General features: G+C 43.2%; 42 protein-coding genes. 4 read left to right on the forward strand and 38 right to left on the reverse strand.

Going from position 1 to position 43,726, the window contains the following annotated elements; all coding sequences use genetic code 11:
* Nucleotides 1-56: 56 nt before the first annotated feature.
* Both htpX and HMPREF2832_RS00295 read right to left on the reverse strand, forming a co-directional pair.
* On the reverse strand, nt 57-953 hold the full coding sequence (gene htpX, locus HMPREF2832_RS00290) for a zinc metalloprotease HtpX (RefSeq protein ID WP_003008442.1): 897 nt from the start codon (nt 951-953) through the stop codon (nt 57-59).
* A gap of 1 nt (nt 954) precedes the next feature.
* Nucleotides 955-1,515 carry a LemA family protein gene (locus HMPREF2832_RS00295; RefSeq protein WP_003017390.1) on the reverse strand — a complete coding sequence of 187 codons (561 nt, stop codon included), beginning with the start codon at nt 1,513-1,515 and terminating at the stop codon, nt 955-957.
* A gap of 70 nt (nt 1,516-1,585) precedes the next feature.
* Between HMPREF2832_RS00295 and rsmG the strand changes: the two genes are divergently transcribed.
* Nucleotides 1,586-2,299: a 16S rRNA (guanine(527)-N(7))-methyltransferase RsmG gene (gene rsmG, locus HMPREF2832_RS00300; RefSeq protein WP_070449265.1), complete on the forward strand. Its 714-nt coding sequence runs from the start codon at nt 1,586-1,588 to the stop codon at nt 2,297-2,299.
* A gap of 214 nt (nt 2,300-2,513) precedes the next feature.
* Here rsmG and HMPREF2832_RS00305 read toward each other — a convergent pair whose 3' ends face one another.
* The 25 genes from HMPREF2832_RS00305 to HMPREF2832_RS00425 all read right to left on the reverse strand — a co-directional run bounded on the left by HMPREF2832_RS00305 (nt 2,514) and on the right by HMPREF2832_RS00425 (nt 25,902).
* On the reverse strand, nt 2,514-3,416 hold the full coding sequence (locus HMPREF2832_RS00305; protein ID WP_070505211.1) for a carbohydrate kinase family protein: 903 nt from the start codon (nt 3,414-3,416) through the stop codon (nt 2,514-2,516).
* An 83-nt stretch (nt 3,417-3,499) separates the two neighbouring features.
* Nucleotides 3,500-4,252, reverse strand: a complete 753-nt coding sequence (locus HMPREF2832_RS00310; RefSeq protein ID WP_070505212.1) for an SDR family oxidoreductase — start codon at nt 4,250-4,252, stop codon at nt 3,500-3,502.
* A 155-nt stretch (nt 4,253-4,407) separates the two neighbouring features.
* On the reverse strand, nt 4,408-5,181 hold the full coding sequence (locus HMPREF2832_RS00315; RefSeq protein ID WP_070505213.1) for a nucleoside phosphorylase: 774 nt from the start codon (nt 5,179-5,181) through the stop codon (nt 4,408-4,410).
* A 157-nt stretch (nt 5,182-5,338) separates the two neighbouring features.
* Nucleotides 5,339-6,244, reverse strand: a complete 906-nt coding sequence (locus HMPREF2832_RS00320; protein WP_070505214.1) for a DUF4299 family protein — start codon at nt 6,242-6,244, stop codon at nt 5,339-5,341.
* Between the two features lie 99 nt (nt 6,245-6,343).
* On the reverse strand, nt 6,344-7,327 hold the full coding sequence (locus tag HMPREF2832_RS00325; RefSeq protein WP_070505215.1) for an oxygen-dependent tRNA uridine(34) hydroxylase TrhO: 984 nt from the start codon (nt 7,325-7,327) through the stop codon (nt 6,344-6,346).
* A 150-nt stretch (nt 7,328-7,477) separates the two neighbouring features.
* A complete protein-coding gene (locus HMPREF2832_RS00330) occupies nt 7,478-7,969 on the reverse strand; it encodes a DUF6773 family protein (protein ID WP_049492396.1) in 492 nt (163 codons plus the stop codon).
* A 10-nt stretch (nt 7,970-7,979) separates the two neighbouring features.
* Nucleotides 7,980-8,462 carry a DUF6773 family protein gene (locus HMPREF2832_RS00335; RefSeq protein ID WP_049492393.1) on the reverse strand — a complete coding sequence of 161 codons (483 nt, stop codon included), beginning with the start codon at nt 8,460-8,462 and terminating at the stop codon, nt 7,980-7,982.
* 28 nt (nt 8,463-8,490) lie between these two features.
* Nucleotides 8,491-8,685 carry a helix-turn-helix transcriptional regulator gene (locus HMPREF2832_RS00340; protein ID WP_003005328.1) on the reverse strand — a complete coding sequence of 65 codons (195 nt, stop codon included), beginning with the start codon at nt 8,683-8,685 and terminating at the stop codon, nt 8,491-8,493.
* A 125-nt stretch (nt 8,686-8,810) separates the two neighbouring features.
* Nucleotides 8,811-9,398, reverse strand: coding sequence for an MptD family putative ECF transporter S component (locus tag HMPREF2832_RS00345; RefSeq protein WP_070505216.1), 588 nt, complete (start codon nt 9,396-9,398; stop codon nt 8,811-8,813).
* Between the two features lie 12 nt (nt 9,399-9,410).
* Complete coding sequence (locus tag HMPREF2832_RS00350; RefSeq protein ID WP_003008487.1) at nt 9,411-10,103, reverse strand: methionine ABC transporter permease; 693 nt, start codon at nt 10,101-10,103, stop codon at nt 9,411-9,413.
* On the reverse strand, nt 10,100-11,167 hold the full coding sequence (locus HMPREF2832_RS00355) for a methionine ABC transporter ATP-binding protein (protein WP_070505217.1): 1,068 nt from the start codon (nt 11,165-11,167) through the stop codon (nt 10,100-10,102). Before HMPREF2832_RS00355 ends, HMPREF2832_RS00350 begins: the two co-directional genes overlap by 4 nt.
* On the reverse strand, nt 11,160-12,533 hold the full coding sequence (locus HMPREF2832_RS00360; RefSeq protein WP_070505218.1) for a M20/M25/M40 family metallo-hydrolase: 1,374 nt from the start codon (nt 12,531-12,533) through the stop codon (nt 11,160-11,162). The genes HMPREF2832_RS00355 and HMPREF2832_RS00360 overlap by 8 nt, the downstream gene beginning before the upstream one ends.
* Nucleotides 12,534-12,605: 72 nt before the next feature.
* Entirely contained in the window at nt 12,606-13,469 is an 864-nt protein-coding gene (locus HMPREF2832_RS00365; RefSeq protein ID WP_024056431.1) for a MetQ/NlpA family ABC transporter substrate-binding protein, read from the reverse strand.
* A gap of 24 nt (nt 13,470-13,493) precedes the next feature.
* Nucleotides 13,494-14,321 (reverse strand): amino acid ABC transporter substrate-binding protein, encoded by an 828-nt coding sequence (locus HMPREF2832_RS00370; protein ID WP_021153751.1) that lies wholly within the window; start codon nt 14,319-14,321, stop codon nt 13,494-13,496.
* Between the two features lie 120 nt (nt 14,322-14,441).
* Nucleotides 14,442-15,587, reverse strand: coding sequence for an amidohydrolase (locus HMPREF2832_RS00375; protein WP_070505219.1), 1,146 nt, complete (start codon nt 15,585-15,587; stop codon nt 14,442-14,444).
* Nucleotides 15,588-15,732: 145 nt separating this feature from the next.
* Nucleotides 15,733-16,821 (reverse strand): DUF4352 domain-containing protein, encoded by a 1,089-nt coding sequence (locus HMPREF2832_RS00380; RefSeq protein ID WP_070505220.1) that lies wholly within the window; start codon nt 16,819-16,821, stop codon nt 15,733-15,735.
* A gap of 154 nt (nt 16,822-16,975) precedes the next feature.
* Nucleotides 16,976-17,887 (reverse strand): DMT family transporter, encoded by a 912-nt coding sequence (locus HMPREF2832_RS00385; protein ID WP_070505221.1) that lies wholly within the window; start codon nt 17,885-17,887, stop codon nt 16,976-16,978.
* A gap of 95 nt (nt 17,888-17,982) precedes the next feature.
* Nucleotides 17,983-19,026, reverse strand: a complete 1,044-nt coding sequence (locus HMPREF2832_RS00390) for a 2,3-butanediol dehydrogenase (RefSeq protein ID WP_021153756.1) — start codon at nt 19,024-19,026, stop codon at nt 17,983-17,985.
* Nucleotides 19,027-19,163: 137 nt separating this feature from the next.
* Nucleotides 19,164-19,547 (reverse strand): hypothetical protein, encoded by a 384-nt coding sequence (locus HMPREF2832_RS00395; protein ID WP_070505222.1) that lies wholly within the window; start codon nt 19,545-19,547, stop codon nt 19,164-19,166.
* 99 nt (nt 19,548-19,646) lie between these two features.
* Nucleotides 19,647-21,089 carry an Asp-tRNA(Asn)/Glu-tRNA(Gln) amidotransferase subunit GatB gene (gene gatB / locus HMPREF2832_RS00400; protein ID WP_070505223.1) on the reverse strand — a complete coding sequence of 481 codons (1,443 nt, stop codon included), beginning with the start codon at nt 21,087-21,089 and terminating at the stop codon, nt 19,647-19,649.
* Nucleotides 21,089-22,555, reverse strand: a complete 1,467-nt coding sequence (gene gatA, locus HMPREF2832_RS00405) for an Asp-tRNA(Asn)/Glu-tRNA(Gln) amidotransferase subunit GatA (protein ID WP_070505224.1) — start codon at nt 22,553-22,555, stop codon at nt 21,089-21,091. Before gatA ends, gatB begins: the two co-directional genes overlap by 1 nt.
* Nucleotides 22,555-22,857, reverse strand: coding sequence for an Asp-tRNA(Asn)/Glu-tRNA(Gln) amidotransferase subunit GatC (gene gatC, locus HMPREF2832_RS00410; RefSeq protein ID WP_002884769.1), 303 nt, complete (start codon nt 22,855-22,857; stop codon nt 22,555-22,557). The genes gatA and gatC overlap by 1 nt, the downstream gene beginning before the upstream one ends.
* Nucleotides 22,858-22,989: 132 nt before the next feature.
* On the reverse strand, nt 22,990-23,562 hold the full coding sequence (locus HMPREF2832_RS00415) for a cysteine hydrolase family protein (protein WP_070505225.1): 573 nt from the start codon (nt 23,560-23,562) through the stop codon (nt 22,990-22,992).
* Complete coding sequence (gene codY, locus HMPREF2832_RS00420; RefSeq protein ID WP_024054997.1) at nt 23,562-24,350, reverse strand: GTP-sensing pleiotropic transcriptional regulator CodY; 789 nt, start codon at nt 24,348-24,350, stop codon at nt 23,562-23,564. Before codY ends, HMPREF2832_RS00415 begins: the two co-directional genes overlap by 1 nt.
* Nucleotides 24,351-24,687: 337 nt before the next feature.
* A complete protein-coding gene (locus HMPREF2832_RS00425) occupies nt 24,688-25,902 on the reverse strand; it encodes a pyridoxal phosphate-dependent aminotransferase (RefSeq protein ID WP_021153766.1) in 1,215 nt (404 codons plus the stop codon).
* A gap of 208 nt (nt 25,903-26,110) precedes the next feature.
* On the opposite strand from HMPREF2832_RS00425, the gene HMPREF2832_RS00430 reads away from it, so the two are divergent.
* Nucleotides 26,111-26,563, forward strand: coding sequence for a universal stress protein (locus HMPREF2832_RS00430; RefSeq protein WP_003008541.1), 453 nt, complete (start codon nt 26,111-26,113; stop codon nt 26,561-26,563).
* 36 nt (nt 26,564-26,599) lie between these two features.
* On the opposite strand, the gene HMPREF2832_RS00435 is transcribed toward HMPREF2832_RS00430, so the two are convergent.
* Entirely contained in the window at nt 26,600-28,000 is a 1,401-nt protein-coding gene (locus tag HMPREF2832_RS00435) for a Cof-type HAD-IIB family hydrolase (protein ID WP_045759800.1), read from the reverse strand.
* A gap of 62 nt (nt 28,001-28,062) precedes the next feature.
* Here HMPREF2832_RS00435 and HMPREF2832_RS00440 point away from each other — a divergent pair, with 62 nt between their 5' ends.
* Nucleotides 28,063-29,025, forward strand: a complete 963-nt coding sequence (locus HMPREF2832_RS00440) for an asparaginase (protein ID WP_070505226.1) — start codon at nt 28,063-28,065, stop codon at nt 29,023-29,025.
* A 391-nt stretch (nt 29,026-29,416) separates the two neighbouring features.
* Here HMPREF2832_RS00440 and recG read toward each other — a convergent pair whose 3' ends face one another.
* From recG to manA, 8 genes are all read right to left on the reverse strand, one after another.
* On the reverse strand, nt 29,417-31,432 hold the full coding sequence (recG, locus tag HMPREF2832_RS00445) for an ATP-dependent DNA helicase RecG (RefSeq protein WP_070505227.1): 2,016 nt from the start codon (nt 31,430-31,432) through the stop codon (nt 29,417-29,419).
* A gap of 63 nt (nt 31,433-31,495) precedes the next feature.
* The gene (gene alr, locus HMPREF2832_RS00450) at nt 31,496-32,605 is read right to left on the reverse strand and encodes an alanine racemase (protein WP_070505228.1); all 1,110 of its coding nucleotides are present in this window, start codon (nt 32,603-32,605) and stop codon (nt 31,496-31,498) included.
* Complete coding sequence (gene acpS / locus HMPREF2832_RS00455; protein ID WP_031572889.1) at nt 32,592-32,957, reverse strand: holo-ACP synthase; 366 nt, start codon at nt 32,955-32,957, stop codon at nt 32,592-32,594. Before acpS ends, alr begins: the two co-directional genes overlap by 14 nt.
* 86 nt (nt 32,958-33,043) lie before the next feature.
* On the reverse strand, nt 33,044-34,072 hold the full coding sequence (locus HMPREF2832_RS00460; RefSeq protein WP_070505229.1) for a 3-deoxy-7-phosphoheptulonate synthase: 1,029 nt from the start codon (nt 34,070-34,072) through the stop codon (nt 33,044-33,046).
* Nucleotides 34,073-34,124: 52 nt separating this feature from the next.
* Nucleotides 34,125-36,644, reverse strand: coding sequence for a preprotein translocase subunit SecA (secA, locus tag HMPREF2832_RS00465; RefSeq protein WP_021153773.1), 2,520 nt, complete (start codon nt 36,642-36,644; stop codon nt 34,125-34,127).
* A gap of 174 nt (nt 36,645-36,818) precedes the next feature.
* Nucleotides 36,819-38,663, reverse strand: a complete 1,845-nt coding sequence (locus tag HMPREF2832_RS00470) for an APC family permease (protein ID WP_070505230.1) — start codon at nt 38,661-38,663, stop codon at nt 36,819-36,821.
* A gap of 371 nt (nt 38,664-39,034) precedes the next feature.
* Complete coding sequence (locus HMPREF2832_RS00475) at nt 39,035-39,775, reverse strand: MerR family transcriptional regulator (RefSeq protein ID WP_070505231.1); 741 nt, start codon at nt 39,773-39,775, stop codon at nt 39,035-39,037.
* A 279-nt stretch (nt 39,776-40,054) separates the two neighbouring features.
* Nucleotides 40,055-40,999, reverse strand: coding sequence for a mannose-6-phosphate isomerase, class I (manA, locus tag HMPREF2832_RS00480; protein ID WP_070505232.1), 945 nt, complete (start codon nt 40,997-40,999; stop codon nt 40,055-40,057).
* A gap of 115 nt (nt 41,000-41,114) precedes the next feature.
* Here manA and queG point away from each other — a divergent pair, with 115 nt between their 5' ends.
* Nucleotides 41,115-42,254, forward strand: a complete 1,140-nt coding sequence (gene queG / locus HMPREF2832_RS00485) for a tRNA epoxyqueuosine(34) reductase QueG (protein ID WP_041818358.1) — start codon at nt 41,115-41,117, stop codon at nt 42,252-42,254.
* Nucleotides 42,255-42,275: 21 nt separating this feature from the next.
* Here the strand turns inward: queG and HMPREF2832_RS00490 are convergent, their stop codons facing one another.
* Both HMPREF2832_RS00490 and HMPREF2832_RS00495 read right to left on the reverse strand, forming a co-directional pair.
* Nucleotides 42,276-42,902 carry a GNAT family N-acetyltransferase gene (locus HMPREF2832_RS00490; protein ID WP_070505233.1) on the reverse strand — a complete coding sequence of 209 codons (627 nt, stop codon included), beginning with the start codon at nt 42,900-42,902 and terminating at the stop codon, nt 42,276-42,278.
* Between the two features lie 83 nt (nt 42,903-42,985).
* Nucleotides 42,986-43,501, reverse strand: coding sequence for a phosphatase PAP2 family protein (locus HMPREF2832_RS00495; RefSeq protein WP_070505234.1), 516 nt, complete (start codon nt 43,499-43,501; stop codon nt 42,986-42,988).
* Nucleotides 43,502-43,726 lie beyond the last annotated feature (225 nt).

The following is a 43,726-nucleotide window of genomic DNA, read 5'->3' on the forward strand; positions in this document are numbered from 1 at the left end:
GAGCGAGACGGACTGAAAGTCACATAATAAAAAACCCACCGTTTGGTGGATTTTTTTTACATTTTTCTTAGGCGAGCTACCCGTTCAGCAATGGGTGGGTGGGTATAAAAGAGTTTTTGCAAACCGGTTTCTTTTTTTGGATCGTTGATAAAAAGTGCACTGCTCGCATCATCGACATGTCGTTGCATTGGTTCGCTATTGTCTAGTTTTAACAAAGCATTGATCATTCCTTGAGGATTCCGCGTCAATTCAACACTTGAAGCATCTGCTAGGAACTCCCGTTGACGAGAAATGGCTAACTGGACCAAGGTCGCTGCTAATGGTGCTAAAACGATGGCAAGCAAGGAAAGGATCAACATAACAATCTCCAAACCACCGCTACCTTCTCGATCATCGTCCCGGCTACGGCCACCGCCCCACCACATCATCCGACCACCAATGCTAGAAAGCATGGTGATGGCACTAGCAAGGGCAACTGCAATCGTAGAGATGCGGATATCGTAATTGCGAATATGGCTGACTTCGTGTCCGATGACTCCCTCCAATTCCTCACGGTTCATCACAGCCAGTAGACCTGTTGTCGCTGCAACGGCTGCATTTTGAGGATTAGACCCTGTCGCAAATGCATTCATGGATGGATCATCTACAATATAAACTCGAGGCATAGGGATTTGAGCTACCATGGCCATATCTTGTACAATATGGTAGAGTTGAGGGGCTTGCTCTTCCGTCACTTCACGCGCTCCATTCATCCGCATGACAACTTCAGTTGATTGGAAAATCATGCTAAAGGCATAGATTCCCCCAATAATCAAAGCTAGGATGACGCCACCAAGGGAGGAGCCTAACCAGAGGTAACCAACGGCTGCTCCGATAAGAGCTAAGAGTATGAAAAAAGCAATAAGGAGAATCCAGGTTCTCCTTTTATTGCTTGCAATTTGGTCAAAAAGCATATTAGTCTCCTAATCCGCTAAAGTCCACCTTTGGTACTGCTTTTTCTTCTTCAGGCACTTGAAGGAATTCGGCTTGTTTGAAGCCAAACATTCCAGCAATCACGTTTGTTGGGAAAGTTTCCAACTTGACATTGTAGTTGCTTGTGACACTGTTGTACAATTGACGAGCATAAGAAATTTTGTTTTCTGTATTGGTCAATTCTTCTTGCAACTGCATGAAGTTAGTGTTAGCTTTCAAGTCTGGGTAGTTTTCTGCAACCGCAAAGATGCCTGCTACTTGACGAGAAAGAGCATCGCTGGCCGCCATTGCTTCTGCAGGTGAAGATGCTTGAGCTACTTGTTGGCGAAGTTGAGTGACCTTAGCAAGGGTATCCCCTTCATACTTGGCATAGCCTTTTACTGTTTCGATCAAGTTTGGAATCAAGTCATTCCGACGTTTCAATTGCACATCAATTTGACTCCATGCTTCACGAGTTTGCATCCGGCTTTTCACCAAACCGTTGTAAACTCCTACTACAATCAACACAAGGACCACAATGATCCCAAGAATAATCCAAATCATTTTATTGAATTCCTTTCATTTCTTTCTACCAGTATATCAAATTTCCCTTATTTTGTGGTAAAATAATAGCATGAAACCAGAAGAATTTTATGTCCGTTTAGCCGATCTCGGATTCCCATTAACTGATCGACAAAAAGAGCAATACGAACGCTATTTCGAGCTCCTCGTGGAATGGAATGAGAAGATTAATCTCACTGCCATCACCGAAAAAGACGAAGTCTATCTCAAGCATTTTTATGACTCTATCGCACCCATTTTACAAGGTTTGATCGAAAACCAACCCATCCGTCTCTTGGATATCGGAGCTGGTGCTGGCTTTCCCAGCCTACCAATGAAGATCCTATTCCCTGAGCTAGATGTGACCATTATTGATTCCCTCAATAAGCGAATCAATTTCCTTCACTTGCTAGCTGAAGAGTTGGGCTTGAGCGGAGTACATTTCTACCATGGACGAGCTGAGGACTTTGCACAAGACAAGGCCTTTCGTGCCCAATTTGATATCGTAACTGCCCGCGCGGTTGCCCGCATGCAGGTCCTCTCTGAACTGACCATCCCTTACCTGAAAGTAGGAGGACGGCTCCTCGCTCTAAAGGCCAGCAATGCTCCAGAAGAGCTGGAAGAAGCCAAAAATGCCCTCAATCTGCTCTTTAGCAAGGTTGAAGACAATCTACAATATGAATTGCCAAATGGGGATCCACGCTATATCACTGTAGTCGAAAAGAAAAAAGAAACCCCCAATAAATACCCAAGAAAAGCGGGTATGCCTAATAAAAGGCCATTGTAGTAAGATACAAAGGGCTAAGCGGATAAAGTCAAATAAGAGGCTGGGACAAAAGTCCTAGCCTCTCAATTGTCTTGGATTGTCGAGCAAGACGCAGTGGTTTAGTGGGCTCTACTACGCTGATTTCATCAGCTTTTACAGCCCTACTCAACTGTGCGGAGGCGGGACAAAGAAATCGAATTCTAACGAATTACCGATTTCTGTCCCCCTCTCTTTTTTATTTTTGTTTCAATTCTGTTCGCAGGGCTTCTTGTTGCTCTTTTGTCAGATGAACGCCCTTACTTGCAACAATCTGGCTAGAGACTTTGTTGGCAAATCTTAAGGCTTGCGCGATGTCTAAGCCTTCTAAACGGGCGGATATGAAGGCTCCCACATGGCTATCTCCAGCACCTACTGTGTCGACGACTTCTGTTGGAAAACCGTCTGCCTCATACCAGTTGCCATCATAGGCGACTGCTCCTTTTTCACCCAAGGTGACAATGACCAATTGTCCCGTTCTCTGGTACAAGTGTTCGATGGCTGGTTGGATCTCTCTACACCCTGAAAAAGCCAGTGCTTCAGCCTCATTAACATGGAGAATTGGATGCAGATCATAAATTGCTTCCAGTCGATCCTTTGGAATCAAGAGTCCGCGTGGCCCAGGTGCGAAAATCACCTGGCCTTCTAGTTGCGAAACAGACTGGACCAATGCAAGACCGGTTGGCTCCTCGACTTCAAGGCCACATAAGTAGATGTAATCAAACCGATCTGTCTCAATCTCTTTTAGCCACTCTGCTTGGAAGCTATACTCCACTCCGTGGTCCGATAAGAAGGTCCGCTCACCATCAAACTCTACAAAGCAGTAACAGCAACCATTGGCCCCTTCTAATGAGATGCTAGAGGAAATCCCTAATTGTTTTAGCTCTCTCCGAATAAAATCACCATATATTCCAGAACCGACTGGCGAGACAAACTGGTAGGGTTGCGACAAAAAATGAAGGATATTAACGACATTAAAGGCACAACCTCCCACAGACCATTGCTGGTGATCAATATGGGCATCTCCTTCACGACTTGGCAAACGATCCAAGTAAATCATCACATCACAAACGGTTGAACCAATAATTAACGCAGCTGTCATCTTTTTCTCCTTACTTTGCCTTCTATTATACCAGAGGAAAGATAAAAAACAACCAACCCCTTGTGGAGTGGTTGCTTCTCTTTTTAATCACGATAAACGGGTTGAGGACCAAAGGTTTGGGAAACCGGCATGATTTCAATCCGGTTGACATTGACATGCTTGGGCTGTTGGATCAACCAAGCTACTGTGTTGGCAATGTCTTCCGGCTGAATGGCATGGGCATCTCGATAGAGGGCTTCTACCCGTTTTTCGTCTCCTTTAAAGCGAACAGAAGAGAACTCTGTCCCTTCGCAAAGACCGGGTTCAATATTGCTGACACGAATCTTCTTGCCAGCTAAATCTGCCCGAAGATTGAGGGAGAATTGCTTGACAAAGGCCTTGGATGCCCCGTAAACATTGGCCCCTGGATAAGGTACAGTTCCTGCTGTAGAGCCCAAATTAATAATATAGCCATCATTTCGTTCCACCATCTGGGGCAAGATTTTCCTTGTCAGATAGGTCAGGCCGACAATATTGGTCTGAATCATGGTCAGCCAGTCTGCGACCTCTGCTTCATAAGCTGGGGCGAGGCCTAGAGCCAAGCCAGCATTATTGACCAAAACATCCACTTTCTCCCAATCTTTTGGCAAACTGGCAAGTGCATGATCTACCTGAGAAAGATCCGTCACATCCATTTGCAGGGGATAAAAGGCTTCTCCCAACTCTTCTTGAAGGGCCTGTAATTTATCGATGCGTCTAGCTGATCCGATCACACGGTATCCATCTGCTACTAAACGACGGCAAATCGCTTGACCAAAGCCAGCTGAAGCTCCTGTTACTAAAATCGTTTCTGACATGTCATTACCTCCATGGATTGTAAAAACGTCCCTGATTGAGAAAGATCCATCAGGTTCTGTCTCGACTTAGAATCTAGATGAAACAATCCTATCTTGCAAAATTACTTCTTGTATTGGAAGGAAAAATCCTTCAGTTCAATCATTGCTTCTTTCATTTAGTTTGCCTTTTCCCAAAAGAGCGCAAATTGGATGGCTAACTCCGCGATTCGATCCTTGCTATCTAAATCCTCATGACTAGATAAGGTTCGGATATCCCATTTTTCTTCCGAGAGGTGGTCTGCTGCGTAGAAGAAATGGCAGAGCTCAAAGCCCCTATAAGCTGCTAAGGCTGCCACTGCCGAACATTCCATATCCACACAGATGGCTCCTGCTTCCTTTCGTCGCTTCATCTTGTCGATGGTTTCCCGGTAGGGTGCATCTGTCGTCCACACTTTTCCTGACTGATAAGAAACCTTGTGACTGTCCAGAAAGGCTTGGAAGAGAGGGAGGGTTTTCTTGTTTACTTCCACTTCATCACTAGCCGGAAGATAGTGGTAACTGGTCCCCTCGTCGCGAAGAGCAGCCGTTGGAATGATGATGGAAGTCGCTTCGATATCACGGTCTAAAACCCCACAGGTTCCAAAGAGCACCAGTTTTTCCATCCCAAATTGAATCAGGTCCTCTATAATCCCCACACAGGAAGCAGCCCCAACTGGTGCATTAAAGGCACCAATCTGTTGGTCTCCAATAGTGATCCCATAGACCACGACTTCAAAATTGGCCATGGAGGTTCTTGCAATGACCTCATGTTCATAATTTTCAAGGAGGCGAGCAAAAGTTACTCTTGAAAAGCAAGAGATGACTACTTTGGGAAATCCTTCAATTGGTTGGTGTAAGTCTTGTGGATTGATAATCGCCTGTCGATTGGCATCAAATTCTTCTAACAGCATTTCGTGCACCTCTTTCATTCTACTTCTAGGCCCCTATTATACCACAATTAGCCTAGTCATTGGTTTTTGATCAAAGGAAGGAGCATAAAAAAGAACTGCTTCCAGACGTTAGATTTTTCGGATCAAACGTCGGAAGGACAGTTCACTGCGATATTTTTTACTTGTTTTCCAATTGCGCTAATTCTAGCAACCGTTCTTTGGACAATTTTTTGATTTCAATTTGACTAGCATCTAGCAGCTGGAATTCATCTGGCTCTAGCGCTGCCAATAGATTCTTCAGAGCAAGAGAGCCAATTGGATGGTAATTTTCTGGCTTATCCGGATCTCCATCGATCGCAACCAATAGAACCCGCCAATCAATGATACCCGCTAAGCCCACAATTTCTACATATTCTGCAGGAACATGTGGCACGCTTGGCAAGACCGTATCCGTATCTTCTGTCAAGCTATAGCTAGCTAAAAATGCTCCTGTCTCCTCCTGTTGATAAAAACGGACTTGACTGAAATAAGCTGCACTATATTGAATCTTCTTGATAAAGGCAGAGTAGGCTTCTAGTGGATGGACATGGTTCAAGACTTCCTGCACTGTATTCCGATCCAAATAGACTGGATGAGCGAAGCCTTGTACTTCAAACTCTTTTAGATCTTTTTCTTTCGTCACATTACCCAGCGTTTCTAGGATAACGACTTCATAATCAAAATGGAAAACAGAATCTGGAGTATAGCTTACGCCGTCACTGGCCACAATCTCCGTTCCTAATACTTCTCCTAGGCGACTGATCCATCGAAGGGCCAACTGCCAATCTTCTTCTATCGCAAAAGAGGGCACCTGAATCTGATAAGACTCTTCCTCATCAAAATAGCGTAACTGCAGAGGAAGACCGCTCTTACCAAATACGATACAGTTCAAGCCTTCAAAATCATTTAAGGGACGATGAAGGGTGGCAGGATCATAGTTGTAGGTTGTTAACCCTTCTACTAATTTAAGAACTTCCTGTGCTGCGAGTACTTTCTGATAGCCAAATAAGCTCTTTTTATTTTTGATTGAAAACACGATACTCATTTGTTTTCTCCTTTGTGAAATCGCTTACCTAAAGTATAGCACAATTTTCAATCAATTTCCATATAAAAACAGCCTGAGCTTTCAGACTGTTTGTTTCCATTATGCAGGTGCTCCATCAAGCGTCTCACCGATAAGGGCCAAACGCTCACGAACTTCTGCTTGTGACAAGTTGTGTTCTTCTACATAGCGATTGCGAGGGTGAACTCGGCACTCATGTGAGCAGCCACGGAGGTACTTGTCTTCGTTTTCTTCTGAGGTCAAGATGCGACGGTTACAGAAAGGATTTCCACAGTTGACATAGCGTTCGCATGGTGTTCCATCAAACCAGTCTTTTCCGACAACGCTTGGATCGACATGGTTGACATCGACTGCAATCCGCTCGTCAAAGACGTACATTTTCCCATCCCACAGTTCGCCTTGAACTTCTGGGTCTTTCCCGTAAGTGGCGATTCCGCCATGCAATTGACCGACATCTTTGTAGCCTTCACGCACCATCCAGCCTGAGAATTTCTCACAGCGGACTCCACCAGTACAGTAGACGACAACACGCTTGTCCATGAATTTTTCCTTGTTATCACGAACCCATTGTGGCAATTCACGGAAGTTACGGATGTCAGGACGAATAGCCCCACGGAAGTGACCAAGATCGTACTCGTAGTCATTCCGAGTATCAAGGACAACGGTATCTTCGTCTAGAAGAGCTTCTTTAAACTCTTTTGGTGACAAGTAAGCACCTGTTGTTTCAAGAGGATTGATGTCATTATCGAAATTATCATCCTCTAAACCAAGGTGGACAATCTCTTTCTTATAACGTACAAACATCTTCTTGAAAGCTTGCTCTTCTTCCTCATCAATCTTGAACCAGAGGTCTTCCATCCCTGGAAGGCTGTGAACGTAGTCCATGTATTTTTGTGTTGTTTCGTAGTCACCAGATACGGTTCCGTTAATCCCTTCATCAGCGACTAGGATACGACCTTTAAGGCCGATTGATTTACAGAAAGCCAAGTGATCAGCCACAAATTGTTCTGCGTTTTCGATGGGAACATATTTATAATAAAGTAATACACGAATAGGTTTTGCCATGTCATTCTCTTTTCTAAGATTAAATTATCAGAATTTTTCATTCAACTATACCAGTATACTCTCCCAAGAAAACGAATGCAATTTATTTGACTGAAAAATAAAAGCCTGGTTTCCCAGACTTTTATACGACGAAACCAGGGTTCCAGCTTCCTACTCTTCTTTTTCCAATTGATCCAGATAGGCTTCATAGCGTTTTTTCTCAACTTTTGCAAGAAGCATTACAAGGGTATTGACTCCCCATACAATTGGAAGATTCAGTAAAAAGGTAATAGGAAGTACCAGTAAGAATTTTGAATGGAAGGGATTTGCCTGATAGACAGCTTGGTTTAATTGAAAATTTTGAGCCCAGATGAACAAGGAAAGAATAGAGGTTACTGCTACAATTCCCGTCACATTTAGATAGCTATAACTGATAAATTTCACACCCAATCGTTGACAACGAACAGAGTAATACAATCCTGAGACGATGAGTAAGGCTACCACCATGATTGGACTGAGCCCCACCTTAGATGTAAAAATGGATCCCACACTAAAAACAGTTAAGGCAAGGAAAAGAAAACCAGCCGTCTCAGCACCAGCCTTATTAGCTAAGCCTTCTTCTCGTTCATCTATGATTTGTTTGTTCAGCAATTGTAATCTCATTGCTTTCTCCTTATTCTTCATCCTCTAACTCTGCCTCGATCTTCTCTTGTTTTTTCCGATTGATAAGAGCAAGTGGTTTTTCAAGCAGATCTGTCAGGATGGCAAAAACGATGATTTCTAATAAAATTTTGATCAGATACTTGGGACTCAAGATAAAGCTCGTTGCCTCTCGCTTTCCAATCACATCCATGGCTATCATCAGCACAGCAAAGACTAGACCTGACCCAAGGCGACTCAACCAGCTATCTTTTTCTAACACATCTCGGATATCAATCCCTGAACTGATCCTTCTTAGCAGAGCATAAGCCCCCATGGCAATCAGAAGGAACATCTCAGGGAGATAAGCGACTAGGTCTAAGTCCAGGATACTGGACTTCACAAAGGCAGATAGGGCAATAAAGCAGGTCATGCCAAGGACAAGTTCTCCTGCGATTTTTCCATCAAGTAGCATAGTCCGTTCATCTTTTACAATTGGTTCTTTCTTTTGTTTCATATTCTTCCTCTTTCTATTATTAAAACTGTTACTCCCAGAACAGTTGATCCAGCGTCTTATCCAAGGTCTTACAGATGGCAAGGCAGAGACTGAGGGTTGGGTTATACTTTCCCGCCTCAATCAGACCGATGGTCTGGCGCGTCACTCCAATGGCATCTGCAAGATCCCCCTGGGTCATATCATGCTCGACCCGGGCCATTTTTAATTTGAGATTTTTCGCCACAGGCTTTTCCTTTCTTATTTTTATAGCTCTATTATACACTATATTTTCTATTTTGCAATATATATCTTGCATTTTGTAAAAAATATTTTTGATAAAACTAAGAAAGCCTGGTTTCCCAGGCTTTCTTAGTTTCCTCTTCTTTTTGTTAGAAATGACTGTAGGATATATGATAGTCCCCATCCTAATCCAGCACCCAGTATGACCGTGAGGACAAACCAAGTGATGGTCGCTAGATCTGGTGATACCATCACTCGATTGACATAGTCTATCGATTTACCACGATCCAGTAACGACATGCGGTAACTGGCTGGATAGAACCACATCATAAGAATGGGCCCTGTCGTCGCAAAGGCAAAAATGACAAAAGACAAGACATTTCGTAAATTCGAGCGAAAACGACCACTTGAGGCGACCATTTCCGCAAAACTTCCGGCGATCAAGGCTGGAATAAAGGCCCCTGCACCATGACGCGAAAAGAGGAAGAAGGATCCAATCACGCAGCCAACTATAAAGATAGATCCAACTCCTTTTATTTTTTCTAGATAATAGCGGTAGATCATCCCGCCAAACAAGGCTGAAAAGGCAGGAGCATAAAACATATTTCCTTGATGATCGACCAGATTTCCAACTAAGACCCCCAGTCCAATCGCAAGAAAATAGAGGAAAGTGAAGGCTCCAACTTGTTTTATTTGATTCACATTTATTCTATTCATTGGATACTGATCCTAACGGTGGCTAATTTTCTTCGAAAGGAAGTCCCCGATAAATTGGACCAGAACGATCAGAATCAGGATCAATAAGGTCGCCACAAAGATGACATCATTGTTAAACATGTTTTTCCCGTAGTTGATGGCCAAGGTTCCTAATCCTCCAGCACCAACGGCACCCGCCATGGCGGTTTCTCCAATCAAGGAAATGATGGTCACTGTTGTTACACGGATCAAATCAGGAAGTCCTTCACGCAGGTAGACTCCAACAATATCCCAGAAGGTTGCCCCACTGGCTTGTGCTGCTTCAATCACGCCTCCATCCAATTCTGACAAGACTACTTGGACTTGGCGGGCAAAGAAAGGAAAGACAGCCAAGGATAGCGGAACAAGGGCCGCTGTAGGACCGATGGTATTTTTCAAGAGCAAGTAGGTCAAGGGATTAATAAAGGCCAACAAGATAATGAAAGGAATGGCGCGGAACAAGGAAGTAATTTTATCCAAAATTTGGAAAACGATTCTATTTTCGATGACACCACCTGGACGGGTCAAGACTAACAAAAGTCCTGTCACCAAACCTAAAAATCCACCAATAATGAAGGAAATAACGGTCATGTAAAGAGTCAAGTAAATAGCGGTTCCCCATCCATACTGGCCAGACCACCCTAATTTATAGACATTTGGTAAATATGTTTGAATTAACTGGATCATGCTTTTCTCCCATCTTTCACAATAGTCACGGAAACTCCTGCATTTTCTAACTCAGCTTTGGCCGTCTCCAGATTTTGATTTTCACCTGATAAGATGACCACCAATTCTCCAACAGGCGTGTTATCAAGGATCTCGATGTTCCCAAATAAAATGTTGGCAGATACTTGGTACTGCTTGTAAATATCATTGATGATAGCTGTATCTGTCACAGAACCCGCATACTTGAGATGCGCTAAAATCGAATCATCAGGCAAATTCTTAACAATCGCTTGTTGGTTGATTTTTACCATGGCTTCATCGATTCCTGTTGCAACCGTGATAAAGTCTTGCGTCAAAGCATTTTTCGGATTCGAGAAGATATCTAAAACAGACCCTTCTTCAATCAGTTCGCCATTTTGCATGACAGCTACCCGGTTGGCAATATCTTTTACAATTTGCATCTCATGGGTGATCAAGACAATGGTTAAACCAAGTTTTTTGTTCAATTCTTGCAACAAAGCTAAAATTTGTTTGGTCGTCTTTGGATCCAAGGCTGAAGTTGACTCATCTGAGATCAAAATCTTTGGATCGTTGGCAAGGGCACGCGCAATCGCTACCCGCTGCTTTTGTCCACCAGACAATTGGGCTGGGTAATTTTCTGCACGGTCAGATAGACCAACCAAATCCAACAATTTCGCCACTTTCTCATTCTTTTGTTCTTTGTTCAATTTAGAATGTTTAAGAGCAAATGCTACATTTTCTGCGACAGTCATTTGAGCCATCAAGTTGAAGTGTTGGAAAATCATTCCGATATCCCGACGTTTCTCCCGAAGGGCAGCCGGTTTTAGGGTCACCTGATCTTGATAAATCACATCCCCATCCACAGTGATGGTTCCGGCACTAGGCACTTGCAAGAGATTGATCACCCGAACCAAGGTCGATTTTCCGGCTCCAGAATACCCTACAATCCCATAGATATCGCCTTCATTAATATGAATGGTCACATCTTTGACGGCTTGGATCTGACGTTTCTTTTGCTGGAAGGTCACATCAATGTGGTCCAGCTGAATCATTGCTTTACTCATAACTTGCTATTAACTCCTTTATCAATTCAATATGGGTGTAATAATCGGCGATTTTCACATTTTCGTCGCCCCCATGATCACGGCTATTGGCATTGCCAATTCCAAAGGCTGCCATCGGTACCTGCAAAGCCTCAAATACCGTATGCATGGGTCCTGTCCCCGCTGTTGTTGGAAGAACAGAAACTCCTTCTCTATAGAAGTCTTTGGCCAGCCGAATGACATTTAAAATCGATGGGGCACTCATATCACTTCGGTAACTCATTTCACCAAGAGTATAGACCAATTCGACCTGATCATAGCCATTTTTCTTCAATTGCTGCTTGATCTTTTCTAAGACATCCTTGGGATCCAGTCCAGGAACCAAGCGCACCTCCATCTTGGCACGTGCCTCTGCCGGAAGAATCGTTTTAACACCTTGGCCTTGGTAACCAGAGCCAAAACCTTCAATATTCAGGGCTGGTTCAAAATAGAAACGGCGCAGGAATTCTTTTCGGTCTTCCTTCAAGATTGGAAGGTTTAGACCATAGGTTTCTGCTACATCTTCTGGTCCTTTGTTGGCATATTGCTCGATCAAAGCTAGCTCGCGTTCATTGGGTTCTTGGATCTGATCATAAATCCCATCCACCAAGATTTGGCCTTCTTTGTCACGAAGACTGGCGATAGCATTTAACAAATACCAAGAAGCAGAGTCCACCACGCCGCCATAGCTGGAATGAATATCCACTTCTGCACTCTTCACCACCATATCAAAGGTGACGATCCCTTTGCTACCACCGGAAATTTCCAACTGACCCTGATTATTTCGGGTACCTTGTTCCCAAACTAAGAGGTCCGCCCCACGCAAGTGTTTCTTATGTTTAGCCAAGTATTTATCCAAGTCCGTCGATGCAGACTCCTCTGCCCCTTCGATGATAAAGGTGATATTGACTGGCAAATCACCACTTTCACGAATGTATTTTCGAAGAGCTGTGAGACGAGCTGTGATATGCCCCTTATCATCATCAACCCCTCGACCGTACATGGTTCCATAATGAACCGATAAGGTGAAAGGATCTCCCGTCCAAGGTTGGTCTCCATCAGCTGGTACCGTATCATAGTGGTTATAAAAAATGATAGTTTTGGCTTCAGGATTTGGCGAGAAAAATTTGGCAATCACAAAAGGTGCTGTATAGCTATCATCCACTTCGACTTTGGCTCCTGCAGCTGTAAAAATTTCCCCCAAATAGTTAGCTACTTCCTTGAGACCAACTTGTTGGGCAAAGATGGATTTTTTTGAAATCAAGGTTCGCAACACTTCAAAATAATGTTGTGCGACCTCATCATTTTCAAATTTACGGATTTGTTCCGCTTCTGTTGCAAAAGGCATGCATTCCTCCTAATACACGATAAGAGGTAGAGAATTGCTTCTCCACCTCCTTCATACACTTGAGATCAAATCTTAGAAGACTGGTTGGTCCATTCCTTCTGAAGATTCTTCGATCACTTTCTTCACATTGTCTTTGTGATAGGCTTTGATGATTTCTTTGATTGCTTTTGCTTTATCAGATTTTTCCCAATCTTTCTTAGCAGCGATCACGTTGTACCATTGTTTTGAGTTGTTGTCTTTCTTTTCAACATAGATAGCTTTTTTGAAATCAACGCCTGCTTCACGAACGAAGGTATTATTGATGACTGCAGCATCTACTGATGGAAGAGCAGATGGTGTTTGTGAAGCATCCAATTCAGAAATCTTCAAATCTTTTGAATTTTCTTTGATATTTGACACGTTTGCCAATTGACCATCTTTGGTATCCAATTTAATCAAACCAGCTGATTGCAAGACATACAAGGCACGGCTTTCATTTGTTGGGTCATTTGGTACAGCGATTGTTCCACCTTTAGGAATTTCTTTAATTGAAGTGTATTTGTTTTTACCGTTTTCTGTACCAGAGTAAAGACGGATTGGAGCGATGTACGTATCTGCTACTGCAACAAGGGCCTTGTCGTTTTTAGAGTTCCAGTTATCAAGGAAGTTGTAGTGTTGGAAAGCATTGATATCCACGCTACCATCTTTTACAGCCACGTTTGGTTGTGAGTAGTCTGTAAATTGAGTGAATTCCAATTTGATCCCTGTTTTAGCGTCATCCAAGTTCTTTTGAACTTGATCCCAACGAGCTTTTTCAGTGTCGCTCAAAGTCATAACACCCACTTTTACAGTTGTTTCACCATCTTTACTAGATGATTTTGAAGAACCACATGCTGCAAGAGCAAATGTTGCAATAGCTGCAAGAGCTGTTAAACCAAGAATTTTTTTCAATTTCATTTTGAAGTCTCCTTTAATTATATATTATTCTTTAATATCTTTTGCTTCTGGTAGATAAACTCCACCAAAGTATTTTTTAGACAGTTTTTCAAGGGTTCCATTGTCATAGAGTTCCTTGATACGTTTGTTGACAAATTTTTGAAGGTCTTTATCTTCTTTTGCAATAATTGGATACACATAAGGTTGTTGGTCGCTTGGAAGCTCGATAACCTTCAAGTTGTCATAGCCTTGATCACGAATGATAGTATCTACTGAGATCCGTTCGAAGATCTTGTAATCTGTACGACCATCCGCTAAATTAGCCATGATGGTTTGAATGGTTCCATCTGTGTATTGCAAGTTAGTTGGATTATCTGAATGTTTTTTATTGTAATCTTCTAATTGTTTAGCAGTAGATGTTCCTTGAACAACTTCTGTTTTCTTGCCACCAATGTCATCCAACGATTTAATAGAAGAATCTTTTGGTACGACCAATACTAATGGATTGCGAGCATATGGATTTGGATAGAGGTATTTTTCTTCCCGCTCTTTTGAGTAACTAATGTTGTTGGCACCGATTTGGAAACGGTCACTATCTAAGCCAGCAAAGACTGAAGACCACTCTGTTTTGTTAAAGTTTACTTCATATTTGTCTGAACCTTTGAAGATTTCACGCAAAACTTCGATTTCATAACCGGTTAGCTTGCCGTCTTTTTCTTCGTAAGAGAATGGTTTTGTTGTTCCAACAGTCCCAACTTCAATGGTTTTCTTACCACTGGCTGATTTACCAGATGAACATGCTACTAAAGCACTGGTTGCAAGGACTGCAACTAATCCTAAAGCAGAATACTTAATCACTTTTTTTAGATTCATAGGATCTCCTTATTCGTTTCAGGCACATAAAACGCCATTTTAAAAGTATTTTTTAATTTTATCAAAAAAGCATTTACTTGCCTAATATATATTTTTTATGGAGGTGATAGTTTTTCTTTATCACACTTCTTTGGCCTTAAAATATCGCAATAAAGCTTGCGCATTTTCAACATAATAGGGAACCGATACCTCAAAGGCTGCATCATCGATGGTCATGTGATCATGATGGAGGTCTGGCGCATCCGGCTCTCCATTCGAACCGATAAAGGCAAAGACTCCAGGAATTCGCTCTTGGTAAAAGGCGAAGTCTTCTCCAGCAGTAGAAGGATTTGCTGGAATCACTTCAGCCAAACCTTGTGAAGCTTCCCAAACCACCTGCGTCAATTCCTCATCATTAAAGGTAACGGGCGGGGTCACACCCCACTCAAAAGCCACATCTACTTCCAGACTTTCTGCAATGTGTCGAATGATAGAAATAAAATGTGCCTTCAAGTCTCTTTGCACACTCGGATTAAAGGAACGAATGGTTCCTTCAAAATAGCCTGATTTTGGGAGCACATTCCAGGTTGAGCCCACATCCAGGTGCGTAATGGACAAAACAGCTGTTTCAAAAGGAGAAACGGTCCGTGAAATTAATAATTGTAAGTTCTGAACCATGGTTGTGACAGCCGTTACAGTGTCAACTCCCAAATCCGGTCTCGCAGCATGGCTACTAACCCCTGTCACGGTAACCTTGAATTTCTCAACCCCTGCCATCATAGCTCCAGCATTCAAGGCAAGTTGCCCTGCTTTTAGCTGAGGAATGTTGTGAAAACCAATAATTCCTTGAACATCCTCCAACAGTCCTGTTGCCAAAACATCAGAAGCACCTTCTGAGATTTCTTCTGCTGGTTGAAAGATCAAGCGTACGGTCCCTTCAAGCTGGTCTTCTTTTTCCTTGAGAAGAGCTGCTGCTCCCAGAAGACTGGTTTGATGAAAATCATGGCCACATGCATGCATGATGCCTGGATTCTGACTTTGGTAGGGCAGATTTGTTTGTTCCAAAATTGGAAGGGCATCGATATCTGCTCGAAGTGCCACCACCGGTTGGCCGGACCCAATTTCTGCAATCAGACCCGTTTTTAATCCACTCTCTAAAATACGAATCCCCAACTCTTCTAAACGCTCTTTTAGAAAGGCGGTTGTCTGGTATTCTTGACCAGACAATTCTGGGTGTTGGTGGATATAGTGGCGAATCTCTGCTAACTCTTCATAAGAAAAAGACACAAGCCTTCATCTCCTTTCAAACTTAAAATTATTTTATCACTAATAGGTATTTCCGTCTAATTTCTGTTTCTTGGGTTTTGATATAGTTTAAAACTATAGACAAAAACACTCCTAGATTCATATCCTAGGAGTGCCAACTTCAGCATTAAGAAAGATTTCCCTCGAATTTTTCCATAAAGCTATCACTATTATAGGCTTTTTCTACTTCCCATTTGCCATCTTTCTTAACAAAGGTCAACTGGTAGTCGTACCGATCCGGCGTCGTCAAGGGACGATCTGCAAGAGAAGCCATCATTTCCTCTCTATAGGCTTTGTTTTGAGCCTGGTTTGCTTCGATGATCCCTGGGTAGTCTTTTCGATGTTCCTGATAGAAGGTCTGCATGTGGTTTAAGATCGTCTTTTCCATGCTGACTGTCTCAGGATTTAGACTAATGACTACCTTGTCTGGGAGATATTGTTTAACCTTATAGGTTAATTTTGCGCGCTTAGCATTTTCCTTTTCATAAGCATCGATAAACTGGGTCACTTCTTCTTCAGGGAATTGGTAATCATGTAGTTTGCGAGTGAAGTCAGCTGCAAATTTCGCACGGAAATCACTGGCTTCCTTTTTCAAATCAGTTCCCAAAACAAAAGCATCATCCTTTTTGACCTTTCGTTGGCCACTGAAGTAAACTTGATTGATGTATTCATCTGCTAGAAGAGTGGAAGCTTCCACCTTGTCCTCATACTGAGAAGAATCCACCGCAAATTTTAAAGGCTTGGATTTTTTATCAGAGCTATAGGTTTTTCGTTCATACTGCACTTCATATTTTTTACCTTTTTCGACTGGAAAAACGATATAGCCGGTTAATTTTTTATCCTGGGCCAACTGATCACTCTTGAGCAGTTGGAAGGCTTCACTGTGGTCATAAATTCCTGACTGCAATTTGACCTTGTTATTATCCGCATCGTAAATGGTGATATCTGAATCTGACACGTTGATAAATTCTTTGGCAACATTTTTAAATTCCAATTGAAGGGCTAAATAGCTTCCGTCTTCTGAGTCATTGAGGACAGGTGGTTTGATGTATTGCCCTCCTTTTAAACTCACCTCGACTTGACCGTCAGATGCAGAGCTTTTCGCTGCTTTTTCTGTCTTTGCTTGCTGCGAATTTGTCTTTTGAGCACTGGTTCCACAAGCCGCTAAACTCAAGGTCGCTACAGCAAATAGGGTCCATTTAAAAATCTTTTTCATCCTCATCTCCTTAAAAAAGTTTTGTTCTATTTTAACATCTTTTTCTAGCTATGTATACGCTATATAGTGATAACTCTCCCTCAGAGGGCGAGGATTACAAAAAGGCCAAGACCTTCGTCTCAACCTTTTAACTAAAATATGATTGGTTTTGGTTTTACAAGATTCCTTTTTCTTTTTGAATCATGAGATCCTTGAGGGAAATCAAGAGGACCGCAAAGAGGATCATAGCCATTCCGATAAAATCAATGGCAAAGAAATGTTCATTCATAATGGCAAAGGCAAAAAATACAGCCGAAATAGGCTCAATAGCTGCAAGAAGGCTACCTTTGACCGGTCCAATCAGAGTTGTCCCTTTCAAAAAGACCGTATAGGCAAATATGGTCCCAATCACCACTAAGCCAACTAAGCCCATTAGATTATCCATGCTATATTGGCCATGAAAAAGTCTTCTTCCTGTGAAGGGAATCATCACAAGTCCTGGAATGAGCATACCGATACCAATCACCAACATACTACCCCATTTTTGAATTAACTGAATAGGCAGAATGATGTAGAGGGCATAGGCAAAGGCAGAAACAAGTCCCCAAGCTAGCCCTTTAGGAGTGATTGCCAATTGATTGAGTTGACCATGGGTTGCAATGAGAAAGGTCCCTGCGATGGCTAAGATCATCGAAAAGATTTCAGATACTGTCGGAGCTACTCGGTCCTTAACACAAGAATAGGCCAAAACTCCAATAGGACAGAGATATTGCAAAACAGTTGCAGTACCTGCATTAGTCGCATCAATCGCTTCTAAATAAGTCAATTGGGTCATTAACAAACCCAAAAATGCAAATAAAAGCAAGGGGATGTATGACGAGCGGTCTGTTAGAAAGGCCTTTACTTTTTCCTGGTCCGCTAGATATGCAAGAAGCAGTAGTACAGCTCCTGAAAAAACTAAGCGAATCGTTGTCAAACCAATTGCTGTAAATCCATGAGCCATCAGGTACTGGCCGCAAGCTCCTGATAAGCCCCAAGCAATTCCTGCAATCAAGGTCATGAGCGTTCCTTTCATGGTTTTTGACATAGTCCCCTCCCAAATCTGTTCCTTACTTTTATTGTATCATAAAAGGCCGAAACTACACGTTTCAGCCTTACTTTATTTCATATAAATTTATTAGCTTATTCAGGTTGAACCAAGATCTTGATTTGGGATTTATCTTGTGTTAATTCAACAAATCCTTCTTCAACGATATTTTCCAATTTGATTTTCTTAGTAACCAATTTTTCAGCAGAGAAGTAGCCTTGTTCCATCAATTCCAAGACTTTAGGGAAGATGTGGCGGTAGGCAATAATTCCTTTGAGGGATTTTTCTTGAATAGCGAATTCATTTGGATTGATGCTAGCTTCACGTTCCCAGATAGATACAACCATACATTCCCCAGCTTTATGAACTGCTGCAAGGGCTTGGCCTAAAACAACTGGGACCCCAGTAACTTCATAAGAAACATCTGCTCCCCCACCTGTTAAACGATGGATGGCTTCGACGATCGTTTCTCCTTCTTCTGGGCGCACAACGATTGCTCCCAATTCTTCTGCTTTCGCTTGGCGTTCAGGAGACAATTCAACCGCATAGATTTTTGATGCTCCTGCTGCACGAAGGGCTTCAACAATCAAAAGACCAATTGGGCCCAAACCAAAGATAACAGCTGTATCTCCAGTTTTCAAAGCTGATTGACGAACGGCATACACAGCAACCGCAGCAGGTTCTGTAAGAGCGGCTTGTTCATAGCTCAAGCTATCTGGAATCACATGGACAAGATCACCATCAAGAACACAATATTTCGCAAAACCACCATCTGCAGCGAGTCCGACAAAGTTCAAGTTTGGATCGAGGTTATAATCACCAATTAAGTTGTGCTCTGCAAGAATTGGTTCGATCGTTACACGATCACCAACTTTGACACGAGTCACATCACTTCCGACTTCTACAATTTCACCAGAGAATTCATGTCCCAAAGTAACCGGTGCTTTTTGACCGGAATACACATGTTCTTCAGTTGGGATGAAGATCGGTCCATCCAAATATTCATGCAAGTCCGTCCCACAGATCCCTGTGAACTTAACTGCCACTTTTACTTGATGTGGTTGTACTTCAGGTACTTCCACTTCTTCGATACGAACGTCTTTTGCTGCATGCCAGCGAGCTGCTTTCATAGTAGCCATAGGATAATCTCCTTTATATTTCCATGATTTGCATTTTCCTTTTCAGGAAACTCAACAAATCCATTGTAAGCCTTTTCACAAACTTTGTCAAGAAAAAACTGAAGATGAAAAAAGAGCCGCCCTTTGACTGCTCCTTTTTATTTCTTCTTGATCCGAGAAGATTCCAATCTCCACCCAACAATCCAACCAAGGACTAGGAGATAATTTTCAAGCGCACCAATCCCATTGACCGGCAGATGATAGTGAAAATAACTGAAAAGATGATTGGTCCCAATTCCAAACCCACCGATGATCAAGGCCACTAGTACCGTCCGAAGATAAAACCAATCGTATTTGAGATTGACGGCAATCAAGATCACAAGGACTGCCATATTCCAAATCCCAATCTCCCGTTGCCAACCGACAGAAATACCATATCCCGAATGACTTCCCATATAGGATGGAAAGAATAGTTGGAAGATAATCGCTCCAGACATAGCGATAATGACTAGGATAAATAAAACTCTTAAAAATTTGTTCATGTGACTCCTCCTAATGCTAGTTGATATGTAATGGTCTTTCCTATTCTAACACAATTTTATGGATAGTAAAAACCAACCTCTCGGCTGGTTCTTTTTCTATCAATCTTCTTTCAACTTCGCCAATTCTTGGGCAAGTAACTTGAGGGCTACTTGTGGGTTGGCTTGGCCTTTGGTTGCTTTCATTAGGAAACCTGTGAAGGCCTTGTCCGCATTCCGTTTACCTGACTTGAAGTCGGCTACGGCTGCTTCATTGTCTGCGAAGACTTGGTGGATGATTGGAATCAAGACTTCAGGGTCTGAAATCTGTACCAATCCGGCTTTTTCGACGTATTCACGCGCACCGCCACCGTTTTTTGCCAAGTGAACGAAGACTTTCTTGGCAATCTTAGAAGAAATGGTTCCATCTTCGATAATGGAAATCATTTCGACCAAGTTTTCTGGTGTCAATTGGATTTCTTCCAGTGTTTTGCCTTCTGCATTCATGAATTGCGCCACTTCACCTTGGAGCCAGTTAGACACTTGCTTGGCATCTCCACCAAGGGCTACGGCTGCTTCAAAGAAGTCAGAAGTGACTTTCGTCGCTGTCAATTGGTTGGCATCATAGTCAGACAAGCCAAGCTCTGCCACATAGCGAGCACGGCGGTCTTTTGGAAACTCTGGCAACTCCGTACGCATTTCTTCGATCCACTCATCTGAGATTTCAAACAAGGGAAGGTCTGGTTCTGGGAAGTAACGGTAATCCGCTGCCCCTTCTTTGACACGCATAAGAATCGTGCTCTTGTTGGCCTCATCATAACGGCGTGTTTCTTGACGAATGACCCCACCTGAACGCAAGATTTTCGCTTGACGCTCAACTTCGTATTCAAGACCTTTACGGACGTTTGAGAAAGAGTTCAAGTTCTTCAACTCAGTCTTGGTACCAAATTCCTCTTGACCGTATGGACGAAGGGAAATGTTGGCATCGACCCGCATCGATCCTTCTTCCATCTTGACATCAGAGATACCTGTGTATTGGATGACTTCTTTCAAAGCTGTCAAATAGGCGTAGGCTTCTTCTGGAGAACGCATATCTGCTTCAGATACGATTTCGATCAATGGAACCCCTTGACGGTTAAGGTCTACGTAAGAGAAGCCGTCTGTTCCGTGCGTGTTCTTACCAGCATCTTCTTCCAAGTGGGCCCGTTCAATCCCGATTTTCTTGGTTGAGCCATCTTCCAATTGCACTTCAATCCAACCGTTATATCCGATTGGCTCGTCAAATTGCGAAATTTGGTAAGCCTTTGGATTATCAGGATAGAAATAGTTCTTACGGTCAAAGTGCATGTGCTGATGGATATCCATATTCAGCGCCAAAGCAGCCTTGATACCAGCATCTACAACACCCTTGTTCAAGACAGGAAGCACCCCTGGGAAAGACCAGTCAATCACATTGGTATTGGCATTTTGCTCATTTCCAAAGTGAGCAGAGGTTGGTGAGAAAATTTTTGAGTTTGTATTCAATTCAACGTGGACTTCAAGTCCGATGACTGTTTCAAAGTTCATTAATTGTCACCTCCGAAAATAAGGGGTTGTTGCTTGTGGTAATCCGTCGTTGCTTCAAAGGCAGCTGCAGCTTGGTAGATGGTTTCTTCAGAATACTTAGGACCAATCAACTGCAAACCAACTGGAAGACCTTGCGCAAAACCTGCAGGAATCGAAATCCCTGGAAGACCTGCCAAGTTGACTGGAATGGTCAAGAGGTCAGCCAAGTACATGGCAACCGGATCATGGTTGAGCGAATCCAAATCAAAGGCTACACTTGGAGCTGTTGGACCAAGGATAAGGTCATAATCCGCAAAGACTTTTTCGAAGTCTTGGATAATAAGGGTACGGACTTGACCAGCTTTCTTGTAGTAAGCATCGTAGTAACCAGATGACAAACTAAAGGTACCAAGCATGATACGGCGTTTGACCTCATCGCCAAAGCCTTGACTACGAGTGTTCACGTAGATATCATCCAAGTTTTTAGCATCTTCTGCACGGAAACCATAGCGAATACCGTCGAAACGTTGCAAGTTTGAAGAAGCTTCAGATGAAGCGATGATGTAGTAAACGGCAACCCCGTATTTAGAGTGAGGCAAGCTGACTTCTTCGACAGTTGCTCCCAATTTTTCAAAGTGTTTAGCCGCATTGAGGATGGTTTCTTTGACTTCTGGATCAATCCCTTCACCGAGGTATTCCTTAGGAAGGGCAATCTTCATGCCTTTAATGTCTTGACCAATCTTAGAAGTAAAGTCTGCTACACGAACAGGTGCAGATGTTGAATCCTTGGCATCTTCACTGGCAATGACATTAAGCAATTGGGCATTTTCCTTAACCGTTGGTGAGAAAGTACCAATTTGGTCAAGTGAGCTACCAAAGGCAATGAGACCAAAACGTGAAACTGTTCCATAAGTAGGTTTGAGACCAACAATCCCGTTAAAAGCAGCTGGTTGACGAATAGAACCACCGGTATCTGAACCAAGGGACAAACGGACTTGCCCTGAAGCTACAGAAGCTGCTGAACCACTAGAAGATCCACCAGGCACCTTGCTGTGGTCCCAAGCGTTTTTAGTCGCGCCATAGTAAGATGTTTCACCAGATCCACCCATGGCAAACTCATCCATGTTGGTCTTCCCGATGACAATCATATCTTTGGTTTTGGCATTGGCAACAGCTGTCGCATCAAAGATTGGCTCGTAGTTATAGAGCATTTTTGAAGCCGCAGTGGTCAAGATGCCATCTGTTGAGATATTGTCTTTGACAGCGAGTGGAATCCCTGACAGGAGGTTGTCTGCATCGATTCCTTTTTCATCAATGGCCTTAGCTTGTGCAAGGGCAGCTTCTTCGGCCACCGTTACAAAGGCATTGACTGCTTCTTCACGCGCCTTGATATCATCAAGCGTCGCTTGTGTCAATTCCGTTGCTGAAATTTCCTTAGAGACAAGGAGGTCGTGCAACTCTTCAATGGTTTTATGGTTGAATGACATTAGGCATCTCCTCCATCTTCTAGGATAGCTGGTACCTTGATGTAATAGTTATCTTTTTCAGGTACATTTTTAAACAAGCGGTCACGGTCAGTCCCTTTTTCAGCAACATCCGGACGCAATACGGTCTTGCGGTCAGCCATGGTCGTTGTTGGGGCAACACCTGTTGTGTCCACTTCTTCCAACAATTCCACCATGTCGACAATCTTCGATAAGGTTGTCGCAAACTCAGCTGTCTCTTCTGGAGAGAATTTCAATTTTGAAAGATTGGCAACGTGGGTTACCTCTTCTTGCGTAATTTTCATCTTGCTTCCTTTCGTGAAATGATAATTTCCAATACCTTCTATTGTATCATAATTTTAGCTTTTCATGTTGCATCAAAATAAGAAAAAGAGATGAGACTAATTGAGAACTGCACTCAACTAATTCCATACTCTTTATTTATTTTCACTTAAAGTTTTATCTACCAAGCTTGCCCCTAAGACATGCTTGAAATGGTTCAAGGCAAACTGGTGATTTTCAGGAGTGAGCGACGCCACTGCAGGTTCCACGACTTCGATCTGATAGCCGAGATTGTAGGCATCAACCGCTGTATGAAGGACACAGATATCAGTCAATACCCCAGTCAAAATGACGGTATCTACATGACGTTCCCGCAGGCGGATATCTAGGTCCGTTCCTGAAAAAGCAGAATAATGACGTTTGTCCATCCAAAAGACGCATGGATCCGCTTTGTGCTCCCGATAAAAATCTGCCAAAGGTCCGTACAAATCACGTCCGCTAGTCCCAATGATATTATGAGGTGGGAAGAGCTTGCTTTCAGGATGAAATGGATCCTCTACATCATGCGCATCAATGGCAAAAAAGACATAGGCTCCTTGGTCAAAGGCCAATTGGGTCACCTGAGCAATGGTCTCAGAAATGGCTTGTGCAGGAGCACCTGCCGTAAGTTTACCATCATCTGCTACGAAATCGACAGTGTAGTCAATTGAAATCAAGGCTTTAGTCATTAGTAATCTCTTTTCTTAATTTCCTCAAAGATATCTGGAATCAACACTTTGAGATAGGTTCCCTTCATTCCAAGAGAACGGCTTTCAATAATACCAGCTGACTCCAATTTCCGGAGTGCATTGACAATCACAGAGCGGGTAATGCCAATCCGATCCGCGATGATAGAAGCAGTCAACTGTCCCTCATTTCCTTTCAATTCACTAAGGATGGCAGAAACAGCCCGCAATTCAGAGTAAGACAAGGTATTGACAGCCATATTCACCGCTGTCCGACGACGAATATTCTTCTCGTCTTCCTCGCGTTGGTAGTTCAACATTTGAATCCCTACCACGGTACTCGCAATCTCAACCAAGATCAAATCATCATCCGCAAACTGTTTATCATTGCGCCAAATGATCAAGGAACCCAACCGAATCCCAGAAACATGGATAGGCGCAATGGTGGTCAAGCCATCAGGAAATTCAGACTTGGTTTCGACCGGAAAGATACTCAAATCATGGTCCACATCTAAATTAGCTTCCGTATCATAAACTAAGCTTGCCGCCTTGGCATAATCTTCTGGTAATTTTTTATTTTGAAAGAAAGCTTCTACCCGGTCATTGTTGGTCTTGTAACGCATGAAATAACCAAGAAGGGTTCCCTTGCTATTAATGATACAGGCATTACAGTGGATAATATCCGCTAATTGCTGGGCAATATCATTATAAGGCATCTCGAACTGCAACTGTTCATCAGTCCGTTTCAAGATGGATGTAATTTTACGTGTCTTTTCTAATAAGTTTGCCATAATAAACCTCGCATATAGTCAGCTCAAGTATATCATATAAGTGTGGGAATTTCAATCAAATTATCTGAAAATTATTTATTTTTTCTACAATTATGCGCAATTCAGAAAAATGGCGATGAGATAACATGGATTTTATAGAATGAAACAAAAAAAGAGAGTGGGACAGAAATCAGTAATTCGTTAGAATTCGATTTCGTCGTCCCACCTCCGCACAGTTGAGTAAGGCTGTAAAAGCTGATGAAATCAGCGTAGTATATCCCACTCAACCACTGCGTCTTGCTCGACAATCCAAAAACAATTGAGAGGCCAGGACTTTTGTCCAGCCTCTTTTAACTAATTAACGTTTGTATTGCTTCAAGAAACGAGTCATTTTTTCTTGAATTTGAGCTAACTCATCGACACGTGGAAGGTAAACGATCCGGAAGTGATCTGGATCTTTCCAGTTAAAGCCGCGGCCATGAACCAAGAGAATTTTTTCTTGCTTCAAGAACTCTAAAACAAATTGCTCGTCATCATCCACGCGGTACATGTCCCGATCAATCTTAGGGAAGATATAGAGACCAGCTTTTGGCTTAACAGCTGAGAGGCCTGGAATATCATTGATGGCTTTGTAGATAAAGTTGCGTTGTTCATAAATTCGACCACCTGGAAGTAAAAGTTCATCCACGGATTGGTAGCCTCCAAGAGAGGTTTGCACAACATGTTGAGACAAGACATTTGAACAAAGACGCATATTGGACAACATGTTCAAGCCTTCGATATAGCCCTTCACGTGATGCTTTGGTCCGGACAGAACCATCCAACCAACACGGAAACCGGCAATCCGGTGAGATTTTGACAAGCCATTCATACTCACACAGAAGAGATCCGGCGCTAAACTTGCGATAGCTGTGTGTTTTTCACCATCCATGACCAAGCGATCATAGATCTCGTCCGCAAAGATGATCAAGTTATTTTGACGAGCGATCTCTACAATCTCAAGCAGGATCTCATCTGGATAGAGGGCACCTGTTGGATTATTCGGGTTGATGACAACGATAGCCTTGGTGTTTGAGGTGATTTTCGACTTGATATCCTCAATATCTGGATACCAGTTTGCTTCTTCATCACAAAGATAGTGAACCGCATTCCCACCAGCTAGGCTGACGGCTGCTGTCCAAAGAGGATAGTCCGGCATGGGAACCAAGACCTCATCCCCATTGTCGAGCAGTCCTTGCATGGACATGACGATCAGCTCACTCACTCCATTCCCAAGGTAAATATCATCAATATCCACATTTGGAATTTTTTTCAACTGGCAGTACTGCATGATGGCTTTGCGGGCTGAAAAAATCCCTTTTGAATCTGAATAGCCTTCACTATCACGCGCATTCATGATCAAATCATGGATGACTTCATCTGGAGCTGTAAAGCCAAATTCAGCAGGATTCCCTGTATTCAAACGTAGAATTTTTTCTCCATTTGCTCGCATGCGCATGGCTTCTTCCAAGACTGGACCACGAATATCGTATGCGACATGTTCGAGTTTGCTTGATTTATTATATTCCTTCATATTCTGCCTCGATTCACGAAATTATCTCTATTATACCACTAGTTGAAATAGAGTACAAACCGAGGACTTTAAAAATTCTGCAAAAATATAGTAGAAAAGCGAGACTTTACCTTTACATTCTAACTCAAAAGAGATAAAATATAAGTGTATAAAGAATAGGATTCCCTTCTATTCTATCCATGTTTTCAAGCTATAAGGAGGTAGGATTATGTCTCAAAAATACGAAAACATTATGGTCGCTGTCGACGGTTCCCATGAAGCAGAATTAGCCTTTGAAAAAGGGGTTAATGTTTCTCTTCGCAACGGCTCTAAATTGACTATTGCCCACGTCATCGATACCCGTGCCCTTCAAAGCGTCTCAACTTTTGATGCTGAGGTCTACGAAGAATTGCAAGAAGAAGCAAATGAATTGCTCAAAGGCTACAAGGAACGTGCTGAAAAAGTCGGCGTTCAAAATGTTGTGACTGTTGTAGAAATGGGAAATCCAAAAGTCCTCTTGGCAAATGATATCCCAAGTAAAGAAGGGGTTGACCTTATTATGGTCGGGGCTACCGGACTCAATGCCTTCGAACGGTTAATGGTCGGATCCTCCTCAGAATATATCCTTCGCCACGCCAAAGTAGACTTACTAGTGGTACGTGATAAGGATAAAACCATGTAAGAAACAAAAAGTTTGGAACAAAGGTTCCAAACTTTTTTAGTTGTCTTTCTTTGCTTCTTTTTGTTTTGCATGTTTTTCATAGGCCTTGAGCTGGCGATCGAGTTCTTTTTTGATAGCTGGTTCCGGGGCGTATTTTTCTTCCCAATCATCTGGCTTCAGAATTTTGTGGGTTACTGGATCAAAGTGCGCCTTTCCATCTGGGAAAATCTTGCCCATATTGGCCCGGTGAACAATCTCAAAGACCTCTTCAGGATCGACTCCCATTAGTACAAAGCTACCATAAGTCAGATAGAGGGTATCAATCAAGGCATCAACCTGCCCCACCATGGAGATCTCAGCTGGATGCTTGCCACGAACCTTATCTGCAGCCTTATCCAAGGCTTCGTGAAGAGCTGCTACCGAGCGGTCAAATTCTTCCTCACTTGTGCTAGCTGCTCGGACAAATTCTACCAACTCCTCTTGCTTGAACATGGTTCGATAAAGGGCGTCTTGAGGCTGCCAAACAACTGGTTTCTCCTGGGTTTCTCCATCCATCACACCATGGAAGGTTTTGACCTTATTGAAGTGATCATCCTTAGAAAGAAAGAGTTCTTTCTCTGAGAGAATACCAAAGTGTTGCAGGGCCTTTTGGATGCCATCCTTGCCATTACTAGTCGTGGTATGCTTGGCAATTGCCTTGACACTGGTCGTCCCATTTCCCATCGCAATAGACAAGCCAACACCTGACAGCATCTCTAAGTCATTATCAGAATCTCCAAAAGCCATCACTTCATCGATGTCAAAGCCAAATTCCTGACCAACGATGCGGATCCCTTCTAGCTTGGAAATCCCTGGGTTGAGGACATCTGCTGCAAAAGGACTAGACCGTGTGAATTTCAGATCTGGAAACTCTTTTTCAATTTTTGCAGTCTCTTCTGGACTCGATAAGATCAACACTTGGTAGATCGGTTCTTGCGCTAGTGCATAGAGGGTGTCCTGATCTTGTGGGACGACCTTGCTGACCACTTTGTTAAATCCTCGACTGACTGTACGGGCCATTTTGCGGGGCACAAAGCGACTAGACCAGGTTGAAATAGGACTCATCCCAAAACTCATGATCCGAGAACCAAATACCCCATCCTTGGTACCGAGAGCAATTTCCTTGCGGTGTTCTCGAGCATAGTCAATTAGTTGGTGCAGACTCTTTTTATCGATTGGGCTGGTAAACAGTACGCGGTCCTTGGTCAAAATATACTGACCATTATAGGTCACGGCAAAATCAAAACCATAGCGTTCCATAAACGGTTTGACAAAGGCCGGTCCCCGCCCTGTCGCAAGGCCTACATAGATCCCTTCTTCCTTTAAAGACTGAATAGCTTTTTCTGTTGATTTTAAAACTGCTCGACTGTCATTGACCAAGGTTCCATCGATATCAAAAAAGACTGCTTTTATTTCCATGTCTACTGTTTCTTTCTTTTTATGATAAAATAAATTATATCACATATTCCAAGGAGCTTCACATGTTTAAGAAAATTTTAGCACTACATACCGGAGGGACCATCTCGATGGCTGCAGATGACTCTGGAGCAGTGATTACCAATGAAGTCAATCCCATGACCCAAGTTACTTCACCAATTGAAGGGATTGCAGTCACCTCAGAGGACTTCTTCAACCTTCCCAGCCCTCAAATGACCCCTCGTCACATGTTAGCCCTGTATCAAAAAATCAAAGAAGAAGCTCACAACTATGATGGCATCGTTATTACCCACGGGACAGATACGCTGGAAGAAACGGCTTATTTCTTGGATACCATGGAGTTACCAGAGATCGCTGTGGTCATTACAGGAGCTATGCGAAGCTCCAACGAGCTCGGAAGCGATGGCGTCTATAATTTTCTGATAGCCCTTCGAGTGGCTGCCGATCCAAAAGCACGTGATAAAGGGGTCTTAGTCGTCATGAACGATGAAATTCATGCGGCTAAGTACGTCACCAAAACCCATACCACCAATGTCAGCACCTTTCAGACACCAACCCACGGCCCACTAGGTTTGGTCATGAAAAAGGAAATCCTCTTCTTTAAAACAGCCGAGCCAAGGGTGCGCTTTGATCTCGATACCATCGATGGGTTCGTTCCGATTATTGCTACCTATGCAGGGATGAAAACTGATCTGCTGGACATGCTGGATCTTTCAAAGCTCGATGGCCTCATTATCGAAGCCTTTGGAGCAGGAAACATCCCTAAAGAAACGGCACATAAACTCCAAGAATTCATGGATGCAGGCCTTCCAATCGCTTTAGTATCCCGTTGCTTCAACGGGATCGCTGAACCCGTCTACGCATATGAAGGAGGAGGCGTCCAACTCCATCAAGCAGGTGTCTTTTTCATCAAAGAATTAAATGCCCCCAAAGCGCGCATCAAACTCCTCATCGCCCTCAATGCAGGCCTAAAAGGACAAGAACTCAAAGAATATATCGAAGGGTAGTATAAGATACAAAGCCCGTAAAATGCCAAGTGAAAATAGGGAGTAGGACAGAAGCGATACTTTGGCAGACGCTTCGTCGTCCTACCCCCACAAGGCTGATTAGGATTCTTCCGAGCTCATAAAGCGAGAGAAGAGTCCAATCAGCTACTGTGTCTTGAAGTTAGTACTCGTATAGTTGGCATTTTTTCACACAGCATTTAGGGCGTGTTCAATTCGTGTAACGACAAGCACTATGGTGCCTTGCCGACACGACTCACTAACTCCTCAGGTGGATGGTATCGATCCACCTTCGTCCTGTCGCATTTCATCAAGATACAAAGGGCGTAAAATGCCATCTTAAAGGGAGTAGAGTGGAATCCAAAGAATTTCCACTCTACTCCCTTTTTATACTCTAGTCTAAATGTTCTTTCTTTTCTAAGTAAAGCGAGAGCAGATGCCAATCGGGGTGTTCGCGCCAATCTGGCGTTGCTACGATCTGGCTGGCAACTTTCCTTGCTTCTTCTAGAATGGGATAATCTTCTACCAAATCCGCCACTTGAAATTCTGGTATCCCAGATTGACGGGTTCCAAAGATTTCACCTGAGCCTCGCATTTTCAAATCTTCTTCCGCTAGCACAAACCCATTGGTCGTCTCTGTCATGATTTTCATGCGCTGCTTGCCACTATCTGTCTTAGGATTGGCTACTAGAATAGCATAGGATTGCTTGTTTCCCCGACCAACCCGGCCTCGAAGCTGGTGAAGTTGGCTAAGTCCAAACCGATCTGCATCCATAATGACCATAACGGTTGCATTGGGTACGTTGACTCCTACTTCAATAACGGTCGTAGACACCAAAACATCGACTTGGTGCTCTTTAAAGGCCTGCATGATGGCATCTTTTTCTTCACTTTTCATCTTCCCGTGAAGAAGAGAAACGCGTGCTCGCTGCCCAAAGAAGGCCTCTAGCTCTTCTTGAAGGGCAAGGGCGTTTTTCAAATCTAGCGCCTCTGACTCCTCGATCAATGGAGAAATAAAGTAGGCCTGAGAACCCTTGCCAAGTTCTTTCACTAACCAGTCGAGGACCACTTCTAACTGCTCATGCTTGACCCAACGTGTGATGATTTCCTTACGTCCAGCAGGCATCTGGTCAATGATGGACACATCCATATCGCCAAAGGCTGTAATAGCCAAGGTCCGGGGAATAGGGGTCGCCGTCATCATCAGGACGTCTGGATTTTGTCCTTTTTCTCGAAGGATACGGCGCTGGGAAACCCCAAAACGGTGCTGTTCATCAATAATGACCAAGCCTAGATCTTGGTAGTGAACTCCCTCTTGAATCAAGGCATGTGTCCCCACAATCAGTTGGGCTGTTCCTGAGGCGATCTCTTCTAAGACTTCTCGTTTCTCAGCCGCCTTTAATCCTCCTGTTAGAAGGGCAATTGGCAAATCTGGAAAAAGATTTTGCAAGCTTTCCTTGTGTTGCTCTGCCAAAATCTCCGTTGGAACCATCAAGGCAGCTTGCTTCCCAGCGCTTAAGGCTGCATACATAGCAAGACCGGCCACGACTGTCTTCCCGCTTCCCACATCCCCTTGTAAGAGGCGGTTCATATGATAAGGAGAGGCCATATCTGTCAAGATTTCATTCAGGCTGTTTTCTTGAGCTTGCGTTAGCTCAAAAGGAAGCTGTTTTTTTCGTTCTGCTAATTTTTCTGGATTCCAGGCCAAGGAAATCCCTTGGCTGGCATCGTGATTTTCTTCTTTTAGCACTTGGAGTTGCAGCTGGAAAAAGAGGAGCTCTTCAAATTTTACCCGGCGAAGGGCTTGCTTGTACTCTGCCAGATCCTTAGGAAAATGCATAGCTTGCACTGCTTGGGAACGAGACATAAGTTGATAACGATCCCGCAAGACTTGGGGTACATTCTCTTCTAAAAGCTGGTCCAAACCCTGGTCAAACGCTATTTTGATCAATTTCACCAGGCTGTTTTGGCTGACTCCTTGCGTCACTCGATAGACCGGTTGCAAATCATCTTCCACTTGAGCCAGGAGTTTCATCCCTGTCAAACTGCCTTTGGCCTTGTCCCATTTCCCAAAAATCGCCACTGTCTTCTGAACCTCAATTTTGTCTGCTAGATAGGGTTGGTTGAAAAAATTAACCGCAATGACCTGGTCTCCCTGTTTGATCGAAAAACGCAAGCGATTTCGTTTGTAGCCATAATATTGGACATTGGCTGGTGTTGCTACCACCCCAGAGATGACGGCTTTTTCCCCATCTTCCAACTCTAAAACATTGCGCGTTTTGAAGTCTTCATAGCGAAAAGGGAAATACAAGAGCAGATCTTCTAAGGTTTTAATCCCTAACTTTTTAAATTTTTCCGCCGATTTTGGACCGACTCCAGGCAGTACGGATAAGGGTTGGTGTAGATTCATTTCTCCTCCTTTCTTTTATAAAAAAGCAGGTCCATTCGGGAAAATCCCACCTGCTTCTTCTTATTATTCACCTGTATAGTCACGAGGAATCCGATCACTCAAGAGACAGACCACTTCATAATTAATGGTCCCACGGTAATCTGCAACCTCTGTTGCCGTGATTTCTTTCTCGCCCTCTCGTCCAATCAGGGTAACCTTGGTCCCCAGAGGCAATTCTTCTGGAAGGCGAACAGTAATCTGGTCCATCGAAACGCGACCAACAATGGGACAAAACTCACCCTTGATCAGTACATGGAAATTTTGCATCTCTCGGATCCAGCCATCCGCATAGCCGATAGGAATCGTCCCGATCCATTGGGGTTCTTCTGTCGTATAGGTTGCTCCGTAGCCAATATCTTGACCAGCTTCTAACTGTTTCACATGAACTAACTCGCTCACCAAACTCAAGGCTGGCTTAATTTCATAAGGCAAGGCTAGCACAGAACCGCTGGGATTCAAGCCATACATGACATCTCCCAAGCGCACAGCTGTGAAAATCGTATCCGCATGCCACAAAGAGGTGGCTGAATTACTCGCATGGACAATGGGAGGAAGGGTTTCAAGAGCAGCCAATACTTCTTTGAAAAACTGGTATTGCGCTTGGAATTTTCGATCATCTGCCTCATCTGCTGTCGCAAAATGAGTAAAGATTCCTTCAATTTCAGCTCCAGCTGCTAAGAGGAGGCGTTCAGCTTCTTTGATCTCTTCGATCGTTCGGAATCCAATCCGCCCCATTCCAGAATCCACCTTGATATGGACCTTCAATCCTGAAAGATCTGCTTCTTGTCCAAGCAATTGAACCAACCAAGCAAGACTCGCCACCGTTAAGCGGATGTCATGCTCTTTGGCTAGATTCACTGTTTCACTCGGCACAACTCCCAAAATCAAAAGAGGGTGTTGCAAACCTTCTTCACGAATTTCAAGGGCTTCATCCATATTGGAAACACAAAAACCATCTACCTGAGGTGCCAATTTTTTGGTCACCGCAACGACCCCATGACCATAGGCGTTGGCCTTGACGACTGCATATTTCAAGGCTTGACTTGGAATATGCTCACTGACTTGTTGCACATTAAAGGCAATGGCATCCAAATCGACTCTTGCAACCGTTGGTCTATGTTTACTTGCTTTCATTTTCTTCCTCCAAAATGACACTGGTCGACACTAGGTCTCCCTTATGACTGATCGAAATCCATACCTTCCCAGAAAAAGGAGACTTGGAAAAATAGGGAGCTCCGTGGGCATCATTTAAAATTTCTAACTCTTGAAAACCAACCGGTCCAATCCCTGTTCCCATTGCCTTTGAAAAGGCTTCTTTGGCGGACCATCGGCCCGTTAAGTATTCCATTTTCCGTTTTCCAGACAATTCCTCAAAGCGCTCTCGCTCAGCCTCGGTTAAGACTTTTTCAGCGAATCGGGTATTCTTCTGATAGGCTTTTTCAATCGCAGCGATCGATTCGATATCGATGCCATGTCCTTTGATCATCTTGTTTTATCCTTATTTATCGTTTCAGTATCGTTTTACTGACAAAAGAGAAGAGGCTAAAGAATCACTCCTTCCGCCCCTGCCTTTTACTTATTCATCGTTGCAATTTCTTTGACCAAGGCCTGTGTTTTTTCCCAACCCAGGCAAGGGTCTGTGATGGATTGACCATAAACCACTGGTTCATTTTGACGGCCATCTTCTAGATAGGATTCAATCATGAAACCACGAACTAAAGTTGCCAAATCCTTGTTCCAAGCACGGTTCATCATGGTTTCTCTCACGATGCGTACTTGCTCTTCGAATTGTTTGCCAGAATTGTCATGGTTGGTATCCACCAGGATGAAGGGATGTTGCAAGCCCATTTCGCTATAGCGTTTTGCTGCCGCTAGCAAATCTTCATAATGGTAGTTTGGAATATTCTTACCACTTGCATCCAAGCCTCCACGAAGGATCGCATGGGCTAAAGGATTTCCTGATGTTTCCACTGCTTGGGCATTGAACAAAAAGTTTTGGGGATGTTGGGCTGCATAAATCGCATTGAACATGACAGAAAGATTTCCAGAAGTTGGATTCTTCATGCCTGTCGGAGCAGAGATCCCACTAGATACAAAGCGGTGCTCCTGGTCTTCAACTGAACGAGCTCCAATGGCATGATAAGAAATTAAATCCTCAACATAAGGAAGACTTGCTGGATAAAGCAACTCATCCGCAGTTGTCAAACCAGTCTCGGTAATCACACGGTAGTGGAGATGTCGGACTGCTTTCAAACCATCCACAAAGCTTGGTGCTGCATGTGTATCTGGTTGGTGCATCAAGCCTTTATAGCCATCCCCATTGGTCCGAGGTTTAGCCGTATAGACCCGCATCACAATGAAAATTTGATCTTTCACTTGCTCTTGCAAGTCTGCCAAACGACGGGCATACTCCATCACAGCTTCTTCATTATCAGAAGAGCAAGGCCCGATCACAAGAAGGATCCGTTGGTCTTCTCCTTTGATAATAGCTTCCAATTCTCGATCACGCGCTTCTTTGCGCTCCAAGGCTGGACCTTCCAAGCGGTAAAGCGAAGTGATCTCTTGCTCATCAATCTTATTGCTCTTCGTAATGAATACCATACGGCCTCCTTATGCTACCTAGACCCATCCTCTTTCTATTTCAGAGGAGCTCTTAAAATTTACGTCCGTGACAGTTTTTGAATTTCTTACCTGAACCACAAGGGCATAAATCGTTGCGTTTCACTTGTGACAAGTCAATATCTGCTGGAATATCTTGTTGTTGCGCTGCAATGTTGCGAGTCGCAGTTGTTGAAATACTGTGTTCCGTACGTGGACGTTCTTGTTCGTGAATTTGGGCTTTCATCATGAGACGAGTCACATCAAATTCAATCGATCCGATCATATCGTTAAACATACGGAAACTTTCTGATTGGTATTCTACCACTGGGTTATTTTGCGCATACCCACGGAGTCCAACCGCATTTCGCAATTGATCCAAAGCATCGATATGGTCCGTCCACTTGCTGTCCACCACACGAAGGATCAAGACTTTTTGGAATTCTTGCACAGACTCTTCGTCACGCAATTTCGCTACTTGGCTAGCATAGATTTCTTCTGCACGTGCATACAAGTAATCGATAACTTCCTTGTCAGATTTTCCTTCAATATCGCTTGCAGAAATCGTATCTTCCGGAACCAAATTGTATTTGGCAAAGTTCAGAATCGCTTCAACGCGTTCTTCCTTGCTTGAGTGGCTGGCCCCTTCAACAATCCGTTTGATGGTCCGTTTGATCATGGCCTTGATTTCAGGTGCCAAGTCACGGTTAGCTGTGATAACATCATAGCGTTCAGCGTAGATAATTTCCCGTTGTTCCCGCATCACGTCATCGTATTGAAGGACTTGTTTACGGGTATCGTAGTTGTTTCCTTCAACCCGTTTTTGTGCACCCTCTACTTGACGTGTGAACATATTTGAACGGATCACCGATTCTTCTTCGCTCAACTTGAAGCGATCAAGCACTGCTTTGATACGCTCTGAACCGAAACGACGCATCAACTCATCTTCAAGAGAAAGGTAGAATTGAGATTCACCTGGGTCCCCTTGACGTCCAGAACGTCCACGCAACTGGTTATCAATACGACGGCTTTCGTGACGCTCTGTACCAATCACACAAAGTCCACCAAGTTCACGAACTCCTTCACCGAGCTTGATATCGGTACCACGTCCGGCCATGTTGGTCGCGATGGTAACAGCACCACGTTGACCAGCGTTCATGATGATTTGCGCTTCTTTGTAGTGGTTTTTCGCATTCAAAACTTCGTGAGGGACACCTGCTTGAACCAACAATTGAGAAAGGTAATCACTGGTTTCAACGGCAACGGTACCTACGAGGACTGGTTGACCTTTTTCATGACGAGACTTGACATCTTCTACAACAGCCTTGAATTTTGATTTCAAGCTTGGGTAGAGAAGGTCTGGATGGTCAATACGAGCAATCGGACGGTTGGTTGGAATTGGAATCACGCGAATGTTATAAATTTCACGGAATTCTTCTTCTTCAGTTTTCCCTGTCCCTGTCATCCCTGACAACTTCTTGTACATACGGAAGAGGTTTTGGTAAGTAATCGATGCAGATGTTTTGGTTTCTTCTTGAACTGGAACACCTTCTTTGGCTTCGATCGCTTGGTGAAGACCATCAGAATAACGACGACCTTCCATGGTCCGACCAGTAAATTGGTCGACGATCAAGATTTCTTGATCTTCGCTGACCACATAGTCGATATCCAAAATCATGATGTAGTTGGCACGAAGGGCGTTGTCGATAAAGTGAGTCAAAGCTACGTTTTCAATATCGTACAAGTTTTCAAGATTAAAGTAGCTTTCTGCTTTATCGATTCCTGAATCAGACAAACCGATGGTTTTAGATGGGACATCGATAATGTAATCGTCCTCTGTCAAGGTCTTCACATAAGCATCCGCCATGTGATAGAGCTGGCTCGTATCAGAAGCTGTCTGACCAGAAACGATCAACGGAGTACGGGCTTCGTCAATCAAGATGGAGTCTACCTCATCGACCAAGGCATAGTTCAATGGACGTTGAACCATGTTTTCTGCACGCACAACCATGTTGTCACGCAAGTAGTCAAAACCAATCTCTGAGTTGGTTGAGTAAGTGATATCACAGAGGTAAGCTTCTTTTTTCTCAGCTGGAGATTTTGCTGCAAGGTTGATCCCTACTGAAAGGCCAAGCCATGAGTATAGTTCTCCCATCTCTGTTGCATCCCGCTCTGTCAAGTATTCATTGACGGTGACAACGTGCACCCCTTTGCCAGACAAGGCATTCAAGTATACCGGCATGGTTGCTGTCAGGGTTTTTCCTTCCCCTGTACGCATCTCTGGTACGTCACCATGGTGAAGGACGATTCCCCCCATGACCTGAACCTTGTATGGGAACAAACCAAGAACCCGTTTTGCAGCTTCACGAACAACTGCAAAAGCCTCGTACAAGAGATCATCCAAAGACTCACCATCTTGGTAACGTTGCTTAAACTCAACTGTTTTCGCTTTTAATTCGTCATCCGTCAAAGCTGCCATTTGGTCTTCATAAGAAAAGACCTTATCAGCCATTTTTTCAAGGCGTTTGATTTCGCCTCGATCATTTTCAATAATTGTTTTTAATAAATTTGCCATTTTTTTCCTTACTTTGAATTTTTCAAAATCTAAAATGTTCTTTTTATTCTAGCATTTTTTAAACATTTTTTCAAGATCAAGGCTGTATCTTACAAGACTTTCGAGTGGTTTTTTTCGTGTAAGAAAATCCAAAAAGATGCCTGCTCAAGCAGACATCTTTTCTTTAGGCGATCGTTATTCAGACAAATGGTAAGAATAGCTTGCCACAACCACTTCTTCATGCCAACGAAGTGCATACTTCAATTTCAAACTCATTTGGTTGTGGAGAACATTTTGCCAATGTTTTTTAGGAATAAATTGAGGGACTAAGACTGTAACAGTGTTCCCTTTTTCCTTGGCCTCCTCAGCTACTTTTGAGACAAATTCAACCGTTGGTTGGATAATATCTCGGTAACTCGTCATGACATTTTCAAAGCGAATATGAGGGAAATAACGCTTAAATTCTTCTGCTACCTCAGCGTCTTTAACCTTGGTTTCTTCCGTTGAGACGTGCATAGCTATAACATCGTTTCCTAGGCTATTTGCATAACTCATAGCTCCCACACTTACCTGAGTGACATTCCCAACAAGGACAATCACGGTATTGCCCGCATAACTTGTCTTTTCGATCTGACCTCCCAAGCGCAATTGAGCCGCAACTTTATCATAGTGATTACGGATACTCAAGAACATCCAAAGCAAAAGACCGATAATAGGGAAGAAGGGCCAGATCTCACGCAGACGGAACAACAAGAGGATCAAGACAATCCCATAACAGATGGCTGCCCCGAGGATATTGGCAAGTGAATACTTGAGAAATCCTTTTTGATATTGGCGTTTCCAGTGGATAACCATCCCTGTTTGAGAAAGGGCAAAAGGAATGAAGACCCCAATGGTATAAAGCGGAATCAAGCTTTCTGTTTGCCCATCAAAGATCAAGAGCAAGACGATGGCACCAATCGCCAAGGTCAAAATCCCATTGGAATAGCCCAGACGATCCCCTTTTTCCATATACATGTGTGGCATGTATTTGTTTTTAGCCATGTTAAAGGCCAACATTGGAAAGGCTGAGAACCCAGTATTCGCCGCAACTGCCAAGATCAAGGCTGTTGATAATTGGAAAACGTAGAAGAAGGCTTGTCCGACCGGAGAATTTCCTAAGATAGCTTGGGCCATTTGAGCTAGAGTTGTTACCCCTTTTGCTGGTACGACACCCACCCAGTAATTGAGGAAGGTAATCCCTGCAAACATGATCCCTAAAATCAAAGCCATGATGGTCAAGGTAGAGGCTGCATTCTTTGCTTTTGGTTTCTTAAAGAAAGGAACCGAATTGGAGATAGCTTCAACCCCTGTTAGGGAAGCTGATCCACTCGTAAAGGCCCGCAACAAGAGAATGACACTAACCCCTGAAATGGTTTGACCCACATGAGCAGTCGCGTTATAGGCCAATTGACCAGTCAGAATTTGGATCACACCATAGCCGATCAAGGCAATGGTACTGACAATGAAAAGGTAGACCGGAATCATCAACGATGTCGCCGATTCGCGCAATCCCCTCAGGTTCATCAGCATCAAGACCAAGACCAACAAAATGGAAATGTGAAGATTATAAGGATGAAGAGAGGGAATCGCTGACGTGATGGCATCTGCACCGGAAGAAACAGACACTGCTACCGTCAGCATGTAGTCGACCAAGAGACTGCCACCAGCGATCAACCCCGCTTTCGGAGACAAATTCTCCGTAGTCACCATGTAGGCCCCTCCGCCTTGAGGATAGGCATGAATGACCTGGCGATAAGAAATCGTTAAACTGGCTAAGAGAACTAGAACCACAATCCCAATTGGAATGGACCACCAAATAGCTCCTGCTGATACCGTCATCAAGACCAGGATAACTTGCTCTGGACCATAGGCAATAGAAGAAAGTGCGTCACTAGAGAGCATGGCCAAGGCCTGCATTTTCCCTAACAGCCCTCCTTCACCTTCTGCACCAGATTTCAACGGACGGCCAATAAACCATTTTTTCAATGTTGAAAACATAAAAAACTCCTTGAAAAAAAGATCATGAGGCCGGGAATCCCCTGCCTCTTTTTCATAAAACAGGGGTTATTCTACTCCTTTTTTTCAAGACTGTCAACCGAAATTGTGAAATTTTCATAAAGTTTTCATTCTTTCCTTCTACCTCCCATAGATAAGACAGTTTCTTTTCAATTTTTTCCAAGCAAAAAACGAGGCTGGGACAAAAGTCCTAGCCTCTTAATTGTTTTTGGATTGTCGAGCAAGACGCAGTGGTTGAGTGGGCTCTACTACGCTGATTTCATCAGCTTTTACAGCCCTACTCAACTGTGCGGAGGCGGGACAAAGAAATCGAATTCTAACGAATTACTGATTTCTGTCCCACTCTCACTTTTTTATTTAGGTTGATTTTCTACATAAGAAGCAATGACATCCGAAGTGTACTGGGCTGTACCAGCCCCAAACTTGTCGATGTTTCCCTTGAATTCTGGATTATAGATATAGCCTTTGCCAATATGGCCAAAAACCTCTATAGAGCAGTCAAATCCATAGGTTCGAATCGCGTCTAACAGTTTGGCTGCTTGATCTTGGTTTTCATTTGCGGATACGGGTAGACCATCTTTGAGATTTTGCGACAAAGTTTGAAAAACTTGGTTAAAGGCTCTTGTTGCCTCATCTTCTCGACCTTTTTGGCGTTCAAGCGCTTGGTTCATGACTTCTTGACCATACTTGTCTACCGCCTCTTGATGGTATTTTTGAGTATCTTGGTAGCTAAATCCAGTAAATTTTTCCTCAATTGTCATTTGTCTTTCTCCTTTTTGTTCTTGAATGGTTTTTTGCAAGGTGGAAATCAAGGTATCTAGACGTTCTCTTTCCTGAGTTAAATAGGTTAACTGCTTGGTTAAATGGGGCAATAAGTTAGACTTTTCTTCGGCTAAGAGTTCTGCTATTTGGTCTAAAGAAAATCCTAGATACTTGTAGTAGAGAATCACCTGTAATCGTTCTAAATCTTCTTGACTGTATGTCCGATAGCCATTTTCAGATTTGACAGGGACGAGAAGTCCTATCTTGTCATAGTAGTGCAAGGTCTTGACAGAGACACCTGACAGCTCTGCAGCTTCTTTGATATGGTACATGATTTCCTCCTTATACTCAATAAAAATCAAAGAGCAAACTAGGAAGCTAGCCGCAGGTTGCTCAAAGCACTGCTTTGAGGTTGTAGATAGAACTGACGAAGTAAGTAACATATATACGGTAAGGCGACGCTGACGTGGTTTGAATTTGATTTTCGAAGAGTATTACAAGGATAGTATAACCCCTCCCCTTAGGTCAGAGTCAAGACTTAACATAAAAATTGTTTTCAGATAAAAAAGGCTTGAGTTGTTCCACAACTTTTAACTCAAACCCTTTCTTTTTTATGGATGACTCACGATCAATTCTAAACCTTGCCCTTCCAAAGTCCAAGATTCAACATCGCTCGGTAAGATAAAGTGACTTCCTTTTTGAATAGGATAATCCTTCCCATCTACCGTCAATTTCCCTTCTCCGGCTAAGACGCTCAACAAGCTGTAATCAGCGGTCTTTTCAAAATCAGCTTTTCCAGTTAGTTCCCACTTGTAAACAGTAAAGAAATCACTGGCAACCAAGGTGGTCATACGAAGATCATCGATCACAACTGTATCTGGATGGCTATTGGCAGGCTCTCCAATGTTCAAGACATCAATTGATTTTTCAAGATGAAGCTCCCGCAAGTTTCCTTGAGCATCCTTGCGGTCAAAATCATAAACCCGGTAGGTGGTATCACTCGACTGTTGGGTTTCAAGGATCAAGATTCCAGATCCAATCGCGTGCATGGTCCCGCTTGGCACATAGAAGAAATCTCCAGCCTTGACAGGAACCTTTGTCAGTAAGGCATCCCAGTTCTTGTCCTCAATTTGCTGACGGAGTTCTTCTTTTGACTTGGCATTGTGTCCATAGATAATCTCGGACCCTTCATCGGCCGCAATCACATACCAACACTCGGTTTTTCCAAGTTCTCCTTCATGCTCCATTGCATAGGTATCATCTGGGTGCACCTGTACACTGAGCCAATCGTTGGCATCCAAAATCTTTGTTAATAAAGGAAAGACAGGCTCTTTACGATTACCGAATAATTCCCGATGCTCTTGATAGAGCTGATCCAATCCCATTCCTTCGAATGGACCATTGGCGACTTTAGAAACTCCATGTGGATGGGCTGAAATCGCCCAAAATTCACCGACATGGTCGCTCGGAATTTCGTAACCAAATTCTTCCCTCAGACGAGTTCCTCCCCAAATTTTTTCCTGCATGACTGAATGTAAAAATAATGGTTGTCCCATAATATCCTCCTCGCATTTCATGTTTCTATTATACAAAAAAAAGAAAGTTTTTGAAAGCCCTTTCTATTGTTTTCCTCTCTCGCCAGAAACTTTATTTTTGTGTATAATGAAAGGGATGACACTAAAAGAAAACATTATCCAACTGGCGCATTCTATTGGGATTTCAAAAATCGGATTTACAACTGCTGATGACTTCGCTTATTTGGAAAAATCGCTCCGCTTGGCCGTTGAGGAAGGACGGAACTCTGGATTCGAGCATAAGAATATTGAAGAGCGCATCCAACCCAAATTAAGTCTCTCCTCCGCCAAGACCATCATCTCAATCGCTGTCGCCTACCCCCACAAACTCAAGCAACAACCTCAAAAAACAGCCTATAAAAGAGGAAAATTCACTCCCAACAGCTGGGGATTAGACTACCATTATGTCCTTCAAGACAAGCTCAACCGTTTAGCTGCTGGGATTGAAGAAATGACGCAAGATTTTGAATATAAGGGCATGGTCGATACTGGAGCACTGGTTGATACGGCTGTCGCCCAACGAGCAGGGATTGGCTTTATCGGAAAAAATGGCTTGGTCATTTCAAAAGAATACGGTTCTTACATGTTTCTGGGGGAATTGATTACCAATCTCGAAATTGAACCAGATCAGCCTGTCGACTATGGTTGTGGAGACTGTCGACGTTGTTTAGATGCATGCCCAACCTCCTGTTTAATCGGAGATGGCTCTATGAATGCCAAACGCTGTTTGTCCTTCCAAACTCAGGACAAGGGCATGATGGACCTAGAATTTCGCAAGAAAATTAAAACGGTCATCTATGGATGTGACATCTGTCAGATTAGCTGCCCTTATAACAAAGGGCTAGATAATCCCTTAGCAACAGAAATCGATCCAGATCTGGCTCATCCAGAATTGCTTCCCTTTATAGAACTGTCCAACGGACAATTTAAGGAAAAATTCGGGCATGTTGCTGGAAGCTGGCGAGGTAAGAATATCCTCCAACGCAATGCCATTATCGCACTGGCCAATGCCAATGACCGCTCATCCATCCCTAAACTCCTGAACATCATCGAGACCTCGCAAAATCAGATCCATATCGCAACGGCTATCTGGTCTTTAGGGCAACTGCTACGTGAAGTCACGCCGGACCTTGTTGAGCTCTTACGGAATATCAAACATCCGACCGATGCTATCATAGAAGAACGAACAGCTTTCTTTGAAAAATTCGGCATTCAAGCAGATTCACAGCTACAATGAAAAAACACTAAGATTGTAACCTTAGTGTTTTTTTAGTTCCTTCAAGAAATACCAACTACCCATCTCTACTTGGTTAAAGCTAATCTCACTTGAATAGACTTCCTTGTAACCATTTTTCGTGTAAAAATAGACATTTCCTTTGGTATTGGTATAAAAGGCTAGTTTTTCACCTTTGATCTCTTCCAAGAAAGGCTCAATTCCTTCTGTCATAAAGCGACTGCCATAGCCCTGCCGTTGGTGTTTAGGGGCGACTGCGAGAAGCATCAAATACCAATCAAAGTCTACATTTTGCTCCAATTCCTTATCCGTGTCCTCCATAAATTTAAAGTAGGACAACATATTCTTCAAGGAAATAAACTTGAGCAAACCGAATCCCCCATTTAAGAGATAGGCCCGAAAAGGAATCGGTCCCTTTTGCAACAAGGCTACCGCATAAATTTCATCGTTTTTTTCTGCCACAAGGCAAATATGGTGCTTGAGAAAAACCTTTACCAGGATGCGCATCATTGCCTCAACAAAGGCAGGATATTGCTTGGGATCCCGAACCAAATCCTTGATGACTTTTAAAAATAGATAGTCCTCAAAGGCTGTACTGGCTACTCGAACCACCTGATCCAGATCTGCTTTTTCTGCTTTTCTGTACTTCATCTTCTCTCCTATTCTAAGTCCACTTTCCAGTATACACTATCCCTCGCTCTTAGACAAAGGTCAATTTTCAGCAATTTGTTCATTCAAGCCAGCAAAAAGAGTCCTCCCCAAACGAGTCCCAGCCCCAAAGCGACGAGGACATCCTTGGGATAATGAACCCCTCCAAGAACTCGGACAAGGGCTAATAGAAGAGATAGGAGCATCGAGCACATTCCAAACGGAAGCGACAACTGACAGACACACATAGAAATAATGGTCGCCGAAAATACATGTCGGCTAGGAAAGGAATGTCCGGATGAATTCTTTTCTAATAAGGGTTGAATCTCCCACTTCTCATAAGGTCTCGGAACATTGACCCAATGACGAAAGATGCTAAACAAGACAAAGCCCGAAGCAGGAATCCAGAAAAAAGGCCAGATGCCTCCCATTGAAGTTTTCTTTAAAAATAGACAACAAAAGACCAGGCCGTAGATGCCTGGCATGGCGAACGTCAGGATTCGATTCGTCCTTTGAAGGACCTGCACACGATGTGGCTTTCTCGTAAAAGGCAGGGTTAGCCAACGATAAAATTTCGGATAATCTTGAAGATTGGGCTTCATGTTGGCACTCCTGTCTATCATCTCATTTTTGTACTACTAGTATACGCGATCCTAAGAAAGCCTGTCAAGCCAGGCTTCTTTTTTATCTTTTCTTTCTTCTTTTTCACATGATTTAGCACTAAAATTTGATGATTTATCATTTTTCTGTCTCCAAGAAACGTCTTTTCCATTACTATTATCGCTAAAAAAATGAGGCTGGGACAAAAGTCCTAGCCTCTTAATTGT

The organism is Streptococcus sp. HMSC073D05, assembly GCF_001812015.1.
Classification (GTDB): Bacteria; Bacillota; Bacilli; order Lactobacillales; family Streptococcaceae; genus Streptococcus; species Streptococcus parasanguinis_D.

Bases quoted from the DNA above. Each gene is read 5' to 3' on its own strand.
- HMPREF2832_RS00435 (WP_045759800.1), bottom strand. From the start codon at position 28,000: ATGGAAATAAAAGCAGTCTTTTTTGATATCGATGGAACCTTGGTCAAT.
- HMPREF2832_RS00345 (WP_070505216.1), bottom strand. From the start codon at position 9,398: ATGAATAGAATAAATGTGAATCAAATAAAACAAGTTGGAGCCTTCACT.
- HMPREF2832_RS00380 (WP_070505220.1), bottom strand. From the start codon at position 16,821: ATGAAAAAGATTTTTAAATGGACCCTATTTGCTGTAGCGACCTTGAGT.
- HMPREF2832_RS00350 (WP_003008487.1), bottom strand. From the start codon at position 10,103: ATGATCCAGTTAATTCAAACATATTTACCAAATGTCTATAAATTAGGG.
- HMPREF2832_RS00440 (WP_070505226.1), top strand. From the start codon at position 28,063: ATGTTTAAGAAAATTTTAGCACTACATACCGGAGGGACCATCTCGATG.
- htpX (WP_003008442.1), bottom strand. From the start codon at position 953: ATGCTTTTTGACCAAATTGCAAGCAATAAAAGGAGAACCTGGATTCTC.
- gatC (WP_002884769.1), bottom strand. From the start codon at position 22,857: ATGAAAATTACGCAAGAAGAGGTAACCCACGTTGCCAATCTTTCAAAA.
- HMPREF2832_RS00325 (WP_070505215.1), bottom strand. From the start codon at position 7,327: ATGGCAAAACCTATTCGTGTATTACTTTATTATAAATATGTTCCCATC.
- HMPREF2832_RS00365 (WP_024056431.1), bottom strand. From the start codon at position 13,469: ATGAAATTGAAAAAAATTCTTGGTTTAACAGCTCTTGCAGCTATTGCA.
- HMPREF2832_RS00320 (WP_070505214.1), bottom strand. From the start codon at position 6,244: ATGAGTATCGTGTTTTCAATCAAAAATAAAAAGAGCTTATTTGGCTAT.
- HMPREF2832_RS00385 (WP_070505221.1), bottom strand. From the start codon at position 17,887: ATGTCAAAAACCATGAAAGGAACGCTCATGACCTTGATTGCAGGAATT.
- HMPREF2832_RS00470 (WP_070505230.1), bottom strand. From the start codon at position 38,663: ATGTTTTCAACATTGAAAAAATGGTTTATTGGCCGTCCGTTGAAATCT.
- HMPREF2832_RS00475 (WP_070505231.1), bottom strand. From the start codon at position 39,775: ATGTACCATATCAAAGAAGCTGCAGAGCTGTCAGGTGTCTCTGTCAAG.
- HMPREF2832_RS00335 (WP_049492393.1), bottom strand. From the start codon at position 8,462: ATGAAACAAAAGAAAGAACCAATTGTAAAAGATGAACGGACTATGCTA.
- HMPREF2832_RS00315 (WP_070505213.1), bottom strand. From the start codon at position 5,181: ATGCTGTTAGAAGAATTTGATGCCAATCGACAGGCGATTATCAATCCA.
- codY (WP_024054997.1), bottom strand. From the start codon at position 24,350: ATGGCAAACTTATTAGAAAAGACACGTAAAATTACATCCATCTTGAAA.
- acpS (WP_031572889.1), bottom strand. From the start codon at position 32,957: ATGATCAAAGGACATGGCATCGATATCGAATCGATCGCTGCGATTGAA.
- HMPREF2832_RS00370 (WP_021153751.1), bottom strand. From the start codon at position 14,321: ATGAATCTAAAAAAAGTGATTAAGTATTCTGCTTTAGGATTAGTTGCA.
- HMPREF2832_RS00430 (WP_003008541.1), top strand. From the start codon at position 26,111: ATGTCTCAAAAATACGAAAACATTATGGTCGCTGTCGACGGTTCCCAT.
- HMPREF2832_RS00415 (WP_070505225.1), bottom strand. From the start codon at position 23,562: ATGACTAAAGCCTTGATTTCAATTGACTACACTGTCGATTTCGTAGCA.
- queG (WP_041818358.1), top strand. From the start codon at position 41,115: ATGACACTAAAAGAAAACATTATCCAACTGGCGCATTCTATTGGGATT.
- HMPREF2832_RS00295 (WP_003017390.1), bottom strand. From the start codon at position 1,515: ATGATTTGGATTATTCTTGGGATCATTGTGGTCCTTGTGTTGATTGTA.
- HMPREF2832_RS00460 (WP_070505229.1), bottom strand. From the start codon at position 34,072: ATGGTATTCATTACGAAGAGCAATAAGATTGATGAGCAAGAGATCACT.
- HMPREF2832_RS00330 (WP_049492396.1), bottom strand. From the start codon at position 7,969: ATGAGATTACAATTGCTGAACAAACAAATCATAGATGAACGAGAAGAA.
- HMPREF2832_RS00310 (WP_070505212.1), bottom strand. From the start codon at position 4,252: ATGTCAGAAACGATTTTAGTAACAGGAGCTTCAGCTGGCTTTGGTCAA.
- HMPREF2832_RS00425 (WP_021153766.1), bottom strand. From the start codon at position 25,902: ATGAAGGAATATAATAAATCAAGCAAACTCGAACATGTCGCATACGAT.
- gatA (WP_070505224.1), bottom strand. From the start codon at position 22,555: ATGTCATTCAACCATAAAACCATTGAAGAGTTGCACGACCTCCTTGTC.
- HMPREF2832_RS00355 (WP_070505217.1), bottom strand. From the start codon at position 11,167: ATGAGTAAAGCAATGATTCAGCTGGACCACATTGATGTGACCTTCCAG.
- HMPREF2832_RS00395 (WP_070505222.1), bottom strand. From the start codon at position 19,547: ATGAACAAATTTTTAAGAGTTTTATTTATCCTAGTCATTATCGCTATG.
- HMPREF2832_RS00495 (WP_070505234.1), bottom strand. From the start codon at position 43,501: ATGAAGCCCAATCTTCAAGATTATCCGAAATTTTATCGTTGGCTAACC.
- HMPREF2832_RS00305 (WP_070505211.1), bottom strand. From the start codon at position 3,416: ATGACAGCTGCGTTAATTATTGGTTCAACCGTTTGTGATGTGATGATT.
- HMPREF2832_RS00390 (WP_021153756.1), bottom strand. From the start codon at position 19,026: ATGGCTACTATGAAAGCAGCTCGCTGGCATGCAGCAAAAGACGTTCGT.
- recG (WP_070505227.1), bottom strand. From the start codon at position 31,432: ATGAATCTACACCAACCCTTATCCGTACTGCCTGGAGTCGGTCCAAAA.
- rsmG (WP_070449265.1), top strand. From the start codon at position 1,586: ATGAAACCAGAAGAATTTTATGTCCGTTTAGCCGATCTCGGATTCCCA.
- manA (WP_070505232.1), bottom strand. From the start codon at position 40,999: ATGGGACAACCATTATTTTTACATTCAGTCATGCAGGAAAAAATTTGG.
- secA (WP_021153773.1), bottom strand. From the start codon at position 36,644: ATGGCAAATTTATTAAAAACAATTATTGAAAATGATCGAGGCGAAATC.
- HMPREF2832_RS00360 (WP_070505218.1), bottom strand. From the start codon at position 12,533: ATGCCTTTTGCAACAGAAGCGGAACAAATCCGTAAATTTGAAAATGAT.
- alr (WP_070505228.1), bottom strand. From the start codon at position 32,605: ATGAAAGCAAGTAAACATAGACCAACGGTTGCAAGAGTCGATTTGGAT.
- gatB (WP_070505223.1), bottom strand. From the start codon at position 21,089: ATGAACTTTGAAACAGTCATCGGACTTGAAGTCCACGTTGAATTGAAT.
- HMPREF2832_RS00490 (WP_070505233.1), bottom strand. From the start codon at position 42,902: ATGAAGTACAGAAAAGCAGAAAAAGCAGATCTGGATCAGGTGGTTCGA.